The sequence below is a fragment of the Streptomyces sp. NBC_01198 genome, from assembly GCF_036010485.1.
In the GTDB taxonomy this organism is placed as follows: domain Bacteria; phylum Actinomycetota; class Actinomycetes; order Streptomycetales; family Streptomycetaceae; genus Actinacidiphila.
The window spans coordinates 1,312,894-1,370,564 of the sequence record NZ_CP108568.1 but is presented as its reverse complement, the minus strand read 5'-3'; the positions used below and the strand labels follow the sequence as shown (position 1 = coordinate 1,370,564).

At 67.8% G+C, this 57,671-nt stretch carries 48 protein-coding genes and 8 pseudogenes (2 of these 56 only partly in view); 26 read left to right on the top strand and 30 right to left on the bottom strand.

What is annotated here, in order from left to right; genetic code table 11:
• Positions 1-432, top strand: the 3' portion of a protein-coding gene (locus tag OG702_RS06115; protein ID WP_327287852.1) for an MBL fold metallo-hydrolase. Its footprint begins 420 nt before the window's first position; 432 of the gene's 852 nt are visible here — the last part of the coding sequence; the start codon falls outside the window, past its left edge; it ends in the stop codon at positions 430-432.
• A gap of 918 nt (positions 433-1,350) precedes the next feature.
• Positions 1,351-1,767: a tautomerase family protein gene (locus OG702_RS06110; RefSeq protein ID WP_327287851.1), complete on the top strand. Its 417-nt coding sequence runs from the start codon at positions 1,351-1,353 to the stop codon at positions 1,765-1,767.
• A gap of 192 nt (positions 1,768-1,959) precedes the next feature.
• Here the strand turns inward: OG702_RS06110 and OG702_RS06105 are convergent.
• The 4 genes and pseudogenes from OG702_RS06105 to OG702_RS06090 form a co-directional block, all read right to left on the bottom strand.
• A pseudogene (locus OG702_RS06105) lies at positions 1,960-2,250 on the bottom strand (transposase); the annotation flags it as partial.
• A 4-nt stretch (positions 2,251-2,254) separates the two neighbouring features.
• On the bottom strand, positions 2,255-2,629 hold the full coding sequence (locus OG702_RS06100; RefSeq protein WP_327287850.1) for a hypothetical protein: 375 nt from the start codon (positions 2,627-2,629) through the stop codon (positions 2,255-2,257).
• Positions 2,630-3,705: 1,076 nt separating this feature from the next.
• The gene (locus tag OG702_RS06095; protein WP_327293103.1) at positions 3,706-6,882 is read right to left on the bottom strand and encodes an FG-GAP-like repeat-containing protein; all 3,177 of its coding nucleotides are present in this window, start codon (positions 6,880-6,882) and stop codon (positions 3,706-3,708) included.
• 299 nt (positions 6,883-7,181) lie between these two features.
• Positions 7,182-7,352, bottom strand: coding sequence for a TetR family transcriptional regulator (locus OG702_RS06090; protein WP_327287849.1), 171 nt, complete (start codon positions 7,350-7,352; stop codon positions 7,182-7,184).
• A gap of 35 nt (positions 7,353-7,387) precedes the next feature.
• Between OG702_RS06090 and OG702_RS06085 the strand changes: the two genes are divergently transcribed.
• A protein-coding gene (locus OG702_RS06085) for an IS5 family transposase (RefSeq protein WP_442814311.1) occupies positions 7,388-8,208 on the top strand; the annotation gives its coding sequence in 2 pieces (ribosomal slippage) (positions 7,388-7,756 and positions 7,759-8,208; 819 coding nt in all).
• A 647-nt stretch (positions 8,209-8,855) separates the two neighbouring features.
• Positions 8,856-9,425 (top strand): DUF6461 domain-containing protein, encoded by a 570-nt coding sequence (locus OG702_RS06080; protein ID WP_327287848.1) that lies wholly within the window; start codon positions 8,856-8,858, stop codon positions 9,423-9,425.
• Positions 9,426-9,600: 175 nt separating this feature from the next.
• Here OG702_RS06080 and OG702_RS06075 read toward each other — a convergent pair whose 3' ends face one another.
• Positions 9,601-10,167, bottom strand: coding sequence for a hypothetical protein (locus tag OG702_RS06075; RefSeq protein WP_442814310.1), 567 nt, complete (start codon positions 10,165-10,167; stop codon positions 9,601-9,603).
• A gap of 113 nt (positions 10,168-10,280) precedes the next feature.
• Here OG702_RS06075 and OG702_RS06070 point away from each other — a divergent pair, with 113 nt between their 5' ends.
• Both OG702_RS06070 and OG702_RS06065 read left to right on the top strand, forming a co-directional pair.
• Complete coding sequence (locus OG702_RS06070; protein WP_327286743.1) at positions 10,281-10,589, top strand: transposase; 309 nt, start codon at positions 10,281-10,283, stop codon at positions 10,587-10,589.
• 5 nt (positions 10,590-10,594) lie between these two features.
• Positions 10,595-11,497 (top strand): IS3 family transposase, encoded by a 903-nt coding sequence (locus OG702_RS06065; protein WP_327286760.1) that lies wholly within the window; start codon positions 10,595-10,597, stop codon positions 11,495-11,497.
• Positions 11,498-11,533: 36 nt separating this feature from the next.
• Here the strand turns inward: OG702_RS06065 and OG702_RS06060 are convergent.
• From OG702_RS06060 to OG702_RS06045, 4 genes and pseudogenes are all read right to left on the bottom strand, one after another.
• Positions 11,534-12,152: pseudogene (locus OG702_RS06060) on the bottom strand (IS701 family transposase); the annotation flags it as partial.
• Positions 12,153-12,370: 218 nt separating this feature from the next.
• A complete protein-coding gene (locus OG702_RS06055; protein WP_327287847.1) occupies positions 12,371-12,805 on the bottom strand; it encodes a DUF6196 family protein in 435 nt (144 codons plus the stop codon).
• A 183-nt stretch (positions 12,806-12,988) separates the two neighbouring features.
• Positions 12,989-13,318 (bottom strand): annotated as a pseudogene (locus OG702_RS06050) (IS701 family transposase); the annotation flags it as partial.
• Between the two features lie 345 nt (positions 13,319-13,663).
• Positions 13,664-13,846, bottom strand: a complete 183-nt coding sequence (locus tag OG702_RS06045; protein WP_327287846.1) for a hypothetical protein — start codon at positions 13,844-13,846, stop codon at positions 13,664-13,666.
• Between OG702_RS06045 and OG702_RS35390 the strand changes: the two genes are divergently transcribed.
• Positions 13,761-14,270 (top strand): hypothetical protein, encoded by a 510-nt coding sequence (locus OG702_RS35390; protein WP_442814763.1) that lies wholly within the window; start codon positions 13,761-13,763, stop codon positions 14,268-14,270. The genes OG702_RS06045 and OG702_RS35390 overlap by 86 nt on opposite strands.
• A 193-nt stretch (positions 14,271-14,463) precedes the next feature.
• Here OG702_RS35390 and OG702_RS35385 read toward each other — a convergent pair.
• A pseudogene (locus OG702_RS35385) lies at positions 14,464-14,823 on the bottom strand (transposase); the annotation flags it as partial.
• A gap of 184 nt (positions 14,824-15,007) precedes the next feature.
• On the opposite strand from OG702_RS35385, the pseudogene OG702_RS06035 reads away from it, so the two are divergent.
• Positions 15,008-15,841 (top strand): annotated as a pseudogene (locus tag OG702_RS06035) (IS701 family transposase); the annotation flags it as partial.
• A 207-nt stretch (positions 15,842-16,048) separates the two neighbouring features.
• On the opposite strand, the gene OG702_RS06030 reads toward OG702_RS06035, so the two are convergent.
• Positions 16,049-16,498 (bottom strand): ester cyclase, encoded by a 450-nt coding sequence (locus tag OG702_RS06030; RefSeq protein ID WP_327287844.1) that lies wholly within the window; start codon positions 16,496-16,498, stop codon positions 16,049-16,051.
• Positions 16,499-16,585: 87 nt separating this feature from the next.
• On the opposite strand from OG702_RS06030, the gene OG702_RS06025 reads away from it, so the two are divergent.
• Positions 16,586-17,503, top strand: a complete 918-nt coding sequence (locus OG702_RS06025) for a LysR family transcriptional regulator (protein ID WP_327287843.1) — start codon at positions 16,586-16,588, stop codon at positions 17,501-17,503.
• Here the strand turns inward: OG702_RS06025 and OG702_RS06020 are convergent.
• A pseudogene (locus tag OG702_RS06020) lies at positions 17,500-18,166 on the bottom strand (IS5 family transposase); the annotation flags it as partial. The gene OG702_RS06025 and the pseudogene OG702_RS06020 sit on opposite strands and share 4 nt — an antisense overlap.
• Before the next feature lie 345 nt (positions 18,167-18,511).
• Between OG702_RS06020 and OG702_RS06015 the strand changes: the two are divergent.
• On the top strand, positions 18,512-18,919 hold the full coding sequence (locus OG702_RS06015; RefSeq protein ID WP_327287842.1) for a hypothetical protein: 408 nt from the start codon (positions 18,512-18,514) through the stop codon (positions 18,917-18,919).
• Here the strand turns inward: OG702_RS06015 and OG702_RS06010 are convergent.
• Positions 18,916-19,890 carry a quinone oxidoreductase family protein gene (locus tag OG702_RS06010; RefSeq protein WP_327287841.1) on the bottom strand — a complete coding sequence of 325 codons (975 nt, stop codon included), beginning with the start codon at positions 19,888-19,890 and terminating at the stop codon, positions 18,916-18,918. The genes OG702_RS06015 and OG702_RS06010 overlap by 4 nt on opposite strands.
• A 127-nt stretch (positions 19,891-20,017) precedes the next feature.
• Between OG702_RS06010 and OG702_RS06005 the strand changes: the two genes are divergently transcribed.
• The gene (locus OG702_RS06005) at positions 20,018-20,665 is read left to right on the top strand and encodes a TetR/AcrR family transcriptional regulator (protein WP_327287840.1); all 648 of its coding nucleotides are present in this window, start codon (positions 20,018-20,020) and stop codon (positions 20,663-20,665) included.
• A 339-nt stretch (positions 20,666-21,004) separates the two neighbouring features.
• Here the strand turns inward: OG702_RS06005 and OG702_RS06000 are convergent, their stop codons facing one another.
• Together OG702_RS06000 and OG702_RS05995 are read right to left on the bottom strand one after the other, a co-directional pair.
• Entirely contained in the window at positions 21,005-21,670 is a 666-nt protein-coding gene (locus OG702_RS06000) for a nitroreductase (protein ID WP_327287839.1), read from the bottom strand.
• 176 nt (positions 21,671-21,846) lie between these two features.
• Positions 21,847-23,436: an AMP-binding protein gene (locus tag OG702_RS05995; RefSeq protein ID WP_327287838.1), complete on the bottom strand. Its 1,590-nt coding sequence runs from the start codon at positions 23,434-23,436 to the stop codon at positions 21,847-21,849.
• Between the two features lie 55 nt (positions 23,437-23,491).
• On the opposite strand from OG702_RS05995, the gene OG702_RS05990 reads away from it, so the two are divergent.
• Entirely contained in the window at positions 23,492-23,707 is a 216-nt protein-coding gene (locus tag OG702_RS05990; RefSeq protein ID WP_327287837.1) for a hypothetical protein, read from the top strand.
• A gap of 8 nt (positions 23,708-23,715) precedes the next feature.
• Here the strand turns inward: OG702_RS05990 and OG702_RS05985 are convergent, their stop codons facing one another.
• The 3 genes from OG702_RS05985 to OG702_RS05975 all read right to left on the bottom strand — a co-directional run bounded on the left by OG702_RS05985 (position 23,716) and on the right by OG702_RS05975 (position 27,787).
• Entirely contained in the window at positions 23,716-24,420 is a 705-nt protein-coding gene (locus tag OG702_RS05985) for an alpha/beta fold hydrolase (protein ID WP_327287836.1), read from the bottom strand.
• Positions 24,421-25,063: 643 nt separating this feature from the next.
• Positions 25,064-25,966, bottom strand: a complete 903-nt coding sequence (locus OG702_RS05980) for a LysR family transcriptional regulator (protein WP_327287835.1) — start codon at positions 25,964-25,966, stop codon at positions 25,064-25,066.
• Positions 25,967-26,965: 999 nt separating this feature from the next.
• Entirely contained in the window at positions 26,966-27,787 is an 822-nt protein-coding gene (locus OG702_RS05975; RefSeq protein WP_327287834.1) for an MIP/aquaporin family protein, read from the bottom strand.
• 422 nt (positions 27,788-28,209) lie between these two features.
• Between OG702_RS05975 and OG702_RS35380 the strand changes: the two are divergent.
• From OG702_RS35380 to OG702_RS05960, 4 genes and pseudogenes are all read left to right on the top strand, one after another.
• Positions 28,210-28,336, top strand: a pseudogene (locus OG702_RS35380) (IS701 family transposase); the annotation flags it as partial.
• Between the two features lie 494 nt (positions 28,337-28,830).
• Positions 28,831-29,373, top strand: a complete 543-nt coding sequence (locus tag OG702_RS05970) for a GNAT family N-acetyltransferase (RefSeq protein ID WP_327287832.1) — start codon at positions 28,831-28,833, stop codon at positions 29,371-29,373.
• Between the two features lie 774 nt (positions 29,374-30,147).
• Complete coding sequence (locus OG702_RS05965) at positions 30,148-30,444, top strand: hypothetical protein (RefSeq protein WP_327287830.1); 297 nt, start codon at positions 30,148-30,150, stop codon at positions 30,442-30,444.
• Positions 30,445-31,023: 579 nt separating this feature from the next.
• Complete coding sequence (locus OG702_RS05960; RefSeq protein WP_327287829.1) at positions 31,024-33,783, top strand: multifunctional oxoglutarate decarboxylase/oxoglutarate dehydrogenase thiamine pyrophosphate-binding subunit/dihydrolipoyllysine-residue succinyltransferase subunit; 2,760 nt, start codon at positions 31,024-31,026, stop codon at positions 33,781-33,783.
• Between the two features lie 311 nt (positions 33,784-34,094).
• On the opposite strand, the gene OG702_RS05955 is transcribed toward OG702_RS05960, so the two are convergent.
• Together OG702_RS05955 and OG702_RS05950 are read right to left on the bottom strand one after the other, a co-directional pair.
• Positions 34,095-34,712 carry a TetR/AcrR family transcriptional regulator gene (locus OG702_RS05955; protein WP_327287828.1) on the bottom strand — a complete coding sequence of 206 codons (618 nt, stop codon included), beginning with the start codon at positions 34,710-34,712 and terminating at the stop codon, positions 34,095-34,097.
• 88 nt (positions 34,713-34,800) lie between these two features.
• On the bottom strand, positions 34,801-35,298 hold the full coding sequence (locus OG702_RS05950; protein WP_327287827.1) for an Rrf2 family transcriptional regulator: 498 nt from the start codon (positions 35,296-35,298) through the stop codon (positions 34,801-34,803).
• Positions 35,299-35,420: 122 nt separating this feature from the next.
• On the opposite strand from OG702_RS05950, the gene OG702_RS05945 reads away from it, so the two are divergent.
• Positions 35,421-36,182 carry an SDR family NAD(P)-dependent oxidoreductase gene (locus OG702_RS05945; RefSeq protein WP_327293102.1) on the top strand — a complete coding sequence of 254 codons (762 nt, stop codon included), beginning with the start codon at positions 35,421-35,423 and terminating at the stop codon, positions 36,180-36,182.
• Positions 36,183-36,920: 738 nt separating this feature from the next.
• Positions 36,921-38,555: a cellulose-binding domain-containing protein gene (locus OG702_RS05940; RefSeq protein WP_327287826.1), complete on the top strand. Its 1,635-nt coding sequence runs from the start codon at positions 36,921-36,923 to the stop codon at positions 38,553-38,555.
• Here the strand turns inward: OG702_RS05940 and OG702_RS05935 are convergent.
• Together OG702_RS05935 and OG702_RS05930 are read right to left on the bottom strand one after the other, a co-directional pair.
• Positions 38,501-38,845 carry a cellulose binding domain-containing protein gene (locus OG702_RS05935; protein ID WP_327287825.1) on the bottom strand — a complete coding sequence of 115 codons (345 nt, stop codon included), beginning with the start codon at positions 38,843-38,845 and terminating at the stop codon, positions 38,501-38,503. The genes OG702_RS05940 and OG702_RS05935 overlap by 55 nt on opposite strands.
• A 72-nt stretch (positions 38,846-38,917) precedes the next feature.
• On the bottom strand, positions 38,918-39,730 hold the full coding sequence (locus tag OG702_RS05930) for a poly(ethylene terephthalate) hydrolase family protein (protein WP_327287824.1): 813 nt from the start codon (positions 39,728-39,730) through the stop codon (positions 38,918-38,920).
• A gap of 247 nt (positions 39,731-39,977) precedes the next feature.
• Between OG702_RS05930 and OG702_RS05925 the strand changes: the two genes are divergently transcribed.
• The 3 genes from OG702_RS05925 to OG702_RS05915 are packed head-to-tail and all read left to right on the top strand — an operon-like array spanning position 39,978 to position 41,167.
• A complete protein-coding gene (locus tag OG702_RS05925) occupies positions 39,978-40,145 on the top strand; it encodes a hypothetical protein (protein ID WP_327287823.1) in 168 nt (55 codons plus the stop codon).
• Between the two features lie 6 nt (positions 40,146-40,151).
• Entirely contained in the window at positions 40,152-40,883 is a 732-nt protein-coding gene (locus OG702_RS05920; protein WP_327287822.1) for a hypothetical protein, read from the top strand.
• On the top strand, positions 40,880-41,167 hold the full coding sequence (locus OG702_RS05915; protein WP_327287821.1) for a hypothetical protein: 288 nt from the start codon (positions 40,880-40,882) through the stop codon (positions 41,165-41,167). Before OG702_RS05920 ends, OG702_RS05915 begins: the two co-directional genes overlap by 4 nt.
• A gap of 80 nt (positions 41,168-41,247) precedes the next feature.
• On the opposite strand, the gene OG702_RS05910 is transcribed toward OG702_RS05915, so the two are convergent.
• A complete protein-coding gene (locus OG702_RS05910) occupies positions 41,248-41,439 on the bottom strand; it encodes a hypothetical protein (protein ID WP_327293486.1) in 192 nt (63 codons plus the stop codon).
• Here OG702_RS05910 and OG702_RS05905 point away from each other — a divergent pair.
• From OG702_RS05905 to OG702_RS05890, 4 genes are all read left to right on the top strand, one after another.
• Complete coding sequence (locus tag OG702_RS05905) at positions 41,419-41,772, top strand: Ig domain-containing protein (RefSeq protein WP_327293101.1); 354 nt, start codon at positions 41,419-41,421, stop codon at positions 41,770-41,772. The two genes, OG702_RS05910 and OG702_RS05905, sit on opposite strands and share 21 nt — an antisense overlap.
• Positions 41,705-41,959 carry a cellulose binding domain-containing protein gene (locus tag OG702_RS05900; RefSeq protein WP_327287820.1) on the top strand — a complete coding sequence of 85 codons (255 nt, stop codon included), beginning with the start codon at positions 41,705-41,707 and terminating at the stop codon, positions 41,957-41,959. Before OG702_RS05905 ends, OG702_RS05900 begins: the two co-directional genes overlap by 68 nt.
• 711 nt (positions 41,960-42,670) lie before the next feature.
• A complete protein-coding gene (locus OG702_RS05895) occupies positions 42,671-44,440 on the top strand; it encodes an arabinofuranosidase catalytic domain-containing protein (RefSeq protein ID WP_327287819.1) in 1,770 nt (589 codons plus the stop codon).
• Between the two features lie 279 nt (positions 44,441-44,719).
• Positions 44,720-45,214, top strand: coding sequence for a DinB family protein (locus OG702_RS05890; protein WP_327287818.1), 495 nt, complete (start codon positions 44,720-44,722; stop codon positions 45,212-45,214).
• A 39-nt stretch (positions 45,215-45,253) separates the two neighbouring features.
• Here the strand turns inward: OG702_RS05890 and OG702_RS05885 are convergent.
• From OG702_RS05885 to OG702_RS05865, 4 genes and pseudogenes are all read right to left on the bottom strand, one after another.
• A pseudogene (locus OG702_RS05885) lies at positions 45,254-45,322 on the bottom strand (SRPBCC domain-containing protein); the annotation flags it as partial.
• 352 nt (positions 45,323-45,674) lie between these two features.
• On the bottom strand, positions 45,675-47,390 hold the full coding sequence (locus OG702_RS35375) for a cellulose binding domain-containing protein (RefSeq protein WP_442814309.1): 1,716 nt from the start codon (positions 47,388-47,390) through the stop codon (positions 45,675-45,677).
• 103 nt (positions 47,391-47,493) lie between these two features.
• On the bottom strand, positions 47,494-47,775 hold the full coding sequence (locus tag OG702_RS05870; RefSeq protein WP_327287817.1) for a hypothetical protein: 282 nt from the start codon (positions 47,773-47,775) through the stop codon (positions 47,494-47,496).
• Positions 47,776-47,857: 82 nt separating this feature from the next.
• Complete coding sequence (locus OG702_RS05865) at positions 47,858-50,131, bottom strand: rhamnogalacturonan lyase family protein (RefSeq protein ID WP_327287816.1); 2,274 nt, start codon at positions 50,129-50,131, stop codon at positions 47,858-47,860.
• Between the two features lie 532 nt (positions 50,132-50,663).
• Here OG702_RS05865 and OG702_RS05860 point away from each other — a divergent pair.
• The gene (locus tag OG702_RS05860) at positions 50,664-52,295 is read left to right on the top strand and encodes an extracellular catalytic domain type 1 short-chain-length polyhydroxyalkanoate depolymerase (protein WP_327287815.1); all 1,632 of its coding nucleotides are present in this window, start codon (positions 50,664-50,666) and stop codon (positions 52,293-52,295) included.
• Between the two features lie 220 nt (positions 52,296-52,515).
• On the opposite strand, the gene OG702_RS05855 is transcribed toward OG702_RS05860, so the two are convergent.
• The 3 genes from OG702_RS05855 to OG702_RS05845 form a co-directional block, all read right to left on the bottom strand.
• A complete protein-coding gene (locus OG702_RS05855) occupies positions 52,516-54,453 on the bottom strand; it encodes a cellulose binding domain-containing protein (RefSeq protein ID WP_327287814.1) in 1,938 nt (645 codons plus the stop codon).
• A gap of 12 nt (positions 54,454-54,465) precedes the next feature.
• Complete coding sequence (locus OG702_RS05850) at positions 54,466-56,358, bottom strand: cellulose binding domain-containing protein (RefSeq protein ID WP_327287813.1); 1,893 nt, start codon at positions 56,356-56,358, stop codon at positions 54,466-54,468.
• Positions 56,359-57,567: 1,209 nt separating this feature from the next.
• Positions 57,568-57,671, bottom strand: partial view of an NAD-dependent epimerase/dehydratase family protein gene (locus OG702_RS05845; protein ID WP_327287812.1) — the final stretch only. It continues 847 nt past the right edge of the window; only the last 104 of its 951 coding nucleotides appear in the window; its start codon lies beyond the right edge, outside the window; it ends in the stop codon at positions 57,568-57,570.

Here is a 57,671-nt window from a genome sequence, read left to right as displayed (position 1 = left end):
GAGCACTGGAAAGGCACCGCGGAGATCACCGGTCCCGATCCGGTGGCCGTGCAGGAGCCACTCGCCGACGTGATCGAGTTCATGGCTGACGGCGACGAACCCGTACCGGGAGTGCACGCAGTGGCCACCCCCGGTCATACCCCCGGCCATACCAGCCTGCTGGTCACGGACACCGTCAGGACGCCCCAGCGACTGCTCATCCTCGGCGACGTGATGCACACCCAGGCGCAGGTCAGCGAGACCCACTGGAACTGCCGGTTCGACGTCGACGCCGAGCACGGCACCAGGACACGCAGGGCGCTGCTCGAGCAGTACCGAGACCCCGACACGACTGTCGCTGCGGGGCACTTCGCCGGCTCGGTGTTCGGCAGGATCCTCCCGCCGGAGACGCTGCACAGGTGGAATGCTCGGGCCGGACTCTCAGAGCCGTGACGGATCCTCGTGGTTGCGGTGCTGCCTGCGGACGAGGTCGACTGGCGCTCGCAGGCCGGGCGAGGTCAGTTCAAGTCGCGATTGTCGCGCCCAGCGAGCAGGTGGTCGAGCCGGCGTTCATATCAGGCCAGGAAACCAGCGGCCGACGAGGCGTCGGGGCCCCAGAAGGCGTCGGAGTTTCCGGTGACGACGCGGCCCGCCAGGGAACCGGTCATGCCGACAAGCACCAGGTCAGTGCACCCCGCCTCGATGATGTGCAGGAACAGGTCACTTCGGTGGGGCGGCCTGGTGCCGCATCAGACAACCTTCGCCCTGTAGCCCATTGGAAGACTCCGACATAGTGTCTCCCCGCCGTAGCCGAGGATGGCCCATTTTGGCCTCCGACGAGAGGCTGGACGGACGCAGCGTGGCGCCCGTGCTCTTATGGAAGTGCCGGCAGCCATACGTATCGTTCTCGGAACAGGATGAGGAACCCCGCAACGCTAACACTCGCGTCGCGGGTTGGTCTCGCGGCGCGCGCGGACCTCACCGGCGGCCCGGGGTGTTCGTTCGATGGTGGCGGCCTACGGCTGTTCGGCTCAACGTTGGTCGTGATAACGAACTGCGCCTGGCCGCCGGCAAACCGTGAACTCGACCGGGCGGACCGCGTACCCGCAGTTCAAGCGATTACTGATCACTGAAATGAACTGCGTCGGGAACTGCTGCGGCCATCGGATGCCGTCGTTCGGGACCCCATCGAAACGGCGCCTCGGCGGGGTCACGGGTGCACGGGCGAAGCAAGACGAGAAGCACACCGCCCGGATTGCACCTACATGCCGGACACACCCGACCGTGCTGCCGGAAACCTGCGGGCCCGTGATTAGGTTCGCATCGTAGAGATGGCACCGCGCCCATCTGCGCAAGGGAAGGACGTTTGTCATGCCACTCGCACGGGTCGACCTCGTGGAGGGTAAGTCAGTAGAGTACCGACAGACCATTGCGAACGTCGTGTACGACAAGATGATCGAGCATCTGGGCGTTCCTGAAGATCGCTTCCAGGTCATCACCGAGCACAAAATCGAGAACTTCCTCTATGACCCCGACTACCTCAGTATCTACCGGTCCGAGGACTGCGTTTTCATCCAACTCAGTTTCATTGCCGGCGCCAGCCCTGAGAAAAAGGGCGACTACTTCAAGGCCGTCGTAGACGAATTGCACGAGAAGCTGCACCTCCGGCGGGAGGACGTCTTCTTCAACCTCATCACCGTTGCCCCCGCAGACTGGTCGATGGGCATGGGTATCGCTACGTACAACAACGGTGTGCCGTCCGATCGCCTCGACCCCAACTCGGTCTGACACTCAGCGCCCGACTTGGAGTTCGTCCAGTTCGGCCAGGCCCCTGCCGGACTGGGGGCGGATGGGGGTATCGGCAGGGGCACGGTTCTGACACCCGGCCATCTCGTCGACGACCTTGTCGGTGATCGTAGAGATCGTCTGGCGGGAAACCTCGGACCACAGACCAGGGCGCCATAGACCTCGGCCAGACTTCGGCTCGAAGCTACACTCGCGGTCGCGGGGCACGGCTATCTCGACCGGGCCGACGTCTGTCAGCACGGTCTTGGCCCGGGTCCCGTTGCGGCTGTTGCCGCCGTTCTTCCGGGCAGGGTCGTGCTTGTCGTAGCCGAGGTGGTCGGTGATCTCGCGTTCGAGGGCGGACTCCAGGAGCCGCTTGGTCAGCTGCCGGAGCAGGCCACCCTTGCCGGTCAGCCGCAGGCCCTCGGCCTCGTCACGTTGTCGCTGGTCATCGATACATCTTCCTTGATCAGGAGTTACCCGGATCGTTCTACAGAGCCCGTCGTAGGTGTAGCCGGCGGTCGGCGGTGTCGTAGGTGTTGATGGCGGTGGTGCCGCCGGTGGTGGTGCAGTCGGCGTTGGGTGGACAGGCCCTTGGCCGGTGATCAGGACGGGCAGACTGGCGAGGTGGTCCCGGCAGGTAGGTCTGGCGTACGGTCGTGGTGAGGTCCCGAGCGGTCCGGCAGATCCGGTCGATTTCCTGTTGGGGACCGGGTGCCGTGTTGGTCCACAGCCGTACGCTGTGGTCGTCGCCGCTGGCGGCCAGGGCGTTGCCGCCGTCCCAGAGGCGCGTCACGTCCACGTCATGGAGGACCAGCCAGTCGACGACTTTCTGGCATCCGGCCTTCGCGGCGGCGGCCAGCAAGGCCACAGCGTCATCGCCGGCCAGCCCCCCGTTCGCGACGACTTGTAGCGCCGAGCCGCCGCCGCTCGCCCCGTCGTCTGGCGACTTCGTAGCGTGGAATGCTGAGTTGATGAGGTTGATCGGTAGTGACGGGCACGGCATCGAACTGGGCGTTGCGGGCTACCAGTTCCCCGACGCGGTTGATCCCCAACAGCGGCAGAGCTGGCTGGTCATCGAGGGGGCCGCCCACCCGGATGTTCGGCCTGTGGGTGCCGATCGAACTTCACAAGGGGCGGCCTTGGACGGATGTGTGGTTACTTCCGCTCGTCCTCGTCAGCTTCTCGGTGGGCATGCTGATCATCAGCACAGACCGAGCCTCCAAGGACCGCAAAGACAGGCGCTGACCGCCGGCCGAGCTGCGAAACAATGCCGGCCCCCGGTTCACCTTCAACGGCAAACGGTCAAGGTTCCCTACCTTCTTACCTGGGACCGGGCGAGCCCTTCGTATGCTTGGCCCACCCAGGGGTGTCGGGCGTGGCTTCCACTGATTGGCCGCCCGAGGCCCCACGACGACTCGGCTGCCAATTGGGAATTGCCACTCGATCGCTCCGTAGGGAATCGACAGCGACGTCGTCCGTCGGGAAGCACCAGCACCCCACCCGCACGGAGGCACCGCATGGCCGCGATCTGGGCAGGCATCGACGCAGGTGAGACCCATCACCACTGCGTGGTGATCGACGAAGATGGCCGCCGACTCTTGTCGCGCCAGCGCGTCTCCCCGGCCAATACTTCGCCGCTTCTCCCGGGCGGGGCGCAGGACCAGGGCGCGGAGCGCACCGGCGGTGGGCGGACGTGGTGTGCACGTCCGCCCACTGTGGTCAGCGGTTCAGCTGCGCGTCCTCGTCTGGCTGTTGGAGCCGTCGCAGGTGGACAGGATGAGGGGGCATAGCATGATCGACCACTACCCGCTGCCGAAGTACCAGTGGTACTGGTATCCCTTTGCGAGGGGTGAGGTCTGCCCGCCAGCCAGCGGCAAGAGATCGGAGTTGACGACTTCGACGCTGACGACTTTGACGCCCCCTACGACGTGGGTGGGGTCACTGCGCCTCGGCGGGCTCCTTTCGCATGATTCCGTTGTTCAGCCAGGCCCGCACTGCTCCTGCGTCATCGATGACGAGGTAGTCGTCGCGGCCGTCACCGTCGATGTCAGCGAGTTGGATATCGTCGCTGCCGGCCCCGACTCCGGAGGCGACCTCTCCCTGGCTCAGCCAGCGGGGTACGCCGGCCATGTTGGTCCATGCGCGGATCCGTCCCTGGACTTCCATGACCAGGTAGTCGTCGCGGTGGTCGCCGTTGTAGTCCGCGAAGAGCACCGCGTTGCCCGGCGCGCCCACTCCGGAGCCGATCTGGCCCTGGTCGAGCCAGGGCGCACCCGTACCGCCACGGTTGTTCAGCCAGGCCCGCACTGCCCCGGTGTCGTCCACCACGAGGTAGTCGTCGCGGCCGTCGCCGTTGATGTCGGCGAAGCGGACCTGGTCGCGCGTGGCGCCGACACCCGAGGCGACTTGGCCCTGGTTGAGCCATGGTGCGCCGGTACCGCCACGGTTGTTCAGCCAGGCCCGCACTGCCCCGGTGTCGTCCACCACGAGGTAGTCGTCGCGGCCGTCGCCGTTGATGTCGGCGAAGCGGACCTGGTCGCGCGTGGCGCCGACACCCGAGGCGACTTGGCCCTGGTTGAGCCATGGTGCGCCGGTACCGCCACGGTTGTTCAGCCAGGCCCGCACTGCCCCGGTGTCGTCCACCACGAGGTAGTCGTCGCGGCCGTCGCCGTTGATGTCGGCGAAGCGAACCTCCTCACGGCTCGCTCCCACACCCGAAGCGACCTCGCCCTGCCAGTCCCAGCGATCGGGCTGCTGGAAGTGGTCGTTCTGCCATGCGGTGACCACGCTGGTGTCGCCGAGGACGACGTAGTCGTCGCGGCCGTCGCCATTGATCTCTGCGAAGTCGACCGTGGACGGGGCAGCGCCGACACCGGAGGCGATCTCGCCCTGGAAGAGCCAGTGACCGCCGTCGGTTCCGTAGCCGTTGAGCCAGGCGCGTACCCGGCCCCCGTCCCCGACCACCAGGTAGTCGTCGCGGCCGTCACCGTCGATGTCGGTCAAGCGGACCTGGTCTCGGGTGGCGCCGACTCCGGGGGCGATCTCACCCTGGTTGAGCCAGGCCGCGCCACTGCCGCCGAGATTGTTGATCCAGGCCGTGATGCGGCCGGTCTGGCTGACCACCAGGTAGTCGTCGCGGCCGTCGCCGTCGATGTCAGCGAAACGGACCTCCTCACGGGTGGCGCCGACGCCCGAAGCGATCTGGCCCTGGTAGAGCCAGGGCGCACCGGTACCGCCACGGTTGTTCAGCCACGCCCGCACTGCCCCGGCGTCGTCCACCACGAGGTAGTCGTCGCGGCCGTCGCCGTCGATGTCAGCGAAACGAACCTCCTCACGGCTCGCCCCCACACCCGAAGCGATCTCGCCCTGCTCGTCCCAGTGCCAGGACTGCGGGGTACCGCCGCCGTTGAGCCAGGCCCGCACTGCCCCGGTGTCGTCCACCGCGAGGTAGTCGTCGCGGCCGTCGCCGTCGATGTCGGCGAAACGGACCTCGTCACTGGTCACCCCCACACCGGTCGCGATGGCCCCCTGCCAGTCCCACCCGTCGTCGGTGGGGGTGCCCGCTGTGGGATTCGTCATTCCCGGCTGTCCGGGCGAGCAGGCGTTCCCATCTCCGGAAGCCGGGGACGTCACCCAGCCGGCGGCCGTGACCGCCCGGATGCCGCGGTAGAAGGCGTCGGCCATCTTGGCGTATCCGGCGGCGCCGGGGTGCAGCGAGTCGTTCAGATCCGCCGTGGTGATCGCGCCCATGTCGACAAGCCGCACCAACCGGCCCTGTGCGCGCTCGCCGGCGACGATGTCGGGGATCTGGGCGTTGTACTGCCGGATCCGCGCGTTGACCGCCGTGTCCTTGGACGGGATGAGCGTGGCCACCAGAACGGGAGTCCGCGGGTCGATGGTGAAGATCTGGTCGAGCAACGCGCGGAGCCGGGCCGGGGCCTGGTCCGCTCCACCGTCGACTCTCATGTCGTTGGTGCCGATGTGCAGCGCGACGACGTTGGGTCGGTAGTACGGGATGGTGCACCCCACCAGCGCGCTGATCTGATCGATCGTCCAGCCCGGATGCCCTTCGTTGTCGGTGTCGGGGAGTTGCCCGGAGTCCTGCGAGCCGACGAAGTCCACGGCGCTGGTGTCGCCCCGGAGATCGGCGTACAACTGGGCACGGTAGCCCGACTGGTCGGGGACACCGACTCCGTACGTGATCGAGTCGCCCAGCGGCAGCACGCGCAGGTGTGCGGCGCCGATGCCATGCAGGGCCTGCTGGAGGCGGTCCATGATGAGCTGTGCCATGTCGGCGTTCATCCAGTTGGCCAGGGCGTCGAGCGGATTCGAGAAGATGCGGAAGGCGAGCGCGTATCGGCGCAGAGTCTCCTGCACGATGGTGATCAGGGCACGGGAGGCCGAGCCGAAATACTCCAGCAGCGCGCCGGCGGCGTAGCCGCTGATCGCACCGGCTATGGCGGCGCCGATCGCGTTGCCCCACACGTCCGCGTCGAAAGGCTTGCCGTCCAGGCTGGCACTGACCAGTTCACCGACTCCCGCGGCCAGGCCGGCGGCCACGGCACCGCACACCGGAGCGGCCGCCGGTGCCCCGACGTTGAAGGCGAGCAGGCACAGCCCGCCGACCGCGGTGACCACGCCGAGTACGACCAGGCCGGTCACGAGCTTCTTCCAGCCGTCCCAGAAGCCGGCGGTGCTCACGTCACCGGCCGGCACCACGATCACCAGGCTGTCGCCGACCGCCGTAACGGTGCCGCCGAACGTCTCGTCGTCCGCCTTCGCGTAGTACCCCGTGCTGTCACGCTGGGCCCGCAGCGTCAGCGCCTGACTCAGCGTAAGTCCCCGTGCCATGTCCGTACGGGTCGTGGCGGCCACCTGCTCGATCACCTGCCGCCACTGGTCCGGCCGGTCGGTGACGTCGGCGTCGATGGCCGCCACGAGGTCGTCGTCGCCGCCCGCGAGCGGCCGCAGGCTGCCGGCGTCACGGGCGCAGCCCAGGCGCAACCCGACCCCGCCACCGGTGATCTGCTGGGCGGCGAACGAGGAGCCGAACGTGGCGCAGCCGGTGGCGACAGCCGCCGACGCGGGCGCGGCGGACACCATGGCGACCAACATCGCCAACGAGACAAGCGAAGCGACAAGAAGGGCACCTGCCGAGCGGCGCACGCGGCCGGGCGGGTGCGTGGCCTCGGCGACGCCGGGGACGGGCGGCGTCGCACGCCGCCGTCCGACGCGCGCGAGTGCGGCGCCGCTTAAGGATCGTGGTTGTCTCATGGTCGCCGAGTGTCGCCTGTGCCGGTTGCCAGGTCCAGGGGTTGCGATATCAGCTGACACGATGTTCATCTCAACGGTGCCCATGCGAAGTTCTGGTAACAGGGCGAATTCCAGGCCGAGGCAACCAAGTTGCTTCCGGATCACTTCGGCCGCGCCTGGTGTGAACAGCACAGTGCGGCGGCCGGCCCCGACGTCTCGCCGAACCGGCGCAACTGAGTGCCCTTGTCAGCGCCCGCGAACGCTGCCACCCGTTTCATGGACACCGACTTGGCGCCATGCCTGGCAAAGAGCCGGGCGGCTGCCTCCAGCACCGCGAGCCAGTTGCGGGCAGCGTCCGCGCGTCCCTATGCCGTTTCCTTCGGATCATCTGATCGTTGGTTGGTCTGTGTCGTTGACTGACGCCCAGTGGGCACGCATTGAGCCGTTGCTGCCGGACAGGACGCCGAAGAGGGGTGGGCGATGGCGGGATCACCGGCGGGTGATCGACGCGATCGCGTTCAAGTACCGCACCGGAACGCCGTGGATGGACCTGCCCGAGCAGCTCCGCTCGTGGAAGGGCGCCCACAATCGGCTGCGGACGCGGGCCGCCGACGGGACCTGGGAAAAGGTTTTCACCGCTCTGCTCGCTCAGGCCCACGCCGAAGGTGATCTGGACTGGGTCGTCGCGGTCGATTCAACCGTCGTTCGTGCCCATCAGCACGCCGCTGGGGCTCGTCAAAAAAGGCCCCAGCCGGCGAGCCGGTCAACCATCCCCTCGGCCGGTCCCGCGGCGGGCTGACCACCAAGATCCACCTTGCAGCGGACAGCCGCTGCCGCCCGCTTGCGTTCGTCGTCACACCTGGCCAGGCCGGTGACGCACCCGCATTCCCTGAGGTCATGGCCCGCTTACGGGTGCCCCGGCCGATCGGCCGGCCCCGGACCACACCGGTCATGGTCCTGGCCGACAAGGCGTACTCGTCCCGCGCGATCCGGACCCATCTCCGTCGGCGCGGGATCCGGGCCGTGATCCCGCAGCCCGCTGGCCAGGCCGCCAACCGCAAACGCCGCGGCAGTAGAGGCGGCAGGCCACCGGCCTTCGACCGGGACGCCTACAAGCAGCGCAACACGGTCGAGCGCTGCATCAACAGACTGAAGCAGTGGCGCGGCCTGGCCACCCGGTATGACTAGACCGCCGTGATCTACCTGGCGGCACACTCCATCCCTCGGGCATCTTCATCTGGTCTGCACGCTGACTCGAAGTCCCCTTGGACGCAGAATGATCGCGTGCTTCCTCCTCGACTGCTGTGGCGCGATCCTCGGCCCATCCCCCGGTTCAACCGTCAGGAACCAGCGACACTGATCGTCCGGGATCCCGATTTCTACGAGCCGACTGACGAGGATGACTGCACGGTGTTCTCGTACTTCTGCCAGGCGCATGACCGCTTCTACCAACGTGAGGCTTGCGGGGAGGGACCGCATCTCGTGGCTCTGCACTGTGAGAAGCACGGGCCCGAAGGCATGTGTCCTCAGCCTCTCACGCTCATGTTCCCCGAAGGATTTGAGCCTCCGCTCAGCAGGGCGCAACTCAGCTGGCTGCAAGCAGAGTGGGATGCCGCCTGAGCATGATCTGAAAGAGACGGCCTAGTACTCCAGTGAGAGTTCTCCGTATGTCCTGTTCAGCGGCCTGTTGGCGGTGAGTGTGGCCCGCATGCGCCAGGCATCCAGGCTCCGGCGGTCGGACGCCTTCGCGCTTGCACGGACACCCCCGGCCTGTCAGCGCCGTGTGCGAGTCTGCTGCCTGAGCAGAGATCATCACCGGTGGAGGGGGAACAGCCGTGTCCGACGGCATCGGGTGGCTGCTGGAGCCGTACCTGGTCGACTGCGTGACTTTCGCAAGGGGCATACCGCCCACCGCGCTTGCCGCGCGACTCGGCTCCGGTCCTGGCGAGGACGCCCGCCCCGGCTCGGCGCAGGACGCGCAGGAGGCGCTGGGCAGCGGGGCGCGCTGCGTCGCCCGGGTGGGCGAGGCGGCCGGATGGGCCTTCGCGGTGGAGTACGGCGACGCCGTCGGCGCGACCGCGGGCGGCCTCGCCGCGGTGTCACGCGGTGGTGTGGCTGCCGTCAACTTCCTGCTGACGCCATGGAGCCCGCCCTCGCTTTTCCGTCACTACCTGGATGGCGCGTGCGTCACCGGCTTCGGCGTGGGCGAGGAAGCACGGCGGTACGGTGCGGAACCGGGCCTGCTCGTCCCTGCGCTGGAGGCGCTGGGCGTCCTACCCTCCGGGCCGCAACTGGACCAGCGCGGCATGCGGTTGACCATGCTCGCGATCGAGGACCACTTCGGCCTGCGCCTGCCGCGGCCGCAGGTCCTCGACGAAAAGCTGCCGATGTACCACCTGCGCTAGATTCCAGCGAGAGTTCCTGTATGTCCTGGTCAGCGGCTTGGTGGCGGTGAGTGTAGCCGTGCGGTTGTGGGGCCGGAGGCCGTTTCGTCGACAGGTCGCACGAAGGTGTGTCCGCGCCGTTCGTAGTGGCATCGGCGCGCGTGCTCCTGATGCTGGCGGCGCCAGTAGGACCAGGTCAGTGCATGGTCGCGGAATGGAGGACTGTGACGGGGTCCAGTTGCCAGCAGACGGCGGATTTCGGCTGGTGTGAGGTCCACGAGCTCGGGTGTGTGGTGCGGTCTGCCCCCTTTTCGCGTTCCTGGGCGGCCATGATGGCCAGGAACGCGTGGGCGAGCATGGCAAGGGTGATGTGCCGGTACCAGTCGACAAAGCGCCGGACTTCGTACTGGTCCAGGCCGCATTCGTTCTTCGCGCTCTGGAAGGACTCCTCGATTCTCCAGCGGCAGCCGGCGATGCGGACGAGGTCTGCGACGGTGGCGTCCAGGGGTGCGCAGGCGAGGTAGTAGGCAACCTCGTCAGGCTTGGCGATGCTGCGGCGGGCCAGCATCGAGTGCTGCCGGGAGAGTTCGTCACCGTCGAACTCCCATACCGCCGGGAGGCGGGCGGCGGCACAATCGTAGAGGCGATCGCCCTCGCGCCGGGTCCGGCGGACAGGCGCCGCCAAGCCTTGGGGCGGGGCCTGGGTGAGGAGGTGGCCGATGCGTGGGCCGTGGACCTGCTGGGATTTGGGGACCGCGACCACGTAGGAGAGTCCGGTGTCTTCCAGGAAGCGGCGGAAGCGGGAGTCCTGAAGTTCCCCCAGTGAGTTGGACAGCCTGATACTGGGACGGTTCGTCCCGGAGGAAGCAGTCCAAGTTGAGTGGCAAGAGCAACATGAGCAAGCGGTACACGGCCGAGTTCAAGCGGGACGCGGTCGCGCTCGTCCGGTCGTCGCCGCATCGGAACGTCACCGAGATCGCCCGGGAACTGGGAGTGAGCCCCGAGGGGTTGCGTGGCTGGGTCAAGCAGGCGAAAATCGACCAGGGCGAGGGGCCGGCGGGCGCCCTGACCAGCGAGGAACGTGAGGAGCTGCGGCGCCTGCGCCGCGAGCTGGCTGAGGCCAAGAAGGCGAACGACATCCTGGTAAAAGCCGCGGCCTTCTTCGCGAAGGAGATCGTGAAGTAGGCGCTGTGTGCCGCTTCATCGATGCGGAGAAGGCCACCGAGGAGAACCCCGATGGCTACAGCGTCGCCCGGCTGTGCCGAGTGCTGAGCTTCCACCGCTCCACCTACTACGCCTGGCTCGCTTCACGGCCCGCAGCCGCCGAACGGCAGTGCGCCGAAGACGGGTTGACCGACCGGATCCGTGAGATCCACGCCACCTCGCGAGGTGCCTACGGCGCCCCGCGCGTCCATGCGGAGCTGCGGCGGGGCGGCCTCGCGATCAACAGGAAAAGGGTCGAGCGGATCATGCGCGAGCGCGACATTCGCGGTGTCACCCGCCGCAGGCGCCGCTACCTGACGCAGCAGGACACCAAGGCAGCCCCTGCCCCGGACCTGGTCGGCCGCGACTTCACCGCATACGAGCCAGGCCGGAAGCTGGTGGGCGACATCACGTATCTCCCCACGGTCGAGGGCTGGTGGTACCTGGCCACGGTCATCGACCTGGCGACCCGTGAGGTGATCGGGTATGCGATGGCCGACCACCACCGCGCCGAACTGGTCACCGACGCCCTGCGCATGGCTGCCGGCCGCGGCGGCCTGCAGCCCGGCTGCATCATGCACACCGACCGCGGCAGCGAGTACACCAGTGGCGAATTTCGCACCGTGATAAGGGAGTTGAATCTGAGGCAGAGTATGGGACGAACCGGCATATGCTATGATAATGCTGCAGCCGAGAGTTTCTTCGGACTGCTCAAAGCGGAGATCGGCACCACCGTCTGGGAAAGCCGTGAGGCGGCCCGAGCCGACGTCTTCTGCTTCATCGAAGTCGAGTACAACCGCACCAGGCTCCGCAAGCACCCCGAGTTCGGGTACCTCACCCCACTCGAAACCCGAGCTAGATTGCGGCACGACCTCACCCCCGCAGCGTAAGCATCCGCTGTCCAAGATCAGGGGGGAACTTCAGTCCTGGCCGTAGGCGGAGTCCGCGGTGACCCAGGCGATCGGCAGAGACGAGGTGAGAGCGCGCTGGACCATGTCCCGTGCCAGTTCGAGCTTGGTGGCGAACTCGCGCTGGTCGGGGATACGGGCGGCTTAGCAGCGTTCGCGGTCCTGGGTCAAGGACCTGGGCAGGCAGAGCTCGCGGTCGACCAGGGCGTGCCCCTTCCTTGAGGCGTAGGCGGCGACGACGCCGATCTGGCGGTTCTCGGTCCTGCCCGCGGTCCCGGAGTACTGGCGCTGCACGCCGGCGGAGACGGTGCCCTTCTTGATGAAGCCGGTGTCATCGATGATCAGTACTCCGTCAGGGGCACCGAGACGCTCGGCGACGTAGGCCTGCATGTCGTCACGGACCTGGTCTGCCTCCCAGCGAGCTCCTGCGAGCAGGTGCTGCAGCCGGTGCGGGGCCGAATGGCCTGCGTACTCGGCCAGTTGCCAGCTGTTCTTGCGGCCCGCCGGGCCAAGAAGCCCGCGCACGTAATCCCGCATCCGCCGCCGGCGTTCGACCCGGCCGAAAGCGAGAACCGACCCGGAGGAGCAGGTCGTCGAGTTCCCCGTCCCACGCTTCCGCGAGTAGATCATTGAGCACACCGGTGGGCTGTCCACCGGGCTGCCACCGCATGCGCCGGGACACACCTTCGTGCGACCTCCCCGCGAAACTGCCTCCCGCCCCGCAGCCGCGCGGCTGCACTCACCGCCACCAGGCCCCTGACCACGACATACGGAGAACTCCCACTGGAGTACCAATACTCCAGCTGTAGATCGTGATCCTCACCGTTTGTGGATGGATCTCCGCCTGCCTGGAGATCAGCTGTCTCGGAGCGTCCTGACGACCGCGATGGCCTGATCCAGCAGGTCAATGGGGCAGCCCCAGTAGTCATAGATGCCGCCGCGAGCGCGGTTGCTGCCACAGACAACGAAGACGCCGGTCCCCAGCTCAACCTTGAGGTGGGTCGCCAGCCAGCCGACGAAACCGCTGTTGTCCACGTGATCGGCGAAGTGGAAGGAGAAGATTCCGAAGCGCTCGACGCCGTCGCCCTCCTGGGTGAGCGGGACCAGGCGGCTCCAGCTCTCCCGGTCCCGAACGACTGCCAGCGTCTCGGCGGTGAGCGCCGGCGGCTGGTCGGCCGGAGACTCTTGAAAACACCAGACGCCGTCGTGCACGACGAGGTCGGCCTGAGCGATCACACGGCGTAGCCGCTGCTCTGTCCGTTCGGCTGTCTCCACACTCACACTGACCATCAGCGAGACTCCTTGATCCGTGAAGCCGTGATCCCCACCCGGGGGGATCGTCGCACGATCGCCTCCTCTGTCGGAACGCAGGCTCCTGACGGGGCAACCGTCGTCGCAACGCCCTCGCCGTCTCGTCTAATTCGCGCGCGGCTTTCCCGTCCCCGGAGACTCCGACGAGCAAGATCGTGATCTTCATGTGGTGGCTGCCTGTCGTTGGTAGTGGCAGGGGCGTGCTCGGGCTTGGTGGCGTCGTCGCCAGCGGGACCAGTCGAGCCGGTGTGCGGCCGTGTGGTCGGGCCGGACGGCCCAGGGTGATGAAGAGTCACTGGATCTCGTTGCAGGACAGCGGGATCAGCCCGTCAGGAGCATCGTGCCGGCGGGTTCGTCGGCCCGAACGACGGTGAGGAAGGCGTGGGCGAGCATGGCCAGAGTGACCCAGCGGATCCAGGACGAGTAGCGGCGGACTTGATGCTCGTCCAGTCCGGCCAAGCCCTTCTCGGCTTGGAAGGTCTCTTCCACCCGACTGGTGGAGGGGCAGTATTCGCACCGTGCGCAATTCGCAGAAGGTCTGAGCCTGGGAGTACGCGCACGCTGTGGTTCCTCTCGTCGCGGCGGCCGCTGCAGACGAGGCGGCCGTGCTGTCCCAGTCGTTGTTCGTAGGCGGGTGCGACCTGCGAGGATGTCCAGCGGCAAGCGCCGCTTGGACGCTGGTCAATCGGTTTCGGGGTCAGGGTGGGGTGCGGTGTTCAAGGCTCGGTGTGTGAAGGTGCTCATTGCAGCGTCTGCGGTGTTGAGTTCCGCAGCTTGCTCCAGCTCCGCAGATGGGGGCGGGAAGGATGTGCCGCACGCGTCGGCGCCGACGTCGACTCACGGGTCGGCCAGCGTCGGGGCCTCCAGGGTGCCCACCCGCGCGCAGTTGACCGGAATGCTCATTTCGGAGTCGGATCTTCCGGCAGGATCTCTGGTGTCTTCCCAGAACACCACTCCGCGGGCGAAGGTGACCGCGGACGACGCTGCATGCCAGCCACTGGTGGACTCGCTGCTGTTCACTTCCGCGTCCGCCGGTTCGCCTGCGGCGACCGTGAACCAGGTGGTGATCGCGACGGGTGCCGGTGCCGGGGCTGCGGGAGTTCGGACTGCCCTTGTCGCCTACCGAGACAGTGACGCTGTGCTGGCGATTGACGGAGTCCAGACCGCCCTCAAGGCATGTCCTGCGGGCTTTTCAGCAGTCCTCAACGGCGCCCGGACACGGTTTACCGTCGCGCCCGACAACCGGGCCGGCGGTGGGCAGCAAGCGGCCGGTGTGGTCCTGACGAACACCGTGGAAGGTTCGCTCGAGTCGAACGACGTGTGGCTGGTCCGCCGTGGGGACGTTGTCGCCTACTTCGTGGCCGAGGGATTGCCGGTTGGCAGCAGGGTGCCCCTGGCGGCGATGACGGCCGTGACGGTCCCGCAGGTGCGCAAACTGTCCTGACTGCCGAAGCAGTTTGCCTGCGCTCCTTCGTCAGCAGCGTGGAAGTGGCCGGACCGTTCGCCTTGTCCGTCACGTCCGTGGCGTGCGGCGAGATAGCCGGACCAACTCTCGCTCGCCGGCTGCCCCCATCGGTGGGCGCTGGGGGCGGTGACCTCGTCGCCTGCCGCCCTGCCGCCCTGCCGACCGCGACGCCGGCGGCCACTGCGCGCCGGGCCTGTTCCAGAGCGACGGCGGTCTTGGTGCGGAACGTGAAGCCCCCTCTCAGCTGAGCCTGTTCGCGGCGGTCGGGGTCCCTGGTCCAGGGTTCATGGACGAAGAGGTCGCCGTCGATCGAGCAGTGTCCCAGTGGACTGGCGTAGGTGCAGTAGACCGCGACGACGGCTGTCGTGCCGGTGTACTGGCGGCCCACCCCGGCAGTGGCGATGCCCTTCTTCTCCTGGCCGGTCTCGTCGAAGACCAGGACCGCACCGCGCGCGGCCAGGTGGCGCACGGCGAAAGAGCAGACCACGTCACTGGCGGCCTCCTCGTCCAGACGGCCTGGTACAGCAGGCACTGCATTCCGGACGACCGTCCTAGTACTCCAGTGGGAGTTCTCCGTATGTCGTGGTCAGGGGCCTGGTGGCGGTGAGTGCAGCCGCGCGGCTGCGGGGCGGGAGGCAGTTTCGCGGGGAGGTCGCACGAAGGTGTGTCCCGGCGCATGCGGTGGCAGCCCGGTGGACAGCCCACCGGTGTGCTCAATGATCTACTCGCGGAAGCGTGGGACGGGGAACTCGACGACCTGCTCCTCCGGGTCGGTTCTCGCTTTCGGCCGGGTCGAACGCCGGCGGCGGATGCGGGATTACGTGCGCGGGCTTCTTGGCCCGGCGGGCCGCAAGAACAGCTGGCAACTGGCCGAGTACGCAGGCCATTCGGCCCCGCACCGGCTGCAGCACCTGCTCGCAGGAGCTCGCTGGGAGGCAGACCAGGTCCGTGACGACATGCAGGCCTACGTCGCCGAGCGTCTCGGTGCCCCTGACGGAGTACTGATCATCGATGACACCGGCTTCATCAAGAAGGGCACCGTCTCCGCCGGCGTGCAGCGCCAGTACTCCGGGACCGCGGGCAGGACCGAGAACCGCCAGATCGGCGTCGTCGCCGCCTACGCCTCAAGGAAGGGGCACGCCCTGGTCGACCGCGAGCTCTGCCTGCCCAGGTCCTTGACCCAGGACCGCGAACGCTGCAAAGCCGCCCGTATCCCCGACCAGCGCGAGTTCGCCACCAAGCTCGAACTGGCACGGGACATGGTCCAGCGCGCTCTCACCTCGTCTCTGCCGATCGCCTGGGTCACCGCGGACTCCGCCTACGGCCAGGACTCCCGCTTCCGCCGCTTCCTGGAAGACACCGGACTCTCCTACGTGGTCGCGGTCCCCAAATCCCAGCAGGTCCACGGCCCACGCATCGGCCACCTCCTCACCCAGGCCCCGCCCCAAGGCTTGGCGGCGCCTGTCCGCCGGACCCGGCGCGAGGGCGAGCTCTTCAGTCGGCGCCACCAAATGATGCTGCGGCCGAGGGTGAGGAAAGCTTCGCGGATGTTCCAGCGGGTGCGCAGGCGGCGGAAGCAGCGCAGGAGCGCGAAGACGGCAGACTGTCCTGTCGAGACCCTTGGTCCCTCTGGACGCCGAGGCTCCCACCGTCCGACTGTTCGCCGCGATGCTCATCCATACCACGGTCACACCGCTGGTGGCGGCGTTCTCGCTGTGCGTCGTCGCTGTCGGCCTCACCCCTCGGTGGCCGTCCGGCTAATAGCTTCCTTCGGCGTCCAGCTGGCGCAAGACTCCGCGATTGTCGACGCGCGCCCACTCCTCGATGAGGCGTCCCCGGTCGTCGAAGCGGAAGATGTTGATCAGGTCGAACACGACGCGTTTGCCGTTGGGTGGCAGCGGGCCGACCGGTGACTGGGTGAACTCACGGGTGAATGTGCCTTCGATCCACGTCTGGCAGGCCAGGTGGTCACCTTCGGCGACCACGATGCCGCGCCGTATCGACCGATCGTCGAATGCCTCGCGTACCGACGCGAAGTAGTCGTTGAGCCCGGCGAAGTCGGACTCGAAGCCGTCCGGCCCGTGGAAGCGGAACTTCTCAGTGTCGAAGTACGTGGCGGTCTCGTCCAGATCCTCGCCCGACACTTCCAGTTCGCCGGCCCGGACGAGGCGTGCCACGAGTTCGTCACGAGTGAATTGCTGTGTCATGCCACCAGCCTGTGCGCCCTCCAGCCATGCGGTCAAGCGATGATCTGGCACCCCTTCCATGACAGATGCGCATGTTAGGTTCGGACCATGGCAGAGTTCACCCTTACTGGCTTCCGCGTCGTTCACCAGGTCGCCACCGCGGGATCGTTCACCCGGGCCGCCGAGATGCTCGGTTACACACAGTCGGGCGTCTCCCGCCAGGTCGCTGCCATGGAGGCGGCAGCCGGAGCGCCGATCTTCGACCGCACACGACGCGGCGTAGCGCTCACACCGGCAGGCCAGGTGCTCGTCCGCCGCGCGACGGAGGTTCTCGCCGACGTGGCGGCGACCGAGCTGGAGCTCGCCGGCCTGCGCGACCGGCTCGCAGGGCGCCTCACGATCGGCGCCTACCCCACCGCCGCCATGGCATTGGTCCCGCGAGCGATGGCGCAGGTGACCTCCGGCCATCCAGGTCTCGCCGTGCTCCTGGAGGAGGCCTCTACGCCCGCCCTGCTCCGGCGGCTACGGATGGGCCGGCTGGACATGGCGGTCATCGGGGTCGGCCACGGCCTGCCGGACTACGACCTGAGCGAACTCCGGCAGACCACCGTGCTCCAGGGCGACCTTCTGGTGGTCGTCCCGGACACGCACCGGTTCGCGGGCCACGCCGGCATCACCGTGCCGGACCTGGCCCAGGAGCACTGGATCGCCGGGGACGGCGCGGCGGGTGAGCCGCAGTTCGGAGCCTGGCCGACCCTGTCGGACCCCCACATCGTCCACACCGCGCGCAGCTGGTCGACACGCCTCAGCCTGGTCGCGGCCGGACTGGGCATCACGGTCATCCCCGACCTGGCCCTACCGGCCCTGCCGACAGGCGTACGAGCGGTGGCCGTCACCGACACCTACTGGCCCGGCCGCGCGACCGTCACCGTGACCCGGCCGCACCCTTCCGCTCAGACACAGGCGATGGTGACAGCGCTGCAGAACCAGGCTGCCTGCCTGCAGAAACCGCCTTCGGACTCCTAGCAAGCGGAGGTCTTCAGGCGGCGCCAGCAGATGATGGCGCCGCTGAGGCTGAGGAAGGCTTCGTGGAGGTCGTCGCGGATCTCCCAGCGGGTGCGCAGAGGGCGGAACCAGTGCAGGAGCGCGAAGGCGGCTTCGACGACCCAGCGGTGGACGCCCAGGCCGGAGCCGTGCTCGGTCCCGCGGCGAGCGATGACCGGTCGGATGCCCGGGCCGCGCAGTTCGCGGCGGTAGGAGTCGTAAATCGTAGCCGCGGTTGGCGTACACAGCGGTGGGGCGCCGGCGGGGACGCCTGCGCTTGCCCCTGAGGGGCGGCACGGCTTGGACCAGGGTTATGAGGTGGGTGACCTCGTGGCGACTGCCGCCGGTCAGCGTGGCGGCGAGCGTGATGCCATGCGCTTCCACGATCACATTGTGCTTGCTGCCGCTCCTGCCCCGGTCCACCGGAGACGGCCCGGTCTTCGCACCGCCCTTCATTGCCCGCAGATGCGAGCCGTCCACCGCGGCCCGCGGAAAGTCCAACCGGCCAGCCGCCCGTAACTCAGCGAGCAGTTCGTGCAATGCCTGGCACACACCAGCCTGGTGCCAGTCCCGCAGCCTGCGCCGGCACGTGCTCCCCGAGCCGTACCCCAACTCAGGCGGCAGGAACTCCCAGGTGCTGTTCGTGGTTCGGATCACGTGGTTGTTGTGAGGAGCTTCAGCCACATGATCGATCCGCGGAGGTGGAGTCCGGCCTCCTAGTTGTCGGGTGCCTTGTCGTAGCGCGTGGCGAGGCCTTGATCTTGTCGAATGCCGCGTTCGACGGTGTTGCTTCGCGCGGGTCGCAGGTGACGGGACGGCCGCCTGACGAGCCCATCCCAACGCGTCGGGAACCGCCGGCTACGCGGAGTCGGTCGACCAGGAGTTGGCCAACACCACCGGATACGCTGGAGGATGACGCAATTACGGCCCACCCGCACGCCCGGCCGCTCACCGCGGGCGGTCGTGTGGGTGGGTGGTGCCCTCTGCCTGGTGATTCTGCTCATCGGGACGTGGCTTCTGCGCACGCTGTCTGGCGGCCTCTCGCCGCACGACCCCAAGCCCCACAGCGCCGAGACGCGATCCGCCGTAAAGGCGGCCGAGCAGACGGCGCACGCCCTGGCGCAGGTCGACCGCGACGGGACCCTGACCGAACCGGAGGCCCGATCGGCCGTCGCGGGCGGCGGCGTACTGACGGGCCTGAGACTGGATGACGACTCAGGGGACCCGGCGGTGGCATTCCCCTACACCGAGGAACTCCCGGGAACCGGCGTCACACACCGCCGCTACGTGTGCGTGGACTACTTGGTGCTCACCGGGCAGGCCGTGCACACCTACTACCCCGCTGGCTGCAACGATCGCCCGCGGCCGATCAACAGCCCCACCACCGGCGTCGGCTAGGGCACGAGGAGGACGCGGCCGAGGTGAGACCGGTCTTCGAGCAGCCGGTGTGCTGCGGCTGCCTCGGCGAGCGGGAGGCGGGCGTGCACGGCGGTGTGCAGTTGCCCGGCGGTGGAGTATTCGGCGACCTCGGTCATTTCCCGGCGGGCCTGCTCGGGGTCGGCTGCGCGCCATGCGATGAGCGAGAACCCGGCCACGGACTTCAGGGCGAAGAGCTTGGTGACAGGCAGGCTGGCCAGCTCGCCGCTGGCAGCTCCGTAGATGACGATCCGGCCGAACGGAGCCAGTACGTCGAAGCTCCGCTGCAGGGTCTCGCCGCCGACGGAGTCGAGAACGACGTCCACGCCTCGCGGTGCGGCCTTGCGGACCTGGTCGGGCCAGTCGCTGTGGCTGTAGTCGATGGCGATGTCGGCGCCGCACTTGCGGGCGAAGTCGAGTTTGGCCGGTGAGCCGGCGGTGGCGATGACCATGCCGGCGCCGAGCAGTTTGGCGAGTTGTACGGCCAGATGGCCGATACCGCCGGCCGCAGCGTGGATCAGTACCGTCTCACCCGGCGCAAGCCGGCCGGTACGCAGGGTCCGGAGTGCGACCGGGGCGCCCATGGGCAGCATGCTGGCTGCACCGAGGTCGAGTCCGTCGGGTATCGGGGCGAGCCATTGCGCGTCGGCGACGATGTAGTCGGCGAACGCGTCCTCGGCCAGCCCTGCGACTCGTCGGCCGACCTTCTGTGTGTCGACGCCGGGTCCGACGGCTTCGACGGTGCCCGCCACGTCGCCGGTGAGTTTGCCGGGCAGGGGACGCTGGAAGATCGCCCCGCTGGACGGCCCGCGTCGGAACTTGGTGTCGACGAAGTTGGCCCCGATCGCCTCGGCCCGGATGAGCACCTGGCCCGGCCCCGGCGTGGGGATTTCGGCCTCCTCGATCGTGAGGACGTCCGGATCGCCGTATTCGTAGTAGCGGACTCGTCGCATGATGACTCTCCTGAGGGGCCGAGGGCAGGGGGTGCCACCGCCCGCCGGCGGCTAAAGTGGACTTCCGGTCAGCTTCGGCGACCATACTGGACCGTCAGTCCAGTTGTCCATGTGGGGTGAGGACTCGATGACAGAAGGCCGCCGCGAACGTGCCGACGCGGCAAGAAATCGGCAAGCGATCCTGCTGGCGACCGAGCAACTCCTCGCGCGGCACCGGCCCGAGCAGATCTCGATGGAACAAGTCGCCGCCGCAGCCGGCGTCGGCAAGGGCACGGTCTTCCACCGCTTCGGCAACCGCATGGGCCTTATGCAGGCGCTGATGGCAGAACGGGCCCTCGCCCTGCGCGAAGCCGTCACTACAGGGCCGCCCCCTTTGGGCCCGGGCGCCCCGTCACGAGAGCGCCTCCTCGCCTTCCTCGACGCCGTCGTCGGCGTGGTCGCCCGCAACAAAGGGCTTCTGGCTGCGCTCGGCCACGCCGCGACAACAGCACACAAGCCCGAAGATGATCCACGCAGCGCGCACCCCGTCTACCAGTTCTGGCACGGCCACATCACCACGCTGATCAGCCAGGAACGGACGGACCTGGACGCCGAACTCCTGGCCCATATCCTGCTCGCCCCCCTGCACAGCGACCCGATCCTGCGCATGCTGGAGCAGGGCGACGGCCGGCGCCTCGCCGATTCACTGCGTACCCTGGTGACCGCCTTGCTCGACGCCTCGGCGGACGGAACCGAGCCGAGGAACGGCCGCCAGCCGAACTCCCCGCAGGGGTGAGTATCCAGTGGCGCGCCGACCGCGCGCCGCGAACCGAAAGTCGGGCGAGCCTCGATCCATCGATGTGGATTGAAGTAGGTTGCGGCAGGGTGAAGCCGCTGGTTTGTTCAGCTTTTCCTGTCAGGTCGGGCCGTAAGGTGACGACTTCGAGGCTGCACCATGAGCGCTCCGAGGCTGCGGGCGTCGAGTCTCGACGTCGGCGGGCAATCGACCAGCCCGTGACTGCGCCGAGTTCAGCCGTTGCAGGGCCCTTCAGGACGAACCAGGAGTCCGAGCGGCCGGAGTCGTGGCTTCGAAGTTCGCGGTTCGCTGGGACCCGCTACCTCGACCGCCCTGCGGTCACACTCCGACGAAGCTCACTGTCTCTGTCAGGTCCGCCCGCCCGGTGCGCAGACGGGTCATGCCTTCTTTCTCGTGTCCCACCGCGACACCGCAGACCAGTACGAGCCCGTCATCGGATCCGACTGTCCGACTGACCGTCTTGCGGTACATCGTCCACATCACCTGGGGGCAACTGTGGAACCCTTCCGCCCTGAGCAAGAGCATGACCGTCTGCAGGTGCATCCCCGCATCCGCCCACTGTCCGGGGCCCATCGTCCGGTCGAGGTAGCAGAACAGTACGACCGGCGCCCCGAACGCTTCCGAGTTCAAGGCGGCGATCTTTCTGGGCCTGTCGGGGTCGTGGCTTTCGATCCCCAGTGCTTCGTACCGCTGGGCGGCCGTTGCGGAGAAGCGGTCCAGGTACGGCGAGGTCAGCTCGGCGGGGTACATCGGATACTCCCTCTCATCACCCGGGTCGCCCGCCCGCGCCCTGGCCGTCGCGCGCCGCTTCAGTTCCGCCAGGGGCTCGCCGGCCACGACATACACATGCCACGGCTGGAGGTTCCCACTCGATGGAGCCCGCGCTGCCGCAGTCAGCACCCGTTCGAGTACCTCCTTGGGTACCGGCTCATCGCTGAACGCCTGCACGGCCCGGCGACTTTCCACAGCCTCGTACACGTCCACGCCGTTTCGCCCTCTCACTCAATGACGACCATGGCCAGCAGTCCGCGCCGTCAGGCGATCCCGGACGAGGTGTGCAGGGCGATCGCCTCCCACGCCCGGTCCACGTCCCGCCCGTCGACACCGGTGCTCGGTCAGCAGCGCGGCGGCAAGATCCGCGCATGTGCATCATCGGAATTCTATGAGGCCGCATCAGACGAGGCTCCGTCTGCCCACACGGAACTCTTGTCGGTCAGGCGGAGCCTCAGGGCCTGCTTGTCCACCTTCCCCAGGCCCGTAAGAGGCAGCTCCTTGACGAAGTGGATGTGTTGGGGTGCCTGCAGCTCCCCTTTACGGTCGCGGACGTATCGGCGAAGCTCGTCGGCATCGACCTCCACGCCTTCGCGGAGAATGACGGCCGCATTGACGACCTCGCCCACTTTTTTATCCGGGGTCCCGAACACCACTGCCTGAGTCACTGCTGCATGATCAGTGAGCACGTCCTCCACTCCACGTGAGAAGACGTTGGATCCGCTGGTGATGATCATGTCCTTGAGACGGTCCACGATGTACAGGTATCCACGCTCGTCCATCCTTCCCATGTCGCCTGTGTGCAGCCAGCCGTGCCGGAAGGTTTCTGCAGTCAACTCCGGCAGGTTCTTGTACCATCTCATCGCTGTGCGGTTGCGCACGCAGATCTCGCCAACTTCTCCGTCGGTGACCTCGTGACCGTCCTTGTCCAGGAGGGCTACCGCCGTGGTCGAGACTGGCCGACCGCAGGACCTGAGTCGGTCCGGCTGGTTCAGGTCATGGTCGTCGCGTCGCAGATAGGTGATGGGATAGCACTCCGTCTGGCCGTACATTTGCGCGAAGACCGGACCGATTCGGTCTATGCCTTCCTGCAAGCGGTCCGGGGAAATTGAGGCAGCGCCGTAGAGCAAAAGTTCCAGGGAAGACACGTCTGCTTTCTGTGTATCCAGCTCTTCAAGCAGCCCGTAGATCATGCTCGGTACGAGTAGCGTAAAGTTTGGCCGCTCCCTGTTGATGGCGGAGAGAACGCGATCCGGCGAGAATCCGTCAAGTAGATGCACGGAGCCTCCTCGCATCAGAGTCGGCATGATCTTCCATCCCGATGCATGACTCATGGGTGCGACCGCAAGGTAACGGGGTGTCATCGGGATTTCGAAGTCGGCAAGTACATCGGAGTAGGACAACGAGGGTGAGGGGGAATTTAGGCGAACTGCCCCTTTCGGGTGGCCTGTTGTTCCTCCGGTGTAGTTGATGGTGGCAACATCACCGGGCTCGAAGATGCTCCAGGGAGATGCAGTACCAACATTGCGAGCAGCACTCACCAAATCCACGCCGAACTCGCGTGGGCTGAGCGTGTACACCTGTGACAGGCGGTCCACCCGGGCTGCCAATTCGCCCCCCCTGTCAGAGAATCGGTACGTGTCGACAAGCAGGGCGTCCGCTTCGGCATCCTTCAGCTGATACTCGTGGTCTTCCAGCGAAGCGAGCTGATGGAGCCAGGTGATGGCCATTCCGCTGGCCTGAGCGGCGATACTCGCACACCAGGACTCCACCCGGTTTCCCGTCAGCAGAGCCATGCAGTGGCCGCGACGCAGGCCGTGCGCAGCGAATACCGACTGCAAGCGCCCCACAAGGTCAGACGCTCCGGCGTACGTCAACGTTCCACCATCCCAGGTGAACGCTGTTCGATCCGGATATCGGCGAAGAACGTCCAATGTGAGTCCGCCCAGAGTCGGCCCAGCTTGGATGATGCCGTTCATCTATGTCCTCCAAGAATTGGCTACACAACTACTTGTATGCCTATGACAGTCTGTGATGCGTGCCGGCCAGACGTCGGTACGAGCCGCCGACACCGTCCCAGCCACCAGCGGCTTCGGCGCTGGCAAGCGGACCAGGGAGCGCAAGCGGTTCATCGTCACTGACACGGCCCGCTCCACCCGCGCCAACCGGGTCTTCGAGGCATTCCGCGAGATCGTCAGAGCAACCGGCGTCCCGCCACTCCCGCGGCAGGACCAGAACCCGAGATCTTGATGGGTCCTCTAGCCCTGCGGCTGCTCCTGCCCGACCTTCTCCACCACCCGGAGGAGGAACTCCGTCACCACGTTGGGAGCCGTGAGAGGAAGCATGTGGTCCACGGGCTCGCTGCGCACCTCGGCACCCATACGGTCCGCAAAGAAGTGCTGGTTCCCGGCGGGGATCATCCGGTCCTCCTCGGCGACGAGGTACCAGCTGGGGCGATCCATCCACAGGGGACGGCCGACCGCGGTGGTGATGCACTTGACAGAGATCGGGCGCTGTACCGCCCTGAGCCGGTTCTGCTCCTGGGGCGAGGCATTGTGGGCGAAGGCGCCGGCGAAGGCATCGTCGGGGAGCCAGATGAGACCGTGGGCGTCCGGGGTCAGCGCCGGTGCCTTCGGGTGGGGCGTTCCTCGGCCGACGGCGTCGGCCACGGTCTCGCCCTCGCCGGGCGCCAGAGCCGCGATGTAGACCAGCGCGCGGACGTTGTCGGACGTGGTCGACTGGATGACGCCGCCAGCGTAGGCGTGTCCGGCGAGGACAACAGGGGCGGTCTCCCGCTCGAGCGTGTGGTCGAGCGCCGCCACGTCATCGGTCAACGAGGTGAGGGGCAGGGGCACGGTGACCACGCGTACGCCGGCGGCAGTGACCTGGTCGATGACCCTGCCCCAACTGGAGGCGTCCGCCCAGGCGCCGTGCGCCAGCGCCAACGTAACTTCAGAACTCACGTGACTCCACTTTCATATGAGCCGGTGGCGGCCCTGAACGGGCCACCGTTCTTCTTTTTGATCCGAGGCACGGGCACAGGGACCCCTTGCGCTCAGCGTCAGGGCACCGTCGACCTGACGCGGGTCAGAAGTCGACTGTCTTCCGGGGCTCAGCCGCGGAGCGGGGACGGCCTGAAAGTGCGCATTTCCTTACGAGTTCTACCCCTTACGGGTTCTGCTTCGGCGCACTCTTGACAGGCGAGTTCCCGCACGGACCTCCTCGCCCGCTGTGTTCTGACTTCTCCGGCACCCGACCTGAGTTCCACATGCACACGCAATGCCGTCGGTACGCCGAGGAGACGGTCAACCAGGTGACCCGATATAACACGGATTTCCCCGCAGGCCCTCTTCCTTGCAGTCGGCTAGCCGCTGCGACTTATTCCGGTCATGTGTATGCAACCAGAGAAGCGCTGAGCCGTCAAAGAGCATAAATTCCGTCGACTCTTCTGATCGATTCGACTTATATCTCCCGCACACCGACATCACATTTCGCAGCGCCAGGGTCGCCAAGGGTAGTCGCCCGCCGCCCCAGGCCGATCGGCGGTCGAGCGGAATCAGTTGCCCGGGGCGGTATCCCATTCCCATCAGTGCGCGGCACGCCCTGCTACCTGTCGAGCCGCGCTGACGTATCGACGTTGGGCAGGCCCCGGCGTTTCAGGTGGGTGATGAATCGGTGCACCAGAACGTCGGAGGGCGTCATCGTGAGAGCCACGATGTCGCGGTGGACCCGGGGTTCGATGCGCCTGACTTCGGCGGGGAAGCGGCCGACCAGTGCGGAGACGGGAACGATGGTGACACCCAGCCCGGCTCCGGCCATCTGGGCGGCTGTGCGCGGGCTGAAGGTGCGCAGGGCCACCCTCAATGGCGTGCGGTGCGCCGCGGCGAACTGATCCACCCAGATCGCCATGCCGTTGTCGGTGTGGTAATGCACAAACGCCTCGGTCGCCAGTTCCGGGACGGTGACCGACTCGCAGGCCGCGAACCGATGGTCGGCCGACGCCACGATGACGACCTCCTCCTGGCCCAGGACCTGTACGTGCGCCGTCGTGCTTGTCGGCTCAGGACCCACCACCAGGTCGGTGCCGTTCTCCATCAGATGCTCGACCATGCGGTCCGAGCTCGTGAACTCCTGCAGATCCAGTTCCACATCAGGCCACCGCCGGTGCCACTGCCGCAGGATCGGGATGAGCAGCCACGGTGTCATCGTCTCTGCGCACGCGATCCGCAGCTTCCCGCCCAGGCCGTCGCCGACTTTCTTTCCGACTCGGACCGCCCGATCGGCCGCCGCCAGTGCCTTGCGTGCCTCCTCCACGGTGGCGCGCCCCGCTGCCGTGAAGACCACCCCGCGTTTCATCCGCTCGGCGACGGGAGTCCCCAACTCCTTCTCCACCGAGGCGATCTGATGTGACAAGGCTGGCTGCGACATGTGCAGCACCGCCGCCGCCCGGGTCATCGTCCCCTCATCGGACAACGCCACCAGACACTCCAACGCTCGCAAAGTGACCATCACGAATCCTTGTTACAAGTACTGGGCGTGCGGCGTGGCACCGCGGTACCGATTCTCCGGAAATAGAAACGGACCCGTCCAAGCGGTTGTGACTGCCCCCTCACCGTACCTGGCATGAGCGGTCATGAGGCGAAGCCGGGCTGTCGCCAGCGGTCCCGGGGTGCCCGTGAGGCTCGCGCCCTGTTAGGGCCGGTGGCTCGTATATCCGACCGGCTGAGCCCCCTATCCGCCCATGACGGGCTCGAACTGCCGGTGCATGACCGCTCCGGCCCCCCAATGATCACCGCCTCCCTCGTGCATGAAGCCATAGTGGTTCAGATCGGCGGCAGATCGCCGATTCTTGTTACCCATAGTCGATCCCGGAATGACGAAGGGAAAGGTCGCGGGAAATCCAGAGCTCGCGGGAACCGCTGAACTTTAGGAGACAGACAGGGGTTTCGAGCCACGGTGTTGCTCCAGCTCTACTGGGCAGGGCGATTGAATTGCCGTCTTCGGGCAGCGTCCTCGGGGTGCTGCCGCGAGTGCAGAAGCGGGTGGGCCGGGCGTGGACACGGCTCGTCGATGGTCTCCACGGCGCGCGCGGGCAAATCATTCAGCGCGTCGGCCGGCCGAACCAGGGCCGGTGCGGTCGTGGCCGCCCACTTGGGGGCGGGCCAGGAGGGCATGAGGATACCGAGGGTGGCCCGCGACGACAGTCTGCTCGTCCAGCACGTCAATGATCTCGTCAACACCCGGCCGGCCATGCGCGGGGTCTTGCGGCGGACCGCTTCCATGAACCTACGGCGATCGGATTACCGCAACTTGGCCGAGAATCCCTAACGATCGAGGAGCCAGGTGACCGCCTGGTGGTCCAGGCAGGCGCCCAGGACTGACACCATGGCTGCGGCTCGACTCGCCGGCCGATATACGACCAAGCATGAAGAAGAATATTGTCCCGAGCCCCTCCCTCCGGCGATGACGGCCCGATGGATGGTCCATGCCGTACCGGCGACGCCAGGTTCAGCGAACGTGTTGCAGCGCGCACCGCTGTGTGCAGGAGCGCTTGGGGTCGTGGCGGATCTTTCCCGTCAGTGGAAGGCGTTTGAATGAGAAGTGAATAGCGGCGGCCGCCAGCCCTCCCATAGTGGGGCCTACGAGATAGACGGACAGAGCGGGGTAGTTGTTGACAAAGATGTCGGGTCCGATGGCACGTGCCTGACTTAGAGACGCTCCGGAAGCGATACCGGCCCACCAGATGAAGAGGGCGGTAAGGATGCTGGAAGGACAGACACACCATGGCGCCAGGTGGCGGTTGCTCAAGAATACTAGGACCGTGGTGAGTAGGACGCACGTTAATCCGGCTTCCGTCAAGGTGGCCAGGAAGTATGTCATGGCCGGTTTGAGAACCCCGTCATGGATTGGACTTCGATCGATGATGGGGCCGTATAGGACCCTGGAGAGAGCGACGCCTGTTGTTGCTCCGGCGATCTGCGCTGCAGTATAGGAAATGAGGTCGCGCCAGCCCAGGGTGCGGCGCAGCCAAAGGGCCATTGTGAGAGCAGGATTGAGGTGACCGCCGGAGGAGCGACCGAGCGGTGAGAGGAGGAGGATAACCAGGCAAAGGCCGACCGTGAGGCCGATGAATCCCACGCGGGAGGTCGGGGTGGAGAACCATCCCGCGACAGGAGTGCTCTGGCTCTGCAGAACGCGGAGCGCGGAGATCACCGCCCAGAGAACGACCGCCGTGCCAATGAACTCGCAGCAAGCCTCCTTGATATGCCATTTCTGTTCCGGCAGTTTGACTTGAGGCGCCAGTTCGTATCCCTGGTTTCTTAGACGCATTGAATGTATGCTGCCCTCTCTGTCCAGGGGGTTGCGAGTAGTACTTGAGCGTTGCAATCTAGCATGCGAGGCTTGCCTCCGGAATTGAACGCGAGAACAGAGCCGGCCCCCGGGTCGGGAGGTCGCGGGGCGAGGATACGCGGAGGTCAGAACCGCACGGGACACGTGACGGAGCGGCCATCTGCTGTCGCTTGTCGGAGGCGCAGTCAGCGATAAATACACCTCGTTCATTCTTTGCTCGTATCGAACAACGGACGAATACGGTTACAGGTCCGGCTCAGCGAACCGAGGTACTCCGCCAATTTCCTGCCGATGGTCGAGGGACCATCCGCCGCACTCCGGATCCGGTCTGGCGGGGACGGCTCGATGCGTGACCACTGAACCGTTCGGGCGGATCGGCGGTGATGGATGCGGGATTACGTCGCGGCGTGTTGGGCCCCGCAGCGCGCAAGAACGGCTGGCAGCTTGCCGAATGGGAGGTCACACCGCACTCCTGACGGTTTCCAGAGGCTCTTGAACTCGAGCGTGTGGGGCTGCGAGAAAGTACGGTGCTTCAGCCCTTCGGCGCGTCGGACAGGTCTTCGGCATATGCGCCATGATCCAGGACGCGGACTGCGCCAGCCGCCAGCCGCCAGCCGCCAGCCGCCAGCCGCCAGCCGCCAGCCGTCCGGTCGGCACCCGGCGGCGGTCAAGTCCCGCGAAGCTACCCACGGCAGCTCTCGCGCCTCGACCTGCTGGTCGTCGTAGAGGATCGCCTCGTAGGTCATCCGCGCATCCCGGAGCGCGCTTCTCTGCTGCCTCCAGCTCCTCTACCGAACTTCCCATAGGTAGGGGCCCACACCTGTGCGGTGCTCGACCTGGAGCCTGGGCGGCATCGCCCAGGTGAGTGTGAGTGTGCCGAACTCGGCTGGGAGTTGGCTGGACCAAACGCCGTGACCGCATGGGCGGCGCGTGCGGCGCGGGACCGGTTCAGTGAGGCGGCCCGGTCGAGTGGCGTGGTGACGAGGACTGGCCGCTCAAGGGTGGGGCTCTAGAATGAGCCGATGGTGCGTTCTACCCCAGTCAGTCCGTTGTCTCTGCCGCTCTCAGACGGAGTTGTCGTCCTGCGGCTGCGTCGTGTTTCCGACCTGGATGCCATCTCAGCAGCGAGCTACGATCCCGAGACTCGTCGTTGGCTCGATGACACACCGATGGACGAAGCGGCTCGCAGTTCGAGCATGACCCGGGTCGAGGAAGCATGGCGGAGCGGGCAAGCAGCTCCACTAGTGGTCGCAGACGCTGGGACAGATGAGGCTGTCGGGATCATTAATCTGCAGTTCAAGGATGATGACGTTGCGACTATTGCCTACAGTGTGTTCCCTACCAGCCGCGGCCGTGGCATCGCGCCGCGGGCTGTACGGCTGCTGACGGATTGGGCCCTGGGTGACCTCGGATTGACCCGACTCCTTCTTGAGGCCAACGAGGCCAACACCGCTTCGCTGAGGGTTGCTGAGAAGTGCCAGTTTCACCGGATCGGCAGCCGTACCGAGCTGGACGCGGCAGGCCACCAATACACGACCATCGTCTTCGGCCGCTGGGAGCCGTGAGCCCGGCGGCCTCTTGCTGGGCTGATCGCGGTCAGGGCTGAGGGATCAGTCCTGTTGGAGTTTCGCGGCCGCTCCAGCCGCTCCGAATCATCAAGGTCGCGCAGCAACGTCAGCAGATCCGCTTCGCTCTCGGCCGTGCGCTCATCTCGCCGCGACACCCGCTCGCTGAAGGACTCGGGGCATCATCACGCCCGCTGTTCGCCCGATGCGATCGCGCGGCCGACATCGGCCGCGGCGGCTTCGGCCAGGGGCAAGCTGCGAGCGAGGGACATGGCGTCGCGAGGGATCAGCCCACCGGGCCAGGGCGACTGACTCGGATTGGCAGTAGCCCTGGGCCTGCGACTTTCCCAGGCGGGGAGGCAGGTGGGCACGTCGTTTTTGAATGCTTCCGACAGAGCACCGAGCGGCGCTCCAGTCACGGTTGTCGCTCCGGCATCCCGTTCTGGCTGGACGGCATCGGGTCGGGGCGTGCGGCGACGGCTTCGCGCAAGAGGGGCGCTTGGAGTAGAAGGTGTGGTCTATTGCCCAACCCCTGGCGGCGAGGTAGGCGAGCAGGCAGCTGTCGATGCGATCCATCCCGCTGAGGACCTCCTGCTGGTCGCGGTCGAGACCAGTGCGCGAGCGGAGGTATTCCAGTTCGCACTGGGAGAGGACCACTTCGGGTGCTGACTGAAGGGAGCAACGGTCGAGGAGGATCCCGTAGACGTGCCCCGTGCGCATCGATTCGCACTGGATGTCGCAGCGGACGCGCTGGAAGGCCGGCATGGGCCGCACTTGGATGCCCAACTCGTCACTCAGGTACGCCTCGAAGCGGTCGGGGGAAACGTCGAGGCCTGGGATCGGCTCCTCACGGCGAGCGAAGGCGTCCTCGGTGAACCACTTTCGCTTGAGCACGTGCCCGGCTGTGGCGGTGGGGATGATGGACGCATAGCCGTTCTCGGATTCGCGACCGCTAACGTCGAACACATAGTTCTCGGTGTGGTGGATCTGGAACTCCTCCCGGTACTCCGGTCGGCAGCCTTTGTCGGGGCGTACAAGCACCAGGAGACTGCGCAGTTTGTTGCTCGGTAGCTGCTGGAGCAGGCCGGCGAGGATCGCGCGGTCGGTGTCGGTGAAGGGTGGGCTTGCCGGCCTGACGTTCCAGAACGAGGAGCTGATGACGCAGAGCCAGGATCTCGATGTCCTTGTCGCGACCGCTCATCGTCAGCGGGCGCAGAGACGCGAAGGCGCTGGTCGCGGCGAGGTAGGCCAGGCCTAGCAGCACGACAGACCATGATGCCGCCCATGCTCCGGCAGGTGAGCGATCAAGACCCTGGCCTGCGCGGAGGATTATCGGCCCCGCACGGTCTCCGTGACGCCAGCACGCTCGCGGCGACACGCCGTCGTGGGATCAAGAGATGACCACTACTCGATACTGAGATAGTCCACACTCTGGCTTGAACGGAACGAAATCGTTTCGTATCGTAGGGGCAACGGTCCGAGACCTCGGGTTCGTGCCGGGTTGCCGCTGTCGCGTCGTCCACGTTCGGCGCGGCCGTGTCAGCCGTGCTGCTTGGACGCACCGCGCTCAACGTCGCAACGCTGGAGATGACGCGATCCCTGCACTACGCCGCGATGGTCTCCGTATGAGGAAAGAAGGCGTTCTGCGCCGTGTTGTCACCATCAGACCGTGCTCCCTCGGTTCCACACCCCGGGGAGTTCGGCATCAACGAGTGGTTCGTCGACGAATTCCGGGAGCGGTATCTCCGCGACCCCGACTCCGTCGACCCGGTTTGGCGGGAGTACTTCCGGGCGTCCGCAGCGACGAGCGAGGTCACAAAGGGTGGCGTCCCGCTTGAGCACGCCGCAGCGACAGCGGGCGGGGCGGACGCCGAACTCGTGGTCAAGGCGGTGCGGGTCGCGGCGCTGATCCACTCCTACCGGGTCCGCGGGCACCTGGTGGCGGCCACCAATCCCCTCGCGGCGGAACCGTCGTCCGGCCATCCGGACCTGGAGCCGTCGGGCCACGGCCTGGTCGCGGCGGACGCCGCGCGGGAATTCCCCGTCAACGGCTTCGCTGGATGCGGGAGCATGACGCTGGCCGAGCTGCAGGGCGCACTTCGCGACGCATACTGCGGGACTACGGGCATCGAGTACATGCATATCCAGAGCCCGCAGGAACGGCTGTGGATCCAGCAGCACGTGGAGGGTCCGCAACCGCGGCACGGACGTGCGGAGCAGTTGCGGATCCTGCACCGGCTGGGCGCGGCCGAGGCGTTCGAGACGTTCCTGCACACCAAATACGTGGGGCAGAAGCGGTACTCGCTCGAGGGCGGGGAGTCGGCGATCGTCCTGCTGGACGCGCTGCTGGCATGTGCTGCGCGGCTGGGCACGCGCGAGGTGGTCATCGGGATGGCGCACCGGGGGCGGCTGAACGTGCTGGCGAACATCGTGGGCAAGCCGTACGCGCAGATCTTCGACGAGTTCGAGGACGCGGTCGACATCCGCTCCGCCCAGGGCTCCGGCGACGTGAAGTACCACCTCGGGGCTGCCGGCACCTTCCACACCGCGGACGGCCGCGCGGTCGCCGTGTCCGTCATGGCGAACCCGTCCCATCTGGAGATCGTGGGGCCCGTGGCGCAGGGGGTCGTGCGGGGGCGGCAGGATGCCGCGGATGACAGCCACGGGCCGCTGTCAGTACTGCCCGTCGTGGTCCACGGCGATGCCGCCTTCGCCGGCCAGGGCGTGGTGGCCGAGACACTGAACATGTCGCAGCTGCCGGGCTATCGCACCGGCGGAACGGTCCATGTGATCATCAACAATCAGTTGGGGTTCACCACCGCAGCCGCCGGCGGGCGATCCAGTACGTACGCGACCGACGTCGCGCGGACCGTGGAGGCCCCGATCCTCCACGTCAACGGAGACGATCCCGAAGCGGTCGACCGGGTGGCGCAACTCGCGTTCCGTTACCGCGGCGCGTTCGGTAAGGACGTCGTCATCGATCTGGTCTGCTACCGGCGTCACGGGCACAGCGAGGTCGACGACCCCTCCATCACCCAGCCGGCCATGTACGACCGCATCGCCGCGCGGTCATCGGTGCGGCAGCTGTATGCCCAGTCACTGCTGGGTGCGGGAGTCATCGGAGAGCAGGAGGTCGAACGTGCCCGGCAGGATTACCGGGACCGTCTGGACCAGGCCTTCGCCGAGACCGCCGGTGCCTCCTCGCCCGACGGCGCGCCGGAGCCGGTCCGCGTTGCGGGTGACCGAGCAGCCAGCCCGGGCGCGACAGCGGTCGGCGAGGCGACACTTCAGCGCGTCGTGGCCACCCAGATCACAGTGCCGGCGGGCTTCACCACGCACCCGCGCGTTCTGCCGCAGTTGCAACGACGCATCGCCATGCTGGACGGCGGCCAAGTCGACTGGGCCACCGCTGAGGCCCTCGCGATCGGGTCGCTGATCCTCGACGGGGTGCCGGTACGGCTGGCCGGGCAGGACTCCCGCCGGGGCACCTTCGGCCAGCGGCACGCCGTCCTCACCGACCGCCGCACCGGCCAGGAGCACACCCCGCTCAACACCCTCGGCCCGGGCGCGGCCCGCTTCACTCCGTACGACTCGCAGCTGTCCGAACTGGCCGTGCTGGCCTTCGAATACGGCTATTCACTTGCCCGGCCGGAGGGCCTGGTGCTGTGGGAGGCGCAGTTCGGCGACTTCGCCAACGGCGCCCAGATGGTGGTCGACGAGTACGTCTCCTCCTCGGAGCAGAAGTGGGGCCAGCGCTCCGGCGTCACACTGCTGCTACCGCACGGCCTGGAAGGGCAGGGGCCAGACCACTCCTCGGGCCGCCTGGAACGCTTCCTGCAGTTGTGCGCCGACGACAACATGACGGTGGCCAACCCGTCGCTGCCAGGCAACTACTTCCACCTGCTCAGGGGACAGGGCCTGGCCGACCGGCCCAGGCCACTGGTGGTCTTCACCCCCAAGTCCATGCTGCGACTGAAGACCGCGGTCTCAGGCCTGGCGGAGTTCACCGGCGGCTCCTTCCGGCCGGTCCTCCCCGACTCCACCCAGGACCCCCGCAGGACCGAGCGGGTGCTGCTGTGCTCGGGCAAGGTCTTCTACGACCTGGACGCGCACCGGCGTGCGTCGGGACAGCCCGGGACCGCAATTGTCACACTGGAGCGGCTGTATCCGTTTCCTAGTGACGAACTGGCGGCCGAACTGTCCAGGTACCCGTCCGGCGTCGAGGTGCGCTGGATCCAGGAGGAGCCGGCCAACCAGGGCGCGTGGACCTTCGTGGACCCCCGGATCGCCGACCTGCTCCCCACACCTGTCGAATGTGTGAGCAGGCCGGCCGCCTCCGCTCCCGCCGTCGGGTCCGCTCGCCGGCACACGGCAGAACAGCAGGACCTCGTCCGCCGGGCTTTTGCCTGACACGCCGGGAGGCCAACCCTGACATGGCCACCCGACGTGGGGATGCCGCGTCGGGTGGCCATGTGGACCGTTGCACCCTCGACTGCTCCACTGGCTGCACCCCGGTCGCTGTCGTGGTCCGCCCGCATGGCCTGCGCAGGCTGACGCGGGGGCCCGCAGCGACCTGTCGCCGCTCGCCGTCCGCAGGCCCGGCGCCTCGGCGGCGCTGGAAATCGCCGTGACGTCCCCGGCGAAGTCAGAAGTTCATCGGCTGTACCAGCACGGCGGAACAGCCGTCAGGAAGCGCAGCACGAGCACCTTCGGCAAGGTCGTTATGCGGGGGACCGTTGTTTGAGGCCGGTGAGAAACGTGTGGACGATCGCATCGACGGGCGGAACCGGGTGCCCCGTCGGCTGGACGTTCACGACCCCGCCTACGACGGTCGAAATCATCATGTTGACTGCGGAGAGCGTATCGATGTCCTCACGAAGCGTGCCTGCGTCCACCTCGCGTTGGAGGAGGCGCGCGAGGTCGACGATGCGTGGGGCGATGAAGTCCTCCGTGTAAAGACGGGTCGCCTCGGAATAGCGGTCGTCGGAACCGATGAGCCGACACCACGCGCGACCTACCCGTGTCGACGTCAAGCGCTCGTTCAGGTTGGTCAGGACGGTGACCAGCGTCGAGAACAGTTCGCCGTCGGCATCGATAGGGGGCGGCACCTCGGCATGCCCCATGGCGTAGGCAACGAGTCCTTCCTTGCTGCTCCAGCGGCGGTAGATGGTCGGTTTGCCGACCTTGGCTCGCCGGGCGATGTTGTCGATGGTGAGGCCGGCGACACCCGATTCGTTGATCAAGTCGAGCACTGCATCGACAAGCGCCTGCTCCGCACGCTCGCCACGGGCCGACACCTGTACCCCCCCGCCCGAGGCGTGCTCGTTCGTGTTCGGCATACGAGTCAGCTTAGCCCGGCGCCGATGCCGCTTGGCTGTGGCCGAAAGGCGAGGTCATCCCGACGGAACCGCGGACACCGACGCGACACTACCGCAGGTCAGGCACCGAGATCCTGCTGTAGGACTGGCCAGTAACGGTTTCAGCAGACGCCTCGCGAGATGCCGCGAGGACGTCCCGGAGTACGTCCTCCAGCGTGACGCGGGCCAGCTCGTGCCTCAGGGTCTCCTCGATGTGCTCGTAGATGCCCTGCATCGCTGGCTTTATGCCGTAACCCACCGCACACCCCTGGTCTGGCGCTGCACGGTGCAGCGCGAACAGCGGGCCGGGTTCCACAGCCTTGTAGACGTCGAGCAGGGTCATCGACTCCAACTCGCTCGCCAGCGACCAGCCTGCACCCGCGCCCCGCCGAGACTCCACGAGCCCCGCCGCGCGCAGTTCACCGAGCAGCCGCCTGATCACCACGGGATTGGTGTTCGCGCTGGTCGCGATCTGCTCGGAGGTGGCGACATCGTGGCCCTGGCGCTGGTAGAGGCCGATCCAGGCCAGCGCGTGGGCCGCGATGGTCAGCCTGCTGTTCGCGCTCATGACCCCTCCACCTCTCCGTCGTCTTACTCAAACGCTACCAGAGAGTCGTAACAGGACTAGTTGCGACTACCTGATGTAACAACTATCGTTGCGACTGTTGGAAGGTGTCAATCAGCGAGGTGATGAGAATGAACAAGCCGCTCACGGGGAGTGTCGCCCTGGTCACTGGAGGATCTCGTGGACTGGGAGCCGCTACTGTACGGATGCTGGCCGAGCAGGGCGCCGACGTTGCGTTCACGTACGTCAACTCCGAGAAGCAAGCGCAGGGGGTCGTCGACGAGGTCCGTGCAGAAGGAGCGAACGCCGCCGCCTTCAAGTCCGACCAGGCGGACATGAGCCAGGCGCCGGCGCTTATCGACAGCGTAGTCGCCCGCTTTGGCGGCCTGGACATCCTCGTCAACAACGCCGCGATCTCGCCGGAGCAGGGTCGCACGGTGGACGACCCTGAGGTTGACACTGCCGCACTGGACCGGATGCACGCCACCAACTACCTCGGCGTGATCGCCATCATCCGGGCCGCCGCTCGAGTGCTGCGCCCGAACGGCCGAATCATCTCGGTGAGTTCCGGACTCGGCACCCGGGTCGGCGTCCCGGGCCTTGCCGACTACTCGGCCACCAAAGCGGGGATCGAGCGGTACACCATGGGCGTCGCGCGGGACCTCGGACCCCGGGGCATCACGGCCAACGTCGTGGAGGCCGGGCTGATGGAGAGCGGAATGGAACCGCCTGACCCCGACACTCTCAAGGCCCTTCTGAGCTCTCTGTCCCTGCAGCGCATGGGTCATCCCGACGAGATCGCTGCGGCGATCGCCTTCCTGGCCGGTCCCTGCGCGTCATACGTCACGGGCGCGGTGCTAGACGCCCACGGCGGGTACAACGCCTGAGCCAGTATCCGGCCACCTCGCGGCCGGCCTCTTCGGCGGCCGTTTCGGCTGTTTGGGCGGGTGGTGGCAAGGGCGAGGGCCTGGCTGTCGCGTCGGACGGGCTCGGTAGCCGCTGCCGGCTGGGTTCGGTCATGGTCGAGCCGATCTCTTCGGACCTTTTTCCGTCACGGCATCGATTACTACCGTACGGCGCCGGTCCCCGCGACGAATTCCGCCGCGTGGCGATTCCCCGGCTTCGTCCGGCGGCATGGCAAAGGTCACCGCGCAGCTGCGACGCCCTCGAAGAGGTCGTGGAGAACGGCGGTCCTCCGGCCGCCACCGCGACCACCTGGGCACTCCGTTGCCTATGCGGCGCCCGGGTTCGGGAGCGTGTGCGATCGGCCGGCCGCCGGCGGCCCCGGGGTTCTGGAGGGCGGGTCCCGAGGCGCGCGGGGCAAGCGACCCGACCGCGCGGACCGGTCCGGGAAACCGCCGTGCACTATCCCTTGACCCCCCCTCGGAGCACTCTTATGTTAGGCATTGAGAAAACCGTTGCTCGTTTGCGCAACGGTTCGTGCCGTGCACCGGAAGACGCGATGCCGCAGGACGGGCGGCCTCCTGCCGACGGTGCTCTGTGCCGTCGTCATGCTCAACCCCCCACCCCATCCTGGAGAGCATTTCGTCATGCGTGGATTCGCGCATCACCGACCCGGCCTGTCGCTGACAAGCGCCGCCGGGCTGGGAGCCGCAGTATTGGCCGTGGCTTCCGTCGTGTTCACCGGGTCGCCGTCCGCTCAGGCGGCCGCGTCCCCGTCCACGACCCTCGTGGTCAACGCCAACCAGGTACTCCGGCCGGTCACCCATGTCGCGACCGGCTCGCTGTACGGACTCGCCAACGCCAGTACGCCGGCTGACAACCTGGTGCAGGCGATCAAGCCGAACACCTTCGTGCAGAAACCGCAGGGTGGCCATCAGCAGGGGACCGGCGACGTCCTCACGGTGGCGCCGAAGGCGGCCAGGGCCGGCGCGAAGGTCGTCAACCGGCTCTCGGACTACTACGCCGGCTGGCCCTACCAGTTCAGCTGGAGCAACTGGCTGAGCGTGGTAGACGACCAGATCGCCCAGACCAAGGCGTCGGGGATCACCAACCTTGCCGCGTACGCACCGTGGAACGAGGCGGACGGGACCTGGAAGACCGCCAACGGCACCTTCGAGGACTTCTGGACCAGGACCTACCGCGAGATCCGCTCGAAGGACGCCACGACGCCGATCCAGGGGCCGAGTTTCTCGGACAACATCGGCGACATGGACAACTTCCTGAAGAACGCGGTCGCCACCAACACCGTGCCGGACATCATCGCCTGGCACGAGCTGATCCGTTCCTCCAAGATCGCCGGTGACGTCGCCACGGTGACCGGTCTGGAGAACAAGTACGGCATCAGCCCGCGGCCCATCGCGATCGAGGAGTACGCCGCACCGTCGGAGGTGGGCATCCCCGGGCCGCTGGTCGGCTACGTCGCCAAGTTCGAGCGGCTGGGCGTACACGACGCGGAACTGGCCTTCTGGAACCAGTCAGGAGCGCTCGGCGACCTGCTGACCGGCCAGGGCGGCAGCCCCAACGGCGCCTACTGGCTCTACAAGTGGTACGCCGACATGAGCGGCTCGATGCTCACCACCACCGCCCCCGCGCAGACCGGCATCGACGGAGCAGCCTCCCGTAACAGTGCGGGCAACGAGGTCGATGTCATCTTCGGCGGCGGGTCCGGCGACTCGGCCGTACAGGTGAACGGCCTCAACTCGCTCTCGGCGTTCGGCTCGACCGCGCACGTCAAGGTCGAGTACACCCCCTCCCGCGGCCGGACCACCGCCGTGTCCGGACCCACCACCCTGGCCGAGTCCAACTACACGGTGAACAACGGCTCCATCACCGTCCCGGTGACCACCAACACGACTGACGGATACCACCTGGTCATCACCCCGGCCACCGGTGGCGGAACCACGGGCGGGACGACGACCGGCGGGACGACCACCGGCGGCACCACGACGGGCGGGACGACCACGGGCGGCACCGGCTCCGCGTCCTGCAAGGTCACCGTCACCCCGCAGACCTGGACCGGCGGCTACACCGCCAACGTGACCGTGGCCAACACCGGCTCCGACGCCGTCAACGGCTGGAAGCTCGGCTTCACCCTCCCCGCCGGGCAGACGATCACCGGTGCCTGGAACGCCACGGTCAGTCCCACCAGCGGCCAGGTCGCCGCCACCAACCTGTCGTACAACGCCCAGATCCCACCCGGCGGAAGCCAGTCCTTCGGCTTCCAAGGAACTGACACCGGCACCTACAGCCCGCCCTCGGGCTTCACCCTCAACGGCACGGCCTGCACCGCCGGCTGAACCCCAGTGCCCGGGCGCGACCGCGCCCGGGCACTCTTATGCCCCGCGTCGCCCACGCGGCGGACGGGCCCTGGAGGACCGTCGACCGGCCCCCCAGGGGCGATGGTGGAGTTGTAGCTGAGGTTGGTGGCCTTGACGGTGTTGCCGGACTGGGTGACAGCGCCGTTCCAGGCGCTGGTCACCTTCTGGTCGCCGGGAAAGGAGAAGCCGTTGACTGCGCCCGCCCCGTTGTTGCCGACGACGACATCGGCGGTGAAGCCGCCCGTCCACTCGTTCCTGGTACAGGCCACGTGACAACTCCCCCCGGGGCCACCGGTGGTCGTCCCGCCGGTGGTCGTCCCACCCGTCGTGGTGCCCCCGGTCTAACCGCCCGGCGGCGGCACGTAGGGGCACGTGGGCCGGTACGCGGAGACACCGCTCGGATCGGGCAGGCTCGGGCACAGGAACTGGGTGTAGCGGGTGTCGCTGTCGAGGAAGACCTTGAGCCAGGGGATGAGAATCTTCATCTCGACGTTGTTGGCGTGCGTGTAGTAGACGTGGTCGGCCCCCGCGATCTGCGCGAAGGCGCGCTGGGTGCCGGCCGGCAGCGTCCCGTACAGGCTGGAGAGGTACGAGGGGGTGACCGTGGCGTCGTTCTGGCCCCCGATCACCAGCGACGGGACGTGGTCGGTCGACATGCTCAGGGCGTTGCCGGGGAACCCAGGCGCCAGGCCGATCATGGCGCGCAGCGACGGCTGGCGTTCGGCCGCCCTGATGGCCCCCGCGCCGCCCGCCGAGTGGCCCAGGACCGACAGCCGGTCGGGGTCGAGCCGGTCCTTGACCGGGCTCGCCGTGGTCAGCCAGGCCAGCGCCGACAGGATTTCGGAGGCACGGGCGTTGTCGTCGTCGGACCGGGAGTTGGTCTCCACCCCCATGACGACGAACCCGAACGAGGAGAGCCACGGGCCCATCCAGGCTTCCTCGTTGGCGAACAGGGCGCTGTAGCCGGGCACGATGGCCAGAGCGCCCCAGGTCCCGAGGCTGGTGTCCGTCGGGTAGTAGACCGTACCGCCGTTGAAGCCGTTACCGGGGGACACGGTCAGCTGGGTGGTGGCGAACGGGCCGCGGTTGGCCTCGATCATGGCGACCGTCGGGTCGGGCCCCGGGTCGGGCCCCCGCTGCGCGAACGGTTTCACGGCGCAGCTCAACCGCAGGCGACATCATGCCCGACCGGCTCTCTCCCGGCCAGGTGAACATCCCCGGCCTGTCGGCGATGACCTCGGCGTCGAACTTCTCCGGCATCCTGGACCTGTACAACGGGGTGCTGGTCGAGCAGGGCGGCGGGATGACGCTGCGGGCCTGGGTGGCCGCCGGCAAGGACGAGTTGGTCATCGACGTGACGGGCGCCAACCCGGGCACCCGGCAGACCGCCACGGTCGGCCTGTGGAGCGGCCGCAACCCGACGGCTCTGCCTCCGGCGCCGTCGCCAGCCTGGCGCAGACCTGGTCGGACAACTCGCAGACCGGCCACTCCAACCAGACGTTCGGGGCGATGGCCGCGATCACCGCGGGCGGGTCGAACGTGTCGGCCTCCGTGGTGAACTCCGCCTAGGTGCAGGTGGCGTTCAACCCGAACAGCGACGGTTCGTACCGCGTCGTCGTCGCCTCGCCGTCGTGGACCGGCGGCAACGCCAACTCCACCGCGTCCACCCTGATCGGATCGGACACCACCGCGAGCCGGGCCTCGTTGCTGGCCACGCAGTCCGCCTGGTGGCACAACTTCTGGGCCGGCAGCGGCCTGATCGAGGCGAGTTCCTCGGACGGCACCGCCCAGTACATGGAGAACCTGAACACGCTGTACGAGTACTTCGAGGCCGGCCTCATGCACTCCGGCCAGTACCCGGGCAGCCAGGCGGGCCTGGCGGACCTGTACAACTTCAACCAGGACCACCAGGCCTGGTACCCGGCCGGGTACTGGCTGTGGAACCTGCGCGGCCAGATCCAGGCCAACCTGGACGCCGGGAACTTCGCGCAGAACGTCCCGATCTTCGACATGTACCTCAACGACCTTCCGGCCATCGAGTCGTGGACCAGCGCGAGCATGAACGGCAAGCCCGGCGCGTGCGTGCCCGAGACCCAGTGGGCGGTGCAGGACCCGACCACGGACATCGCCGCGGACCAGGCGTTGTTCACCGCCACGGTGAGCGCCGCGAGCCTGCTCGGCACCGACTCCTCGCTGGTGTCGCCGCTGCGCACCGCGCTGACGCACATCGAGCCGTACGCGCGCACCGACCAGAACAGCCGCACTCGCTGCTCGGCCCGTCCGCGGACTCCTCGGGCACCGACGTGATCGGCAACTCCTTCCAGCGCACCGCTTCCGTGCACAACGTGGAGAACCTGGGCCTGGAACCGGTCTGGCCGTTCAACCTGATCGGTGACAACACGGTGGTGAACGGCGACAACCTCACCGCCCTGGCGCAGCGCACCTACAGCCAGCGGCCATACGTCAACAACCCGGACTGGACGTACGACTCGCTCCAGGCGGCGCGCCTGGGCCTGTCCTCCGAGGTGGCAGGCGACCTCGCGGCGAGCGCCAAGACGTACCAGCTCTACCCCTCCGGGCTGGCCGCCTGAAGCACGAGCTCGCTGGACGAGCCGTCCATCGAGCACGTCTCGAACGTGGCCGCCACGGTGGACGAGGCATTCGCCACCGACTACGACGGCACCGTGCGGTTCGCCCCGGCGTGGCCGTCCGGCTGGGACGGCTCCGGCCGGCTGTCCATCCAGGGCGGCTCGAAGGCCGGCGTGCAGGTCCAGGGCGGCACCCTGACCACCGCCGCGATCGAGGCCGGCCCGGCAACCAGTCGGGTACGGTCGGCGCGGCGATCACCGGGCTCCAGGTCCACGCGAGCGACTCGGCATCGGGTGAGACCCTCACCTACACGGCGGCCGGTCTGCCGGCCGGGCTGTCGATCAGCTCCTCGGGCCTCATCTCCGGCACGCCGACCGCCACCGGCACATCCCATGTGACGGTCACCGCGACCGACTCCACCGGCGCCGCCGGCTCGGCGACCTTCACCTGGACGGTCGGCGGCGGCAGCCACGGGTGGCGGCGCCTGCCAGGTCGCGTACAGCACGACCAGCGAATGGTCCGGCGGGTTCACCGCCAACGTGACGATCACCAACACTGGCGCCGCCGCGGTCAACGGCTGGACGGTGAAGTTCTCCTTCCCGGGTGACCAGCAGATCACCAGCGCGTGGATCGGGACGGCGACCCGGTCCGGCAAGGCCGTCACGGCCACCAACGCCCCCTACGACGCCGCCATCCCCGCGGGCGGCAGCACTTCGTTGGGGTTCCATGGCACCTTCACCTCCAGCGACGCCGCGCCCACCGCCTTCACACTCAACGGCGCTGCCTGCACCTGATCCGTCGGTCGGCCCATTGCGGGTGCCCTGCCACGTGGTGATGGCGGGGCACCCGCACGCCTCCGCGGTGACCGCGCTCGCCGCCGGTCTCCGGCGGGGAGAAAACTTTTGCTCACCTTGCCCGCGATGTCGCGCGACGAGGGCAACTCCTGGTCCGTATGCGCCATCCCGCAAGCAGACGTGCAGGACCCACCGGCCGGAAAAGCTTTGCGCTGCACGCCCCTTGAGGTACAGGCGGAAGATGTGCCAGTCTCGTTCAGGCATGGCACCGGGGTATCAACCCCGGCAGCCGGCGATACACGCCTGCGACCCCCCACATCGGGATGTGAGCGCTCACTTTCAGGAGTGCCCTCATCCCTCTTCATCAGGAGTGTCCCCGTGACCCGAGGATCAGCCCTGACCTGGTTCCACCATCCGCCTTCCCCGCCGGGTAGTGCGGGGGTCCGGCGCCGGCGACCGGCCCGTCACTGACCGGGTCGCCACCGCCCCATCTCCCGAGTGACGTCCGGGCCGCCTCTGGACGGTCATCCAGCCCGCTCATGAGCCGGCTCACCGTGGCCGGACCTCCGTACCGGCGAGACGGCGGGTGATCGCGGCCCGCCGCACCGCCCGCTCGTCCCCGGCCGGGGACACGGCTCTTCGCCGCAGCCCCGTCCGCCGGTCCTCGGGAGACCGTCGTCCCTGCACGTCAGTCCCCTGAAGGAGGCTCCGATGCACTACCACGCGACTCCCGGGCCTGCCGGCCTGCGCCGCGTCAGACCCTTCGCCGTAATCCTGGTGGCCATGGCCCTGGCGGTGGCCGCCGCGGTCTTCGGCGGGCGGGCGGCCGCGAGCGGCCCGGCCGCGGCCGGGCCGGCCGCCCGCCAGGCCGCCCCGGCCGCGGCCGCCGCCTCTTCGCTGCCGTGCGACATCTACGGTGCGGCCGGTGTGCCGTGTATCGCGGCGCACTCGACGACGCGGGCGCTGTTCGCGGCGTACAGCGGCCCGCTGTACCAGGTCCAGCGCTCCTCGGACCACACCTACCGCGACATCGGCCTGCTGTCCGCCGGCGGCTACGCCAACGCGGCGACCCAGACGTCGTTCTGTGCCAACACCTCGTGCACCATCACGAAGATCTACGACCAGACCACGCGCCACAACGACCTGCCGATCTCCTCCGGCGGCTTCTGGAAGGGCCCCGGGCCCAACGGCTCGGACATCGGCGCCAACGCGTCGGCCCTGCCGGTCGTCGCGGCCGGCCACCAGGTCTTCGGCGTCAAGGTCACCCCCGGTACCGGTTACCGCATCGACCACGCCTCCGGCGCGCCGACGGGCTCGCAGCCAGAAGGCATCTACATGGTGACGTCGTCCAACTACGTCAACCAGTGGTGCTGCTTCGACTACGGCAGCGGTGAGAACTCGCACACCGACACCGGCAACGCGACGATGAACGCGATCTACTGGGGCACCGCCTGCTGGTTCGGCGGCTGCACCGGCACCGGCCCCTGGGTCGAGGCCGACCTGGAGAACGGCATGTACCACACCGGTTCCGGCTCCAACCACGACGCCAACAACCAGGGCGTCCACTTCCCGTTCGTCAGCGCCTGGGAGAAGAACAACGGCACCAGCAACTTCACCCTGAAATACGGCAACGCCGCCAGCGGCGGCCTGACAACGACCTATTCCGGCGCCCTGCCGAAGGGCTACTCGCCGATGAAGACCGACAGCTCCCTGCTGCTCGGCACCGGCGGCGACAACAGCGTCAGCGGCCAGGGCGAGTTCTTCGAGGGCGCCATCACCGCCGGTTTCCCCTCCGACGCCACCGAGAACGCCGTACAGGCCAGCCTCACCGCCGCCGGCTACGGATCGACCACCGGCGCCAACACGATCACGGTGACCAACCCCGGCGCCCAGAGCGCCACCGTGGGCAGCGCGGTCACCGGGCCGCAGATCCAGGCCACCGATTCCGCCTCCGGGCAGACGCTGACCTACTCGGCCACCGGCCTGCCGGCGGGTCTGTCGATCAGCTCCTCGGGCCTGATCACCGGTACGCCGACCACGGCGGGAAGCAATTCCGTGACGGTGACCGCCACCGACTCCACCGGGGCCAAGGGCAGTGCCTCGTTCACCTGGGCGATAACCTCCGGCAGCACCACGGGAGGAACGACGACCGGCGGCACCGGCAACGGCACCTGCCACGTCGCCTACACCACGACCAGCGAGTGGGCGGGCGGCTTCACGGCGAACGTCGTCGTCAGCAACACCGGTACCAGCGCGGTCAACGGCTGGACGGTCGGTTTCTCCTTCGCCGGCGACCAGAAGGAGACCAGCGGCTGGAACGCCACCCTCACCCAGTCCGGCCAGGCCGTCACCGCCACGAACATGAGCTACAACAGCAGCATCCCCGCCGGAGGCGAGACCTCCTTCGGGTTCCAGGGCACCTTCAGCTCCAGCGATGCCGTGCCCACCGCGTTCACGCTGAACGGCGCGGCATGCGGTTGACCGGCTGAGTGACCCCGCTCGCGGGGCAGGGCAGCATACGCCGTCCCCCGCGGGCGGAGCGTCGTCCGGGACGCACCAGAACCGAACTCCCGGTACTCCAGTAGCACTTCGTGGCTTGACCTGGGGAGACGTCGAGCGGTCGGAGTGTGGCGGGCAGAGCGCTGTCAGGGACGGCTGCTGCTCGCGTGGGCGAGCATGGCGAGGGGGGCGCGCCGATCCAGCCGACGTAGCGGCGGACCTCGTACTCGTCGCGGCACGGGTGCCGCTAGAGTCACCTGCATGGCTGAGACTCAGCGACGCCCGGTGCCCCGCAATGACGATGGTGAACTGGACACCGCGATGGCTTTCCTGTCGTTCGCCAGACAGTGCGTGGTGAAGAAGACCGAGGGTCTGACGGAGGAGCAGCTGCGCCGGGTCCTGGTCGAGTCGGGGACCACGTTGCTGGGCCTGGTCCATCACCTGACTCTGGCGGAGCGGTTCTGGTTCGGGTATCACGTGGCCGGCCGGGAGTCGGACCATCCTGGGGAGGTCGGCATGCAGGTGCCGGCGGGTCGCAGTGCCGGGCAGGTGTTGGCCGATTACCACGCGGCGATCGCGGCCAGCGACGCCGCGATTCTTTCGGTCGGGGACCTGGAGAAGTCTGTCGCGATACCGGTCGACGGCACGTTGCACTCGGTGCGGTGGGTCGTTGCCCACATGGGCAGCGAGACCGCCCGGCATGCCGGCCACGCCGATATCCTGCGGGAACAGATCGACGGGACGACCGGGCGCTAGTAGTGCATGGTCGAGTTGCTATGGCTGCCGGTATGTCTGTGCCCACTGGGCGTACTCCTCGGCGGTCGTCCACGCCCGCCACACCTTCGCCGCGGGGGCGTCCAGCATTCGGGTCAGCGTGTAGGGGAAGCCGTCGGGGTTCCAGTCGTCGCTGTGAACGGGCGTGACGGCTGGCGGATGGTCATGTCTGCAGCCGGTGATCACGTGAGCCCCGGGTTCGCCCGTGACGTGCTCCAGCAGCATCGTCTTGGGTCTCCGCCGTCCCTCGCCGGCCGGCGGGGCCTGCTTCGCGTGCTCACCACAGCCCTTTGGCGACGACGACCGCGGCATCGTCGTGCACATGATCGATCCGCGCAGGCCGTCGCCGGACATCGCGCCGCCACTGCCGGTGCGCAACCGGCCTCACGTACAACCGAACGCCGAACACCTCCCAGGACCTGTCGCCGACCGGGCCGGGTGGTCAGCCGGCGGCACAGGCGGTGCCGTTGAGGGTGAAGCGCGCGGGCTGGGCGAAGCTTCCGGTGTAGGTGCCCTGGAAACCGAAGGACTGGCTGCCGCCCGCCGGTATCTGGGCGTTGTACGAGACGTCGGTGGCGGTCACCGCGCCGGAGGAGGGGCTGATGGTGGCGCTCCAGGCGCTGGTGACGGCCTGGCCGGAGGGCAGGGCGAAGGCGACCGTCCAGCCGTTCACGGCGGTGGGACCGGTGTTGGTCACGGTGATGTTGGCGGTGAATCCGCCGGTCCAGGTGCTGGGCACGTAGACGGCTGTGCAGCTCGGGCCGGTGCCGGTGCCACCGGTGGTCGAGCCGCCGTTCGTCGAAGTCCCGCCTGTTGTAGTGCCCGTGGTCGTCCCGGTGGTCGTCCCGGTGGTCGTCCCGGTGGTGGTGGACCCGCCGGTGGTGGTCGTTCCGCCGGTGGTCGTGGTGCCGCCGGTGGCGGGGTTGCCGCCGAAGGTTACGTTGAGGGTGCCGTCGGAGGCGAAGGACCAGGCCAGCGCCCCGCTGTATTTGCTGCAGCGCGACCCGTTGCTGCCGGACCAGAACTGGTTGGAGCTGTCGGCGTCGCCGACGACCTTGTCGTTGGAGCCCGAGCCGCTGCGGCACGAGGTGTTGCTGCGGAAGGTGGACGTGCCCGCGTCGAAGGAGAAGTTGCGCTCGGTGTTGTTGATGCCGACGTTGCCCGAGACCGTCATCGCCCCGGGGTTGCTGTTGTAGGTGAAGCCGTGGTGGCCGTTGTGGTAGGCGATGTTGTTGCGAACGATGTGGTTGACCTTGATGTCCTCGCCGCCGAGCTTGAAGCCGTTGCGGTCGCCGCTGCCGGCTCGGCCGCCGTTGGACAGCGTGCCGTTGTCGTACGACAGGGAACTCTCGATGGTGACCGGGCCGATCGGGCCGGTGTCGGTCTTGGTGTAGAGGTCCCAGCCGTCGTCGATGTTGTTGTGCGAGACGTCGTAGCGGAAGACGTTGCCGGTGCCGACGGTGATCTTGGCGGCGAAGCCGTCCGCGTCCTCGCCGTCGGAGTCGGCGTTGTCGTGTGACTCGGAGCTGATCACCAGGTTGTTGGACGGCCAGCCGCTGAGCGAGGTGCTCGAGTCCGCCCGGGAGATCTGGAGGCCCGAGTCGCGGTTGAAGGCGGTGACCGTGCGCTCGATGACGTTGTTGCTGCCCCCGACGGAGATGCCGTTGTCGCCGGCGTGCTCGACCGTCAGCCCGTACAGGTGCCAGTACGAACCGTTGAGTTCCAGGCCCCGGTTGGCGGAGCTCTCGCTCTGCGCGGAGAAGTTCAGCACCGGGGTCTCCCCCGGATACGCCGAGATCTCCTTGCGGGCAGTGGAGGTGCCGTTGTTGCCTGCGGCGATCGTGACCTTCTGCGCGAGGTTGTAGGTGCCCCCGCGCAGATAGACGGTGCCGCCGGCGGTGATCCGCGTGACCGCTGACGCCAGCGTGGTGGGGTCGGACTGCGAACCCGACGCGCCGGCGGTGCCGGACGGTGCGACGTACAGCGCGTTGCTGTTCACCGCGGGGGCCGCCTGTGAGATCGCGGGGTGCAGCACGGCCAGGCCGGCTGCCGCGACCGCCGCCGCGGCAGCGGCGACGCTGCCCGTACGCAGCCGGCACCGGGCGGGAGCGCCCCCGGAGTCCGGCGGGCAGGCAGCGAGGATCCGAACGTGCTTCATGGTGGCGAGACCTTTCGAGGGGGTGGGTGGGTCCGGGGTGCGACAGGGGCCGCCGCCTTCCCGCCGGACGCGCCGGACGCGCCGGTCCGGCCGGAGGCGGCGGTTACTGCGCCGGGTTCCGGCCGTCGCCGCCCGCGAGATAGGCGGTGGCGGCGCCGGTGACGTCGAGGCACAGGCCGGACTGGACGCCGGTGGCCGTGCCGCCGGCGACGTCCAGGCAGCGCCCGGAACCCGTGCCGACCACCGTGGAGGTGGCCGCCGCGGCGCGGGCGGCGTAATGCCAGCTCACCGCCACCGCCGCGGACATCGCCAGCAGCAGCGCGACGAGAAGGCGCACCGTGCGGGTGGCCGGTGACGTACTGGGAGAGCAGCGAGAACCGTTCATCACGCCTCCATTGGTGGAGCGTTGCGAGGGGGATACGCACGTCGCACGTTTCGGCGCCGGGCCGTTGGCTGCGGGGTCGGGATCAGGGGGTGTAGACCTGCGGGCGGGGTGGGGTCGGCATGTTGTTGCCGAGGAAGAAGCTGGGGTGTGGGGGTTGGTTGTAGGCGGTGTTCTGCCAGGCGATGGCGGTGCGGTATTGCGTGTCGTGCAGGAGGGTGGTGATGCGCAGATCGGTGGGGTCGGGGGTGGCGTAGATGCGCAGGGCGTGGTTGTCGGTGGTGGGCCAGATGACTTCTTCGCGCCAGTCGCCGAGGAGGTCGCCGGACAGCGTGGGAGTGGCTTTGGTGCCGTTGTCGGAGTGGACGCCGGAGGCGGTGAGCAGCCGGGTGTCGGTGCTGGTGCCGTACTTGTCGATGTGGGTGGCGTCGACGAGTTCGCGGACGGGGTCGGCGTCCCACCAGGCCAGGAAGTTCGCTGAGCTGGGTTTGCGTCCGATGTTCTTGCCGGCGGCGCTGTACATGCCGCTCACGCCCGATGACCAGGATTCGGCGCCGGGGCTGCCGGCGTAGATGTCGTCGGAGACGCCGCGGCCGTTGTCGCAGCCGCAACTGGGGTTGGACCAAAGGATCTTGCCGGTCTTGGCGTCGGCGAACCAGGCGGCGAGTTTGGTGGTGTCCTCGTCGACCTTGAAGATTTCGAGGCCGGGGTGGGAGGGGTCGAGGTCGCCGACGTGGAGGGCGTCGCCGTGGCCCTGGTTGGTGTTCCACAGGCCATGGCCGTTGTCGTCCACGGCCATGGCGCCGTATTCGATCTCGTCCTTGCCGTCCCCGTCGAGGTCGGCGGTGGCGAGCTGGTGGTCGCCCTGGCCGGCGTAGGCGCTGTTGCCGGAGTCGTTGCTGTCGAAGCGCCAGCGTTCGGTGAGCTTGCCGTCGCGCCAGTCCCAGGCGGCGATGACGGTACGGGTGTAGTAGCCGCGGGCCATGACGATCGAGGGGCGCTTGCCGTCGAGGTAGGCGGTGCCCGCCAGGAAGCGGTCGACCCGGTTGCCGTAGCTGTCGCCCCAGGAGGAGACGGTGCCGCGCGGCGGGTCGTAGTCCACGGTCTGCATCGCCGCGCCGGTCTGGCCGTTGAAGACGCTCAGGAACTCGGGGCCGGACAGGACGTAGCCGGAGGAGTTGCGGTAGTCGGCACTGGAGCTGCCGATCACCTTGCCGGTGCCGTCCACGGAGCCGTCGGCGGTCTTCATGACGACCTCGGCCTTGCCGTCGCCGTCGTAGTCGTAGACCTGGAACTGCGTGTAGTGCGCGCCGGAGCGGATGTTGCGGCCCAGGTCGATGCGCCACAGCCGGGTGCCGTCGAGGGTGATGCCGTCCATGATCGTGTTGCCGGTGTAGCCGGACTGCGAGTTGTCCTTGGAGTTGGTGGGATACCACTTCAGTACGAGGTCGAGCCGGCCGTCGCCGTCGAGGTCGCCGACCGAGGCGTCGTTGGCCTCGTAGGTGTAGGCGACGCCGTCAGGGCTGGTGCCGCCGGCCGGCGGGGAGATCGGCACGTCGTGGTAGCCGTTCGCGAAGGACAGCGACACGGGGGACGCGGCCTGCTCGGTGCCGTTGACCACCGCCCGCACGGTGTACGTCGAGCCGGCTGCGGCCCCTGCGTCCAGGTAGTCCGTGGCGCCGGTCAGCGGCGTGGGGTTGACCTTGGTGTTGTCGCGGTAGACGTTGAAGGCGACATTGTCGGGGTCGGTACCCAGGAAGCGCCACGACACGAGATTGCCCGAGCCGCTGCGCACCGAGATCACACCACGGTCGAGCTTCTCGACCTGACGGCCCGCACCGGAGGGCGGCGGTGTGGTGCCCCCGGTCGAACCCCCCGACGTGCCGCCGGTGGTGCTACCACCCGTGGTCCATTTCTGGTTGGTGCCGCCGTTGCATGTGTACAGCTCGATCGCGGTGCCGTTGGCCGTGCCCTTTGCGGTGGCGTCCAGGCACAGGCCGGACTGCACGCCGGTGATCGTGCCGTCGGCGTTGATCCGCCACTGCTGGTTGGGCCCCCCGTTGCAGGTGTAGATGTCCACCACCGTGCCCGGGGCGGTGCCCCTCTGGTAGGCGTCCAAGCACATCGAGTCGTTGAAAACCCTCAGCTCACCGGCAGAGGTGAGAGCCCACTGCTGATTCGCCTCCCCGTTGCAGTCCCACAACTCCACTCCCGTACCCGCCGCCTGCGCAGCTCCCGTCACATCCAGACACCGCCCGGAACCGGCACCGACCACGGTGGTCGTGGCCGCCGACGCCGGACCAGCGCCCGGCAGGACGACCAGACCGGCGCCGGTGAGGATGAGGGCAAGCGCTGTCATCGGGCGCAGTATCCGGCTGCGTGGCGACTCGTACCAGTGAAGTGCGTGTTTCATCCTCGTGCCTCCGAACGGATGGTGGGGGGAAGTGGCACATGGGAGCGCTCCCATCGACTACCACACATCAAGGCACGGGCTTCAACGCGAGTCAACATATCCAGAACGGTTCAATGCCGGACCACAAGCTGCTCGGCTGTGTGATTTCGTTGCCCACGCCGACAGCGACTGCCTGCGCGGAACAGGTCTGTGCCGCGCGCCCCTTGAGGTGTCGCAGCAGGATGTGTCAATCTCGTTACGGCATTCCACGGGCCGCCGCACGGGCGCCGCCCGACCGCACACACCTGACCCCCCACGCTGAATGTGAGCGCTCACTTCTTACCGAGCGACTGCATTCCTCTCCTTCAGGAGTGCCCCTGTGACCCGAGGACCATTACCTGACCCGGCTCCAACATCGGCCTCTGCCGCCGGGGAGCGCGGGGATCCCGCGCGGCGACCAGTCCTCCTCTGACCGACACCCCGTGGAGGAAGAGATCCCATGCTGCGATTCCGGTACCTGCAGTCCCGCCTGCTCGGCGTGCTCCTGGCGCTCGTCGCTGCGATCGGTGTGAGTCTGCCCGCCGCGCACCCGGCTGCCGCGGCCTCGTTGACCCAGGTCACGAACTTCGGCACCAACCCGACCAATCTGCAGATGTACGTGTACGTGCCGAACAGCGTCAAGGCCAACCCGCCGATCCTGCTGGCGCTGCACGGCTGCCAGGGCTCCGGGCCCTACCTGTACTCCAGCACCGACTTCGGATCGCTGGCCGACCAGGACGGGTTCATCGTCATCTACCCCTCGACCAACCCGGGCGGCAGTTGTTGGGACGTGTCGTCCGACCAGGCGCTGAGGCGTAACGGCGGCAGTGACCCGGTCGGGCTGATGTCGATGATCACGTACACCGAACAGCACTACGGCGGGAACCCCGACGCCGTGTACGTTACCGGCGAGTCGTCGGGCGGGATGATGACCAACGTCATGCTCGCGGACTACCCGGACGTGTTCAAGGCGGGCGCGGCATTCATGGGCGTGCCCTACCACTGCTTCTACACCGGCACTGCGCGCGGCTGGAACGGGCCCTGCGCCGGGGGTCAGGTTTCCATGACCCCGCAGCAGTGGGGCGACCTGGTGCGCAATGGCGCCGATCCCGGCTATACCGGGCCGCGTCCCCGCGTGCAGTTGTGGCACGGCACCACCGATCCCACCCTGAATTACAACAATCTCGGCGAAGAGACCAAGCAGTGGACGAACGTACTCGGAGTGAGTCAGACCCCGTCGTCGACTGACAGTCCGGTCACCAACTGGAACCGGGCCCGGTACAACAACAGCTCCGGCAGCACGCAGGTCGAGACGTACAGTGTCGTCGGTGCCGGGCACCAGCTGCCGATCCAGGGCACGCAGATGGCCGCCTACGCCGTTCATTTCATGGGGCTGGACGGCAGCACCTCCTCCGGCCCCAACACGGTCGCCGTCACCAACCCCGGTGACCAGACCGCCGCGTCCGGCACCCCGATCCACGCGCTGCAGATCAACGCTACCGACTCGGCGGCTGGACAGACCTTGACTTACACCGCCACAGGTCTGCCCCCCGGTCTGTCGATCTCCGCCGGCGGCCTGATCTCCGGCACCCCCAGCGCTGGCGGCACGTTCACCGCCGTCGTGCGCGCCACCGACAGCACTGGCGCCACCGGCAGCACCCGCTTCACCTGGACCGTCGGCGGCACCACCACCGCCACCACGGGTGCACTGCACGCGGTGGGCGCGGGCAAGTGCCTGGACGACCCGAACTCGACCACGACGCCGGGCGCCCAGCAGCAGATATACGGCTGCACCGGCGGGGCCAACCAGACCTGGACGCACAACTCGTCGAAGGAGCTGACGGTCACGGTCGGCGGCGCCACCCTCTGCCTGGACGCCAATGCCAAGGGCACCACGAACGGGACCAAGGCGATCGTCTGGTCCTGCAATGGTCAGGTCAACCAGCAGTGGAACGTCAACTCCGACGGCACGGTCACCAGCGTCCAGTCCGGCCTGTGCATGGACGTGACCGGAGCTTCCACCGCCAACGGAGCTCTGGTCGAACTCTGGTCGTGCAACGGGGGCAGCAACCAGCGGTGGACCCTCGGATAGCCGGCCCCCGCAGGGTGCCCATGTGCGGACCTGGTCGCTTGCTGCGCCTGCTGCACCACCAGCCGGGCCGCCGACCTGGTGGCGCAGCACCGGGTCGCGTTCCAGCTGTTGTTTCCACGTTGTCCGGTGATCCGCCAGACCGTGTACGTCGGGAGCAGCGGTGCTGTGCGGGGTGCCGGTCGGCGCCCGCACAGCACCGCTGGCCGCGGGTGGTCGGCTGTCAGGCGGTGGTGCAGGTGCCGCCGTTGAGGGTGAAGGCGGTGGGGGTGGGGTTGGTGCTGCCCTGGTTGGCGAGGAAGCCGATGCTGACGGAGCCGCCGGCGGGGATCTTGCGGGTGTAGTCGACCGGTGTCACGGTCACCGTGCTGCCGTTCTGCGTGGAGGTGCCGCCCCACATCTGGGCGATGGTCTGGCCGGCGGTGAAGGTGAAGGCCAGGGTCCAGCCGTCGAGGGCGGTGGTGCCGGTGTTGTGGATGACGATCTCGCCCTGGAAGCCGCCGCTCCAGCTTCCCGTGACCTGGTAGCCGACCGCGCAGTTGCCCGTCGAGCCGCCGGTAGTGCCGGTGAGAACGGTGACGCTGCTGCTGCGGGTGGAGCGGTTGCCGGCGGCGTCGCGGGCGTAGACCGCGAAGGTGTAGGCGGTGCCGGCGCTCAGTCCGGTGACGGTGGTACTGGTGCCGGTGGTGGACGCGATGACGGTCTCTGTGCTGCCGCTGAACCGCACCACGTCGTAGCCGGTCACGCCGGTGTTGTCGGTGGCGGCAGCCCAGCTCAGTGTGACCGATGACGCGGTGAGCGCGCTGGCGGTGGGTGCACCGGGCGTGGTGGGGGGTGTGGTGTCGGTCCCGCCAGAGGTGCCCACGGTGACGACGAAGGTGGTGATGCTCTGTGCGGGAAGTGCGGCGGTGAGGGTGCCGTTGCTCAGGCTGGGTCCGTTCAGGGTCGCGAGGGTCCTGCTGGCGTCGGTGACGTACGAGGCCAGGCCGGTCGCTGTGGTGTTCGCCAGGGTGAACTGCTGGCTGACCGAACCGGTCGCCTTGTTCACGGCCACGATGACCACCGTGGAGCCACCGGTGTAGGCGGAGGTGTACACGTTGGTCTGGGGGTTGGAGGTCGCGTTGATGCGCACGTATCCGGGGCGGATGTACTTCGAGAAGTGCGCCATCATGGCGCCCCGCTTGCTGATCTGCCCGTCCTCGCGCATCGGTCCGTAGCTGCGCCGGATGTACCACCACACGTACGCCTGGAATTCGGCGTCGACCATCGCGTGGTGCATGTGTTCCCCGACGCCGAGTGCCGCGGGCCACAGGTCGGCGGAGTCGGTGCTGTTGGGGTAGTAGACCTCGGTCATCCAGAGTTCCTTGCCCTGCCCCTTCTGCTGGAACAGTGGGTAGGGGAAGTTCGAGAATGCCGTGCCGTAGAGGTGGGCGCCGAGGATGTCCAGGTTGGCAAGGGCTGTGGAGTCGTTGAGGATCGGATCGGACATGCTCTTGACGTACTGGAAGGACTCCGGGGCGATGACCCTGGTGCTGATCGAGCCGGCGTTGTTGCGCAGGAAGGTGACGATCTCGCTCGCGGTCCACCACGTCCAGGTCGAGGCGTAGTCGGGCTCGTTCTGGATCGAGATGGCGTACAGATCCACCCCGTTGCTCTTCATGAACGTGGTGAAGTCGTTCAGGTGCTGTGCGTAGGCGCCGTACATGTCGTGCCGCAGGCGCTTGGCGTCGGTCTGGCTCCCGTGAGTGAAGGTCTCGACCATGCTGGCGGGCGGATTCCACGGCGAGGCGAAGACGATCGCCCCCAGGGCGACGGCCCGCTGTGCGGTGGCCACCTCGGCACCCCAGTTCGCCTTGTTCTCGTCGACGTGGATCCGCAGGATGGAGAATCCCAGCTGGCCGGCGCCGTTCCCGAACGCCGTGTCGCGCTGGGTGGCCGTCAGGTCGCCGGCCCAGGCCGGGTGGTTCATGCCACCGAAGCCCCGGATCGTCTGCCGCCGCGCGGACGGGTCGACGGCCACGGCCGCAGCCGCCGCGGCTGCCGCACTGGAATGCGGCAGCGCGACAGAAAGGACCGGCAGCACTCCCAGCGCCACCAGCACAGCCCGGCGGGACGGGGACTTCGGGCCTGCGTTTTTTGATGGGTCCTGCAGTGATGTCATGGCTCTCTCTTCTCAGGGGCTGGTGCAGGTGAGGGTGGGGGTGGTCGGTGTGCCGTTGGCGAGGAAGCCGAAGGTGGTGGTGGTGGAGGGTGCGAGTGAGCCGTTGTAGGAGGCGTTCTTGACGGTTGCGGTTGATCCGCTGGTGGTCAGGGTGCCGTTCCAGACCTGGGTGACGGTCTGTCCGTTGGCGAGGGTCCAGTGCACCGCCCAGCCGTTGACGGCGGTGCTGCCCGCGGTGACCTTGACCTCGCCCTGGAAGCCGCCGGACCAGGAGTTGGTGGTGCTGTAGGCGGCCGTGCAGCCGTTTGAGGTGCCGCCGGTGCTGCCCTGCGTGGACCCACCGGTCGTGGACCCACCGGTCGTGGACCCACCGGTCGTGGTGCCGCCGTTCGTGGTGCCGTTCGTGGTGCCGGTGGTGGTGCCCGCCGTAGTGCCGGTGGAGGTGCCGCCGGTGGTGGTTCCGCCGGTGGCGGGGTGGATCTGCACGACAACGATCGCGTAGGCCGGAACGGTCTGGGTTGCGGCGGTCCCGGTGGTCGCGGAGGTGATCGAGGTGGCGTTCTTGGCGTAGGTGTACACCATGGGTGTGGACGAGGACGGGGCGAAGCCGCTGTAGGACAGGGACACGGTGGCGGCGTTGCTGGGGTCCTTGTTGATGAGCATGACGTCGACGTCGCCGTTCGACCGCTTCACCGCGTGTGCCGTCAGCAGCGACGCCGAACTGCCCGTCTGGACGAGTGCGTCACCGGGTGAGCCCAGCTTGGTGATCATCTGGGTGCCGTAGTAAGGGGCGAACGGGGTGTTGAGTGCCGGTTCGCAGGAGGCACCGCTGGACAGTATTCCGAAGTCGTTGTAGTCGGTGCCGCCCTCGATCGTGGTCACCTTGCTGCAGTCGGTGCCGTTGTGCATGTCCCACCAGTCGAGGGTGAAGGCTCCGTTCTCCATCCACGTGAGGTATTCGTCCGGCGCGAACAGGCCGCCGGGAGAGGTGTCCGAGGCGTAGTTGCCGTTGGCTTCGGTGACGGCGATACCCACGTTGGCCGCGTTGGAGCCGGCGTACTGCGTGATCAGTGAGTGCAGTGTGCTCGCCATGCCCGGGATCTCGGCGTGCGGCCTGCCGAGCAGGTCGGGTGCGCTGGTGGCGTTGGGGTAGTGGTGCACGATGACGAAGTCGATCTTCGAGCCGGCGATGGACAGCACGGTGTGGTTCCAGTCCTGACTGTCACCGGGCCCGGTGATCCCGTCAGGCCAGCTCCCTGGTGTGGTCAGTACGGCACCGATCTTGACGGTCGGGTCCACGGCTTTCATGGCGGAGGCGTATTGCAGCAGGTTGGTCGCGTAGGTCGTGGCACTGTGGCTGGAGTGTTTGTCGGTCTCCCAACTGGAGCCGTATTCGCCGTTGCCGTAGACCTCGTTCCCGATCTCCCAGTACTTCACCCCGTAGCCCTTGGTGACGTTGGCGTACCGCACCCAGTCCGCGGCTTCCTGGGGGGTGCCCGAGCCGTAGTTGGCGATGATGATGGGCTGGGCGCCGGCGGCCTTCACCGTGCCCATGTAGGTGTCGAAGTCGGTGTTGGGGGCGACGTAGCCGCCCTCGGTGGTGTTGGTCTGCCAGTGGTAGATGTCTCCGTAGGAGCCGCCCGGGTAGCGCACGGTCTTGATGCCTGCGGCGCTGAGCAGTCCGGGGATGGCCGAGCCGTTCATGTTTCCGTCGTAGACTGCGGCGTTGGTGCCGACGCCGGTCGCCGGTATCGTGGCGAGCTTCGTGTCGGCGTTGACGGAGATCGTTGCGGTGGCGGCGGCCGAGGCGTTGGGGATCATCCCCAGGCTTGTCCCCAGGAGTGCGAGGGCGCCGGCAGCGGCCAGCAGGACGGGGTTGCGGAAAAGGCGCGCGGATCTGCGCACGGGTCCCTCCGGAATGTCGAGTCGGTGGAGCTTCGAGGTGACGGTCGGCCCGGCTCGGACTCCTGCGCTCAGTCCGAGAAGGCGACCATCGGGTGCCGTCGGAGGAGGAGTTGCTGTCCGGGCGCTGACAGCTCACAGGCATTCGTCAGCGCGGGCCGGTCAACTGTGCAGCACAAAGCGGCAGATGGGATGGCAGCGGCTGCCGCCGGCCGCGATGTCGCAGCCGGAAGCAGGCGCTTAGTCCGGCGCCGCGGCGACGTGGCGCCGGGCGGGAACCTTCACCTGCTGTGCCTGCGGTCAGCAGAGTCCGGACGCCGTGACGGCGGGAAGCGGTGGCGGCGAGCCGAGCCGGTCGACACCGCGGCCGTTCTGCCGGACACCGCAGCCACCGGTGACGCGTGGAAGGAGGGTTGCTTCCGCGCGTGCCTGCTCAGCCGGGGACGTGCGAGGCCGGCTCGAACGGTGATGCCGTCGGCGAGGGTTCCACCGGCGGACGCGGGCCGACTGGATATCGCGCGGTGCGATCTGTGGGCGGGCGCGGGTCTGGGGTGTTCACGCGGAGTTCTCCTTGCAGTGGGGGGTGGGCAAGGGTGGCGCGAGGGCGGGTGTTAGCGCTAACACGATGCCGCGTATGTCTGCCTGCGGTAAACCGGTCAACTCCGACGACGGCACTTTGCACCCCGGGGTGTGTGCTGTCAACCCTTGCCGCAGCAGGCCCACCCGGTCGCAAGTGTCCCCGCAGGCCCGCTCCCGAGCCGTTTGGGATGCGGAGGCAGCCTGCGGTCCGGCCTTGATCGGGTGCACCGCAGGAGGCATCCGGTGACGGGGGTCTTGTCGAATCGGGTGCGGCTCACTACCGTCTCGTGGGAGCGCTCCCATGACTCTGTCGCCGCAGGTGATCCTCGCCGGGGACGTGCTGGCAGTGTCTGCCGCAGGTCTGACCTGTGGCCCGAATCCGGAGGAGGACACCATGGCAGGCGCAGGTGTCGGCCGTAGGCGTCTGACGGCGGCGTTACCGAGCGTTCCCGCGACGACCGTGGTCTGGACGCCGCGGGCAGCCGCAGCCGCAGCCGCGCCGGGCCGTAACCCGTCGACTGCGGCCCCTTACACGTTCAGGAACGTCGCCGTCGGCGGCACCGGCTTCGTGACGGGGATCGTCTCGTCACGGGGCCGATGGCGGTGACCAGATGTCCTGGACGGGACGGCGCCTCACCCGAGCCGGGCGAACCAGTCGATGGTCATCGCCAGGCCCTTGTCGACGTCGACCACCGGCTGCCAGCCCAGCGCCGAGTGGGCCAGTGTGATGTCGGGGC

Coding starts and splice junctions, on each gene's coding strand:
- OG702_RS06110 (WP_327287851.1), top strand. CDS start 1,351: ATGCCACTCGCACGGGTCGACCTCGTGGAGGGTAAGTCAGTAGAGTAC.
- OG702_RS06095 (WP_327293103.1), bottom strand. CDS start 6,882: ATGTTGGTCGCCATGGTGTCCGCCGCGCCCGCGTCGGCGGCTGTCGCC.
- OG702_RS06055 (WP_327287847.1), bottom strand. CDS start 12,805: ATGGTCAGTGTGAGTGTGGAGACAGCCGAACGGACAGAGCAGCGGCTA.
- OG702_RS06030 (WP_327287844.1), bottom strand. CDS start 16,498: ATGACACAGCAATTCACTCGTGACGAACTCGTGGCACGCCTCGTCCGG.
- OG702_RS06025 (WP_327287843.1), top strand. CDS start 16,586: ATGGCAGAGTTCACCCTTACTGGCTTCCGCGTCGTTCACCAGGTCGCC.
- OG702_RS06010 (WP_327287841.1), bottom strand. CDS start 19,890: ATGCGACGAGTCCGCTACTACGAATACGGCGATCCGGACGTCCTCACG.
- OG702_RS06005 (WP_327287840.1), top strand. CDS start 20,018: ATGACAGAAGGCCGCCGCGAACGTGCCGACGCGGCAAGAAATCGGCAA.
- OG702_RS05995 (WP_327287838.1), bottom strand. CDS start 23,436: ATGAACGGCATCATCCAAGCTGGGCCGACTCTGGGCGGACTCACATTG.
- OG702_RS05990 (WP_327287837.1), top strand. CDS start 23,492: ATGCGTGCCGGCCAGACGTCGGTACGAGCCGCCGACACCGTCCCAGCC.
- OG702_RS05980 (WP_327287835.1), bottom strand. CDS start 25,966: ATGGTCACTTTGCGAGCGTTGGAGTGTCTGGTGGCGTTGTCCGATGAG.
- OG702_RS05975 (WP_327287834.1), bottom strand. CDS start 27,787: ATGCGTCTAAGAAACCAGGGATACGAACTGGCGCCTCAAGTCAAACTG.
- OG702_RS05970 (WP_327287832.1), top strand. CDS start 28,831: ATGGTGCGTTCTACCCCAGTCAGTCCGTTGTCTCTGCCGCTCTCAGAC.
- OG702_RS05955 (WP_327287828.1), bottom strand. CDS start 34,712: ATGCCGAACACGAACGAGCACGCCTCGGGCGGGGGGGTACAGGTGTCG.
- OG702_RS05950 (WP_327287827.1), bottom strand. CDS start 35,298: ATGAGCGCGAACAGCAGGCTGACCATCGCGGCCCACGCGCTGGCCTGG.
- OG702_RS05945 (WP_327293102.1), top strand. CDS start 35,421: ATGAGAATGAACAAGCCGCTCACGGGGAGTGTCGCCCTGGTCACTGGA.
- OG702_RS05895 (WP_327287819.1), top strand. CDS start 42,671: ATGCACTACCACGCGACTCCCGGGCCTGCCGGCCTGCGCCGCGTCAGA.
- OG702_RS05890 (WP_327287818.1), top strand. CDS start 44,720: ATGGCTGAGACTCAGCGACGCCCGGTGCCCCGCAATGACGATGGTGAA.
- OG702_RS35375 (WP_442814309.1), bottom strand. CDS start 47,390: ATGAAGCACGTTCGGATCCTCGCTGCCTGCCCGCCGGACTCCGGGGGC.
- OG702_RS05870 (WP_327287817.1), bottom strand. CDS start 47,775: ATGAACGGTTCTCGCTGCTCTCCCAGTACGTCACCGGCCACCCGCACG.
- OG702_RS05865 (WP_327287816.1), bottom strand. CDS start 50,131: ATGACAGCGCTTGCCCTCATCCTCACCGGCGCCGGTCTGGTCGTCCTG.
- OG702_RS05860 (WP_327287815.1), top strand. CDS start 50,664: ATGCTGCGATTCCGGTACCTGCAGTCCCGCCTGCTCGGCGTGCTCCTG.
- OG702_RS05855 (WP_327287814.1), bottom strand. CDS start 54,453: ATGACATCACTGCAGGACCCATCAAAAAACGCAGGCCCGAAGTCCCCG.